Source organism: Clostridium sp. YIM B02551 (assembly GCF_022324735.1).
Lineage (GTDB): Bacteria > Bacillota > Clostridia > Clostridiales > Clostridiaceae > Clostridium_T > Clostridium_T paridis.
This window is the reverse complement of the sequence record NZ_JAKGTF010000009.1, coordinates 172309-219816: the sequence shown is the minus strand read 5'-3', so window position 1 is coordinate 219816 and position 47508 is coordinate 172309. Positions and strand designations below refer to the sequence as shown.

Annotated in this window: 50 protein-coding genes (1 of these 50 only partly in view); 44 read left to right on the top strand and 6 right to left on the bottom strand. The window is 29.9% G+C overall.

Features of this window, described 5'->3' with window-relative positions; all coding sequences use genetic code 11:
* Positions 1-383 precede the first annotated feature (383 nt).
* The 13 genes from L1S47_RS12745 to L1S47_RS12685 all read left to right on the top strand — a co-directional run bounded on the left by L1S47_RS12745 (position 384) and on the right by L1S47_RS12685 (position 10652).
* Positions 384-1241, top strand: coding sequence for an effector binding domain-containing protein (locus L1S47_RS12745; RefSeq protein WP_238883916.1), 858 nt, complete (start codon positions 384-386; stop codon positions 1239-1241).
* 398 nt (positions 1242-1639) lie between these two features.
* Complete coding sequence (locus L1S47_RS12740; RefSeq protein ID WP_373689079.1) at positions 1640-2254, top strand: MBL fold metallo-hydrolase; 615 nt, start codon at positions 1640-1642, stop codon at positions 2252-2254.
* A 120-nt stretch (positions 2255-2374) separates the two neighbouring features.
* On the top strand, positions 2375-2896 hold the full coding sequence (locus L1S47_RS12735) for an NUDIX domain-containing protein (protein WP_238883908.1): 522 nt from the start codon (positions 2375-2377) through the stop codon (positions 2894-2896).
* Between the two features lie 39 nt (positions 2897-2935).
* Positions 2936-3460: a GNAT family N-acetyltransferase gene (locus L1S47_RS12730; protein ID WP_238883907.1), complete on the top strand. Its 525-nt coding sequence runs from the start codon at positions 2936-2938 to the stop codon at positions 3458-3460.
* A 7-nt stretch (positions 3461-3467) separates the two neighbouring features.
* Positions 3468-4130 carry a B3/4 domain-containing protein gene (locus L1S47_RS12725; protein ID WP_238883906.1) on the top strand — a complete coding sequence of 221 codons (663 nt, stop codon included), beginning with the start codon at positions 3468-3470 and terminating at the stop codon, positions 4128-4130.
* Between the two features lie 14 nt (positions 4131-4144).
* Positions 4145-4843, top strand: a complete 699-nt coding sequence (locus L1S47_RS12720) for a carboxylesterase (RefSeq protein WP_238883905.1) — start codon at positions 4145-4147, stop codon at positions 4841-4843.
* A gap of 31 nt (positions 4844-4874) precedes the next feature.
* Positions 4875-5135 (top strand): TfoX/Sxy family protein, encoded by a 261-nt coding sequence (locus L1S47_RS12715; protein ID WP_238883904.1) that lies wholly within the window; start codon positions 4875-4877, stop codon positions 5133-5135.
* A 157-nt stretch (positions 5136-5292) separates the two neighbouring features.
* On the top strand, positions 5293-6495 hold the full coding sequence (locus L1S47_RS12710) for a WYL domain-containing transcriptional regulator (protein WP_238883903.1): 1203 nt from the start codon (positions 5293-5295) through the stop codon (positions 6493-6495).
* A complete protein-coding gene (locus L1S47_RS12705) occupies positions 6488-7429 on the top strand; it encodes a WYL domain-containing protein (RefSeq protein WP_238883902.1) in 942 nt (313 codons plus the stop codon). Before L1S47_RS12710 ends, L1S47_RS12705 begins: the two co-directional genes overlap by 8 nt.
* Entirely contained in the window at positions 7422-9317 is a 1896-nt protein-coding gene (locus tag L1S47_RS12700; protein ID WP_238883901.1) for a serine/threonine-protein kinase, read from the top strand. The genes L1S47_RS12705 and L1S47_RS12700 overlap by 8 nt, the downstream gene beginning before the upstream one ends.
* A 131-nt stretch (positions 9318-9448) precedes the next feature.
* Positions 9449-9718 carry a hypothetical protein gene (locus L1S47_RS12695; RefSeq protein WP_238883900.1) on the top strand — a complete coding sequence of 90 codons (270 nt, stop codon included), beginning with the start codon at positions 9449-9451 and terminating at the stop codon, positions 9716-9718.
* Between the two features lie 30 nt (positions 9719-9748).
* The gene (locus tag L1S47_RS12690; protein WP_238883899.1) at positions 9749-10024 is read left to right on the top strand and encodes a hypothetical protein; all 276 of its coding nucleotides are present in this window, start codon (positions 9749-9751) and stop codon (positions 10022-10024) included.
* A gap of 19 nt (positions 10025-10043) precedes the next feature.
* Entirely contained in the window at positions 10044-10652 is a 609-nt protein-coding gene (locus L1S47_RS12685) for an SLAP domain-containing protein (protein WP_238883898.1), read from the top strand.
* Positions 10653-10709: 57 nt separating this feature from the next.
* On the opposite strand, the gene L1S47_RS12680 is transcribed toward L1S47_RS12685, so the two are convergent.
* Together L1S47_RS12680 and L1S47_RS12675 are read right to left on the bottom strand one after the other, a co-directional pair.
* Complete coding sequence (locus L1S47_RS12680) at positions 10710-11198, bottom strand: zinc ribbon domain-containing protein (protein WP_238883897.1); 489 nt, start codon at positions 11196-11198, stop codon at positions 10710-10712.
* Between the two features lie 192 nt (positions 11199-11390).
* Positions 11391-12887 (bottom strand): sialidase family protein, encoded by a 1497-nt coding sequence (locus L1S47_RS12675; protein ID WP_238883896.1) that lies wholly within the window; start codon positions 12885-12887, stop codon positions 11391-11393.
* Positions 12888-13237: 350 nt separating this feature from the next.
* On the opposite strand from L1S47_RS12675, the gene L1S47_RS12670 reads away from it, so the two are divergent.
* The gene (locus L1S47_RS12670) at positions 13238-13585 is read left to right on the top strand and encodes a DsrE family protein (RefSeq protein WP_238883895.1); all 348 of its coding nucleotides are present in this window, start codon (positions 13238-13240) and stop codon (positions 13583-13585) included.
* A gap of 80 nt (positions 13586-13665) precedes the next feature.
* Here the strand turns inward: L1S47_RS12670 and L1S47_RS12665 are convergent, their stop codons facing one another.
* On the bottom strand, positions 13666-14253 hold the full coding sequence (locus tag L1S47_RS12665) for a TetR/AcrR family transcriptional regulator (RefSeq protein ID WP_238883894.1): 588 nt from the start codon (positions 14251-14253) through the stop codon (positions 13666-13668).
* Between the two features lie 138 nt (positions 14254-14391).
* On the opposite strand from L1S47_RS12665, the gene L1S47_RS12660 reads away from it, so the two are divergent.
* The 9 genes from L1S47_RS12660 (at position 14392) to L1S47_RS12620 (ending at position 23346) form a co-directional block, all read left to right on the top strand.
* On the top strand, positions 14392-15369 hold the full coding sequence (locus tag L1S47_RS12660) for an alpha/beta fold hydrolase (RefSeq protein ID WP_238883893.1): 978 nt from the start codon (positions 14392-14394) through the stop codon (positions 15367-15369).
* Between the two features lie 218 nt (positions 15370-15587).
* On the top strand, positions 15588-15863 hold the full coding sequence (locus L1S47_RS12655) for a CD3324 family protein (RefSeq protein ID WP_238883892.1): 276 nt from the start codon (positions 15588-15590) through the stop codon (positions 15861-15863).
* A 164-nt stretch (positions 15864-16027) separates the two neighbouring features.
* The gene (locus L1S47_RS12650) at positions 16028-17578 is read left to right on the top strand and encodes an ABC-F family ATP-binding cassette domain-containing protein (protein WP_238883891.1); all 1551 of its coding nucleotides are present in this window, start codon (positions 16028-16030) and stop codon (positions 17576-17578) included.
* Between the two features lie 107 nt (positions 17579-17685).
* Positions 17686-18459 carry an MBL fold metallo-hydrolase gene (locus tag L1S47_RS12645; RefSeq protein ID WP_238883890.1) on the top strand — a complete coding sequence of 258 codons (774 nt, stop codon included), beginning with the start codon at positions 17686-17688 and terminating at the stop codon, positions 18457-18459.
* A gap of 78 nt (positions 18460-18537) precedes the next feature.
* Positions 18538-19425: an AraC family transcriptional regulator gene (locus tag L1S47_RS12640; protein ID WP_238883889.1), complete on the top strand. Its 888-nt coding sequence runs from the start codon at positions 18538-18540 to the stop codon at positions 19423-19425.
* A gap of 99 nt (positions 19426-19524) precedes the next feature.
* Entirely contained in the window at positions 19525-20337 is an 813-nt protein-coding gene (locus L1S47_RS12635; RefSeq protein ID WP_238883888.1) for a MerR family transcriptional regulator, read from the top strand.
* A gap of 18 nt (positions 20338-20355) precedes the next feature.
* Positions 20356-21024 (top strand): isoprenylcysteine carboxylmethyltransferase family protein, encoded by a 669-nt coding sequence (locus tag L1S47_RS12630; protein ID WP_306796797.1) that lies wholly within the window; start codon positions 20356-20358, stop codon positions 21022-21024.
* A gap of 68 nt (positions 21025-21092) precedes the next feature.
* The gene (locus L1S47_RS12625; protein ID WP_238883886.1) at positions 21093-22190 is read left to right on the top strand and encodes a major royal jelly family protein; all 1098 of its coding nucleotides are present in this window, start codon (positions 21093-21095) and stop codon (positions 22188-22190) included.
* 271 nt (positions 22191-22461) lie between these two features.
* The gene (locus tag L1S47_RS12620; protein ID WP_238883885.1) at positions 22462-23346 is read left to right on the top strand and encodes a winged helix-turn-helix transcriptional regulator; all 885 of its coding nucleotides are present in this window, start codon (positions 22462-22464) and stop codon (positions 23344-23346) included.
* 87 nt (positions 23347-23433) lie between these two features.
* Here L1S47_RS12620 and L1S47_RS12615 read toward each other — a convergent pair whose 3' ends face one another.
* Positions 23434-24153, bottom strand: coding sequence for a DsbA family oxidoreductase (locus L1S47_RS12615; RefSeq protein WP_238883884.1), 720 nt, complete (start codon positions 24151-24153; stop codon positions 23434-23436).
* A 130-nt stretch (positions 24154-24283) separates the two neighbouring features.
* On the opposite strand from L1S47_RS12615, the gene L1S47_RS12610 reads away from it, so the two are divergent.
* Positions 24284-27436, top strand: a complete 3153-nt coding sequence (locus tag L1S47_RS12610; RefSeq protein WP_238883883.1) for an alpha-mannosidase — start codon at positions 24284-24286, stop codon at positions 27434-27436.
* Between the two features lie 120 nt (positions 27437-27556).
* Here the strand turns inward: L1S47_RS12610 and L1S47_RS12605 are convergent, their stop codons facing one another.
* A complete protein-coding gene (locus L1S47_RS12605) occupies positions 27557-27967 on the bottom strand; it encodes a hypothetical protein (RefSeq protein ID WP_238883882.1) in 411 nt (136 codons plus the stop codon).
* Positions 27968-28227: 260 nt separating this feature from the next.
* Here L1S47_RS12605 and L1S47_RS12600 point away from each other — a divergent pair, with 260 nt between their 5' ends.
* The gene (locus tag L1S47_RS12600) at positions 28228-28542 is read left to right on the top strand and encodes a nucleotide pyrophosphohydrolase (RefSeq protein ID WP_238883881.1); all 315 of its coding nucleotides are present in this window, start codon (positions 28228-28230) and stop codon (positions 28540-28542) included.
* 57 nt (positions 28543-28599) lie between these two features.
* Here the strand turns inward: L1S47_RS12600 and L1S47_RS12595 are convergent, their stop codons facing one another.
* Positions 28600-30639 carry a leucine-rich repeat domain-containing protein gene (locus L1S47_RS12595; protein WP_238883880.1) on the bottom strand — a complete coding sequence of 680 codons (2040 nt, stop codon included), beginning with the start codon at positions 30637-30639 and terminating at the stop codon, positions 28600-28602.
* A 282-nt stretch (positions 30640-30921) separates the two neighbouring features.
* On the opposite strand from L1S47_RS12595, the gene L1S47_RS12590 reads away from it, so the two are divergent.
* The 19 genes from L1S47_RS12590 to L1S47_RS12505 all read left to right on the top strand — a co-directional run.
* Positions 30922-31368 carry a hypothetical protein gene (locus L1S47_RS12590; RefSeq protein WP_238883879.1) on the top strand — a complete coding sequence of 149 codons (447 nt, stop codon included), beginning with the start codon at positions 30922-30924 and terminating at the stop codon, positions 31366-31368.
* 7 nt (positions 31369-31375) lie between these two features.
* On the top strand, positions 31376-31714 hold the full coding sequence (locus L1S47_RS12585) for a hypothetical protein (RefSeq protein WP_238883878.1): 339 nt from the start codon (positions 31376-31378) through the stop codon (positions 31712-31714).
* Between the two features lies 1 nt (position 31715).
* Positions 31716-32111: an HIRAN domain-containing protein gene (locus tag L1S47_RS12580; protein ID WP_238883877.1), complete on the top strand. Its 396-nt coding sequence runs from the start codon at positions 31716-31718 to the stop codon at positions 32109-32111.
* An 86-nt stretch (positions 32112-32197) separates the two neighbouring features.
* The gene (locus L1S47_RS12575) at positions 32198-32497 is read left to right on the top strand and encodes a hypothetical protein (RefSeq protein WP_238883876.1); all 300 of its coding nucleotides are present in this window, start codon (positions 32198-32200) and stop codon (positions 32495-32497) included.
* Between the two features lie 61 nt (positions 32498-32558).
* Positions 32559-32858 carry a hypothetical protein gene (locus L1S47_RS12570; RefSeq protein WP_238883875.1) on the top strand — a complete coding sequence of 100 codons (300 nt, stop codon included), beginning with the start codon at positions 32559-32561 and terminating at the stop codon, positions 32856-32858.
* A gap of 40 nt (positions 32859-32898) precedes the next feature.
* Positions 32899-33639, top strand: a complete 741-nt coding sequence (locus tag L1S47_RS12565) for a DUF3784 domain-containing protein (protein ID WP_238883874.1) — start codon at positions 32899-32901, stop codon at positions 33637-33639.
* A 183-nt stretch (positions 33640-33822) separates the two neighbouring features.
* The gene (locus L1S47_RS20635; RefSeq protein WP_275297837.1) at positions 33823-33951 is read left to right on the top strand and encodes a hypothetical protein; all 129 of its coding nucleotides are present in this window, start codon (positions 33823-33825) and stop codon (positions 33949-33951) included.
* A 66-nt stretch (positions 33952-34017) separates the two neighbouring features.
* A complete protein-coding gene (locus L1S47_RS12560; protein WP_238883873.1) occupies positions 34018-35289 on the top strand; it encodes a hypothetical protein in 1272 nt (423 codons plus the stop codon).
* Between the two features lie 260 nt (positions 35290-35549).
* Positions 35550-36353, top strand: a complete 804-nt coding sequence (locus tag L1S47_RS12555) for a sce7726 family protein (RefSeq protein ID WP_238883872.1) — start codon at positions 35550-35552, stop codon at positions 36351-36353.
* Positions 36354-36364: 11 nt separating this feature from the next.
* Positions 36365-37300: a sce7725 family protein gene (locus L1S47_RS12550; protein WP_238883871.1), complete on the top strand. Its 936-nt coding sequence runs from the start codon at positions 36365-36367 to the stop codon at positions 37298-37300.
* A gap of 12 nt (positions 37301-37312) precedes the next feature.
* Positions 37313-38401 (top strand): RES family NAD+ phosphorylase, encoded by a 1089-nt coding sequence (locus tag L1S47_RS12545; protein ID WP_238883870.1) that lies wholly within the window; start codon positions 37313-37315, stop codon positions 38399-38401.
* A 722-nt stretch (positions 38402-39123) separates the two neighbouring features.
* Complete coding sequence (locus tag L1S47_RS12540) at positions 39124-39669, top strand: GIY-YIG nuclease family protein (RefSeq protein ID WP_238883869.1); 546 nt, start codon at positions 39124-39126, stop codon at positions 39667-39669.
* A gap of 43 nt (positions 39670-39712) precedes the next feature.
* Positions 39713-39991, top strand: coding sequence for a nucleoside triphosphate pyrophosphohydrolase (locus L1S47_RS12535; RefSeq protein ID WP_238883915.1), 279 nt, complete (start codon positions 39713-39715; stop codon positions 39989-39991).
* Positions 39984-40574 (top strand): hypothetical protein, encoded by a 591-nt coding sequence (locus L1S47_RS12530; RefSeq protein WP_238883868.1) that lies wholly within the window; start codon positions 39984-39986, stop codon positions 40572-40574. Before L1S47_RS12535 ends, L1S47_RS12530 begins: the two co-directional genes overlap by 8 nt.
* 901 nt (positions 40575-41475) lie before the next feature.
* The gene (locus L1S47_RS12525) at positions 41476-41709 is read left to right on the top strand and encodes a hypothetical protein (protein WP_238883867.1); all 234 of its coding nucleotides are present in this window, start codon (positions 41476-41478) and stop codon (positions 41707-41709) included.
* A gap of 14 nt (positions 41710-41723) precedes the next feature.
* Entirely contained in the window at positions 41724-43586 is a 1863-nt protein-coding gene (locus L1S47_RS12520; RefSeq protein WP_238883866.1) for a hypothetical protein, read from the top strand.
* Complete coding sequence (locus tag L1S47_RS12515) at positions 43570-44439, top strand: hypothetical protein (RefSeq protein WP_238883865.1); 870 nt, start codon at positions 43570-43572, stop codon at positions 44437-44439. Before L1S47_RS12520 ends, L1S47_RS12515 begins: the two co-directional genes overlap by 17 nt.
* Positions 44440-44543: 104 nt before the next feature.
* The gene (locus L1S47_RS12510) at positions 44544-45152 is read left to right on the top strand and encodes a DUF6339 family protein (RefSeq protein WP_238883864.1); all 609 of its coding nucleotides are present in this window, start codon (positions 44544-44546) and stop codon (positions 45150-45152) included.
* An 18-nt stretch (positions 45153-45170) separates the two neighbouring features.
* On the top strand, positions 45171-47508 hold the 5' portion of the coding sequence (locus L1S47_RS12505) for a hypothetical protein (RefSeq protein ID WP_238883863.1). 752 nt of this gene lie beyond the right edge of the window; only the first 2338 of its 3090 coding nucleotides appear in the window; its start codon is at positions 45171-45173; the stop codon falls past the right edge of the window.

The following is a 47508-nucleotide window of genomic DNA, read 5'->3' as shown; positions in this document are numbered from 1 at the left end:
TATAATTTCTGCTATGGAAATTTCACGCTTTCTCCAGTCTTCAATTGCTTTTATCTTCAATTCAACAGAATATCTACTCATAAAAAATACACCTCCAAATGTTAAATATGATTATATCATATGTCTAACATTTGGGGTGCACTTCACTTTGTAGGATGGGTGCTTTTTTCTTTGTTTTTAACATCGATATCAAAACCATAAATAATACTATGATTACAAAATATGGTACAATGAATTTGGGAACAAACTTGGGTAATAGACAAGTAGTAATATAATGTACATGCTATTTGATAATCTTTGAGACAAGACAAAACATAGCATTAAAAGTCGGGAACAATCTCCTGAAAAGAGATAAGATAAATGTACAGACAGGGGTGATGATTATGGAGTGGATTGAAGGAATTGGCGAAGCTATAAACTATATTGAGGAGAATATTATTGAAGAAATCACAATAAAAGATATTTCAGAAAGAATATTTATGTCTCCTTTCTACTTCCAAAAAGGATTTACAATGCTTTGTGGTTTTACGGTGGGGGAGTACATCAGACAACGCAAGCTTACACTTGCCGGCAGTGAGCTTGTTTCTACTGATAAAAAAATCATTGATATTGCGCTTAAATATGGCTACTCTTCGCCAGATAGTTTTACAAAAGCTTTTACTAGATTTCATGGTGTAACACCTACTGCTGTTCGAAAAGATGGAGCTATGATTAAATCATTTGCTCCGCTGAAAATCAAATTTTTATTGGAAGGCGGTTATATTATGGATTACAAAATTGTTAAGAAAGATTCGTTTACTATCATAGGATTGTCTAAAAAATTTAAATATGATAATGCAATTAAAGAAATACCTCAGTTTTGGGCAGAGAATTTTCAAAAAGGAGAAGGGAATTTTCTATGCGGAATGTATGGAGTAAACATTGATGAAAGTATGGGTTCAGATGAGTTCGAATATTTGATTGCAGACAATTATAATCCGTCTGTAGAAATACCTAAAGGTTTTGTTACAAAGGTTATACCTAAATACACATGGGCTGTTTTTGCATGCAAGGGTCCAATCCAGAAATCTATGCAGGATGTGAACAGGAGAATATTCACAGAATGGTTGCCTAACTGCAAGGATTATGAAATTGCAGCAGGTTATAATATTGAAATGTATACCGATTCGGATGATTATCCACAAGGTATTCGAGACGAAAACTACTATAGTGAAATTTGGATTCCTGTTAAGGAAAAATAGTTATAAAGAATTATATTATTGAGGTTAAAACTTTAAATAGAGATTTAATTAAGAGAGAAGCGCTATTCTTCATCGGATGGGTGCTTTTTTCTTTGCTTTTAAAATCTATATCAAACTATGAAATTAATAGTATATGAAGTTGAAAGTGAACATATTTGAAGATAATATAGGTGCATAATTAATGCAGAAATATATAAGAACTAACTATATTATTTCTAAATATGATACTATTTCTTATAATTGAAACTTTATTAGGAGGATTTAAAATGAGTAAAATAAATGTATTAGATATATCTTTTGATTTTTCAGGACAAAGTAGCACTATATACCCAGTTATATTAGAAGATGAGAATGAAATGATATTAATTGATTGCTGATACCCTAACTTTTTAAGCTTAATAGAAGAAACTGCATTAGCGAAAAATATTAATATAAAAAAATTATCTAAAATAATTATTACACATCACGATTATGACCACATGGGGGCTTTAGCAGAATTCAAAAGAAAATATCCTAAACTAGAAGTATTAGCATCTGAAGAAGATGCTCAATATATTGATGGAAGTAAAAAATCATTAAGATTACAACAAGCGGAAAATATATATGATTTTTTATCAGAACATGAGAAGGTAGAAGCTGATTATTTTCATAAAATGCTTAAATCCATAGAAAGCTGTAATGTGGATATAAAGTTGAAAGATAAAAATTATTTCGATTGGTGTGCAGGAATTGAAATAATAGCTACACCAGGACATATGCCTGGACATATATCTATTTATCATAAAGAAAGTAAATCTTTAATAACCGGAGATGCTTTAGTTATAGAAAATGGAGAGCTTGCTATTGCATTGCCTCAATATACCTTAGATCTAAAAGAAGCTAAAAAATCTGTTGAGAAATTTTTGAACTACGATATTAAACGAATTATATGTTATCATGGTGGAATATATGAAAATGGAACCAATGATGCACTTAGAAAAGTTTTAGAGTTAGAAAATAAAGAAGCATTTTAATTATTATAATAAAAAAGTTAGCATTACACTTTATATTTATACAGTGAACCGAACTATAAGCAATATTGTATTTACAAAATATGTTATAATTAGAAGATATGTATTTAGTGAGGTGTGAATATGGAACTTTGGGATGTATACGATATTAATCGAAATAAAACTGATAAAACTATGGTCCGTGGAGAACCTTTTGAAAAAGATGATTATCATTTAGTAGTGCATATATGTATTTTTAATTCTAAGGGTGAAATGCTAATTCAACAAAGACAACCCTTCAAAGAAGGTTGGTCAAATATGTGGGACATAACAGTAGGCGGAAGTGCTATAAAAGGCGATACAAGTCAATCTGCAGCTGAAAGAGAATTGTTTGAGGAAATTGGACTTAAAGTAGATTTGAAAAATATTAGACCGCATATTACTATCAACTTTGAAGATGGATTTGATGACTTTTATCTAATAGAACAAGAGGTTGATTTAAGTAAACTATCATTGCAGTATGAAGAAGTTCAGAAGGTTAAATGGGCTTCTAAAGAAGAGATATTTTCGATGATAGAAAGTGGTGAATTTATACCATATTATCAAAGTGTAATACAGCTGCTTTTTAATATTAGAAAACAATATGGTAGCCACCAAACAAGGTGACCATTTAAATTAGATTAACTAATAAAGGAGAATATAAAAATGAAAATTGAAACTGTGGATTTGATCATACGCAATTTTGAGCTAAGTGACGAAACTGATTTATGTGAATATATGCTGCAACGGGTTAAGGCTGAATTTGAGGGATATCCAGATTTCACTTCTGAGAAAGCAAGAAAAGAAATTGAATACAGAGCACAAAGTGATGAGTTCTATGCAATTGAGTTAAAAAAAGAGCATAAGGTTATTGGAAATATTTATTTAGGAAAGAGGGATTTTAATACAAGAGAACTTGGATATGTATTAAATGAAAACTATCAACATAAGGGCTATGGAAGTGATGCTAGCAAAGCCGCAATAGAATATATGTTTAAACAAGGAGTTCATCGAATTTATGCAGAATGTGCACCTCAGAATATACCTTCCTGGAAGCTGTTAGAGAAGATTGGAATGAGGCGAGAAGCACATTTTAGAAAAAATGTTTCTTTTCATCAAGATGAGAACAAGAATCCTATATATTGGGACACCTATGTATATGCAATATTAAACCCAGAAGAAGGAGCATGAATATATAATGATAGAGGTTAAAATCAGCGAAGAACTAAAGAAAATTTGTCCTGAAGTGAAGTTAGGCTGCATTGAAGCACAAGTGAATGTACAAAGCAGTGATGATGGGTTATGGAAGGAAATTAATTATTATTGTGAAGTATTGAATAAAGAAATAAAAATTGAGGACTTAGCCTCCTTATCTAGAATTAAAGATGGGAGAGAAACATATAAAAAACTAGGTAAGGTTCCTAGTAAATATAGGCTATCTTCTGAAGCATTGTTAAGAAGGATACTTCAGGGAAAAGGAATGTATAAGGTAAATAATATTGTAGATATAAATAATTTAATATCAATAAAATCAAAATTCCCAGTTGGTTCATACAATATTAAAAATCTTCATTCCCCAATTAACCTAGTGATAGGTAAAGAAGGGGAACAATATAAAGGTATCGGTAAAGAAAACATAAATATTGCAAACCTTCCTGTATTAGCGGACTCTTTAGGTAGTTTTGGAAGCCCTACAAGTGATTCAGAGAGAGCTATGATAACTGATAATGTAAGCGAAATATTAATTTGCATTTTCTGTTTTAGTGGCAAAACTAATATGGAAGAATACTTAGAATATGGCAAAGATCTTCTAGAAAGATATGCTAATGGAAGAGATATTAATACCAAAGTAATTGAATAATAAGAGGGGAACTTATGGTAGAGAGAAAGAGAGAATTGATAGATAAAATACCAGTATTAATATGGGGACCAGCTTCAGATAAAGTATACATTTATGTTCATGGAAAAATGGGACGTAAAGAAAATGCTGAACATTTTGCGGAATTTGCAATACAAAGAGGATATCAAGTAATAAGTTTTGATTTGCCAGAGCATGGGGAAAGAAAAAATGAAGATTATCCTATTATGGCATGGAATGCAGTAAAAGATTTAAAATGCATAAGAGAGTATGTATTAAACAAGTGGAAATATGTTAACTTATATGCGTGTAGTTTAGGGGTATATTTTAGTCTTCTAGCTTATAATGATATGGATATAAAAAAGGCGTTATTTCAATGCCCTGTGTTAAATATGGAGAGATTAATTTTTGATATGATGAAGTGGTTTAATATAACTGAGGAGCAGTTAAAAGCTGAAAAAGAAATTGCTACGCCTATGGGAGAAACTCTATATTGGGATTATTTAATATACGCTAAGGAACATCCAGTAGATAGGTGGAAGTGTCAAACCTATATTTTATATCCATCAGAAGATAAGTTAACTCCGAAGGAAATTGTAGATGAGTTTAAAAATACACATTCAGTTAATCTAACAGTATTGAATGGAGCTGAACACTATTTTACTGAAAAGGAATACTTGGACAAATTAGAGTTTTGGTTACGAAATAATATATAAACAAATTCCAACTTGAGAGGGAGGCCTCAGTATGGGAGAACTATCAAAATTACCTAACATAGGAAAAGAAGTTGAAAGACAGCTAAATGAAATAGGTATATTTACTTATGATGAATTAAAAGATATTGGTGCAAAAAAGGCGTGGCTTAAAATACAAGAGATTGATGAATCAGCATGTATTCACAGATTACTAGCGTTAGAAGGTGCAATACAAGGTGTTAAAAAAGCTGAGTTACTGCTGGAATCAAAAGAAGATCTAAAAGATTTTTATAATAAAAATAAAAAATGCTAATCTTTGAGTAAAATGTCCTTCACATAGGATCCATTTTAGAGAGAGTTGGCATTTTTTTATTTATATTAAGTAAAGAATAAGTTTGAAAGTTATGTACAATCGTTAGGTCAGTAAGTATAATTAAATATGTCAAATATGGTCTAATTAAGTTAATGATATGGAAGAAAGGGAATACTTAACATTGGGGATTAAGGAGAGAAGAATTAATAAACTTATTGCACTTTTTAATGAAAGAGAAGTCCTTACAGTTGAAGAAATTAAAGAAGAGCTTGAAATAAATGATAGAAGTGTAAAAAGCTATATTGGATTTCTTAGAGAATATGGGATTGAAATTATACCTATGAACAAAAGGTATAAGGCTATAAAAGAAGAAAAACTAAAGGGAAATCTTATAAATAAACAAGAACTTAGAATGATGAAAATTATGCTTACTGTTTCAGAAAACAGTGGATGTTTTGATAGAAAAAGTTTAGTTGATAATATAAGTAAAAGTTTATTTGATGAGGAAAGCGTTAGCAGAAAAACTATCGAAAGAGCAATAAAGAGCTGCGAGGAAAAAAGATATATTTACTTAGATGAAAATAATAAATATAGAACTTCTATAGTGACAGATAGTTTTTATTTTACTAATGATGAGGATATATTTAAATTTATAGAACTATGTGAAATATATAAAGTAAGCATGCCTTTTTATAAGGAAGTTAACAATTTAAAAAATAAAATAGTGACTCAGTTAGACTATGAAGATCCAAGCTATAACATATACTGCATTGGTAGAAAGTATAGTGAGGAAGCAATTTCAAAAGATATAATTAGGCAATTTGAAAGCTTGAATTATAGGAAGAAGGCCATAACAATTTCATATAATTCAAAAATAGGCGAGCTTACAGAGAGTATTCAAGTTGTTACCTTTTTATATAATTGGGAAAAAGATAAGAGTTATGTTATAGGCCTGGTAAAAGATAAGTTATATTTTATTGATGTTAAAACAATAATATCAATTGTTCCTTCTGATTTAGAAAATGAATTTTTTAATCATAAGGAAACCTTGGACAAACTCGATTTAATGTTTGGAGCATCCTTAGATGAGTTTTATGAAGTAAAGGTTGAATTTGTGAATACTTTTAACATAAAGGAAAAAGTAACAAGGCTACATAAACATAGAAAAAGCAGCAATCTAATTGAAGATGGAGACAAGCTTATATATAGTGATAAATTATATGGCATATATGACTTCGCTAGATATCTTAGAAGTTTTGGTTCATATTGTAAAGTTCTAGAACCAGTAGAGCTTAAAGAAATTATGAGGAAAACTTATGAGAAAATACTTTTAAATTATGGGGAGATTAAAAATGAATAATGTAATGAATGATATATTAAAGCTTCTAACCATAATTGCTAATAGTGAAGAGGGTGCTAGTATAAGAGAGCTCCATGAAAAGACTAAAATGCCTCTAGAAGTTATAAAAGATAACTTAGAAAATCTTTGGTATAATGCAGAGTTATATTTAATAGATATAGCTCCAGAAAATGAGGAAGAATATGAAACTCACTTAGATAATTATGAGGATTTGAAATGGACAATAGAAAACTTCTCTGAGGATACTAAAGTTCTAAATCTCAATTATTTTGAAAAATATTTATATAAGAGTATTCTAACTAAGAGTGAAAAAAGAGATGGAGATTTTTTAGGCATTATAAACAAATCTACCTATGATATAGAAGATTATAAATACAAGCTATTTCAAATAAGTATTGCAGCTGAAAATAAAAGAGCTTTATGTGCAAAATATAAAACTAGAAATAATAAGGTTGAAGAATTTGTTATAGAGCCATTAGGTATCGTATTTTATGAATTTGAAAATCTGTTTTATGTAGTAGGGCAGTACAATAATACAATTGTAAATTATAGAATAGATAGAATTCTTAGTATTAAAGAAACAAAAAATAATTTTGTGCCTTTAGAAGGTTTTGATATAGAACAATATTTAGCTAATATATGGGGTATGGAGCAAGGGGAATCTATAAAGGTTAAAATAAAATTTATGAAAGAAGCAAATGTAATCTATAGAGTTAAAAGAGACTTAGAATACAGGCTTAATAAGAAGCTTACTGAGTATGATGGTTATTTTATTTATGAAGATATTATAATAGGGGTAAATAGTTTTAAAAGCTGGCTTAGATCTTTTGGTAGTTCAGTCATAGTATTAGAACCAAAAGAACTTAGAGAAGAGATGATAGAGTCAGCTAAACGAAGTTTTGAATATTATGCAGGGGGAATGACAAATGAATAGAAGTAATAAGGGACCAACTACCAAAGAAATTAAAGCACAATCCTTAGAAAGATATAATAATAAGCATGAAGTAACAAGAAAGTGGATATCGCTTAATAAAAAGTTAAATCCAAATAGAGATAATAGGGCTTATAATGGATTAATTATTGAAGCTATAAGCATTATGGAATATGTTATTGAAAATATATTAAAAGATGAATTGGAACAAAATAATTTTCCAGCAAATGTACGAAAGCTTAAAGAAAAAGGTTATAAAATTGAGCAGAATGAAGAGTATAAATTGGGAAGAATAAAGTGGTATAGAAATATGGGAGCTCATAATACTGAAACCTCCCTGCAAGAAGTTATAAATTATGAGGCAGCTAAAGACGTATATTGGGGAATAGGAACATTATTAAGTAAACTTGGAATGCTAGAAAAAGATGATATTGAACCTTCTTCAGAAAAATTACATGCAAATGTAGGGGAAGTGATTGGTGAGACATGCCTTCTTCAAGAATTTGTTGGAGGAGGGGGAAGTTGTAGAGTGTTTAAAGCTCATCATCAACGTCTTGATTTAACAGTTGCAGTTAAAGAAATAAAACATGAAATTATTGATAGGCTAGATGTGGCAAATGAGAAGAACATGCTACTATCCTTAAGACATATAGGTATACCAAGAATATATGACATCATCCAAGATAATCATACATATTACTTAGTTATGGATTATATTGAAGGAAAAACCTTAGAAGAAAATATTAAAGAAATGGGTCCAATGAAGGAATCAGAAGTTATAAAAGTAGGAATAGAACTTTGTGAAATTATTAAATACTTACATAACTTTAAGGGTGGAATAATATATAAAGATTTAAAGCCAAGTAACATAATGATAGATTATGAAAGAAATATTCATTTAATAGATTTTGGTATTTCAGAAAGAGCTGAGAATAATAAAGAAGATAATAAAATATATGCAGCATCTCCTCATTATGCTTCTCCAGAGCAATTAAGAGGCGAAACTTGCGATAGGACAAGTGATATTTACTCATTAGGTGCAACGCTTTATTATATAACTGAAGGTATGAATCCCGATTCAAATGGAGAACTAAGATTTAAAAGAAGTACTAATGAAGTTCTAGTAAATATTATCGAAAAAGCTATGGATTATAAAAAAGAAAATAGATATAGTTCTGTAGATGAATTAATTAGAGTTTTAGAAGAATACAAAAGCAACTTAAATAAGAATCAAGCAAGAAATAATACAGTTAAAGTAGAAACAAATCAGAAGATTAATAAAAAAGCTCCAATATCAAAAAACAAAGTAATAATTCCAGTTGTGGCAGTAGTAGTGGTTATAGCACTAGCTATAGGAGGAACACTAATTTACAATTTAGGTAAGAAAAATGATAACATAAACACTAACAAAAGTACTAAGCAGGATACACCTACAACAAGTACTAATAATAATCAAGCTACTAATACAAATAGTGATACAACTTCAAAGCAAACTCAAGCACCGGCTAATACAAACACAAATGGTGAAGCAACAGTTGGAACGCAAACATCAGCTTTTGATGGTAAAGCTGTGCTAACAGTTAATTCATATAATGTTGATGGTAATAATCTTGTAGTAAAGGGAACAATACAGAATAATTATGGTAAGGATTTTGATATTTCATTATATGACATTTATGTAATGGGAGATGATGGTACAAAGTTTCCATTAGATATGCAGACAATGCTATCAAGTGGTGTTAATGGATATAAGATAGTTTCAGGAGAAAAGGCTGAATTTAAGTGCTATTTTAGTAATTATAAAGCAGCTAACTCATTAACATTCAAAATATCTAAAATCTTTTGCTTTGGAGGACCAAACAATGAGTCCTTCACTCTAAAAATTAAATAGAATTGAAACTAAAACTCTGTCTAGAAAATAGACAGAGTTTTTTTATTTTATCAGAATAGCAGAAGTGCAAATTTTTGTCCAAGAGGGTATTTATAATAAAACCATAGTAAAGATTGAAGGAGAGATGTAATATGTTTAAAAAGTTTTTTGATATGATAGGTTCTTTAATGGATGGTGATTCAAGTGGATATGAAGCGCAAGAACAATTGCTTCAAGATCATATGGATTGGATGCAGCAAGAAGAACAGAGGAGATTTATGGAGCAAATGAATGAAGATATGATAAGGCAGAATGAGCAGATGATGAATGACATGAATGAGCAAATGAATATGCAAGAGCAGTTTAATAATGACATGTTTCAGAATGATTTTGATAACTTTATGAATGACAGCATGTTTTAAGAGGGTCATAACAATTTGAGGTGATGGAATTTGAAATATAAGTATGTAAAAAAAGTATCCAAGCTGCTATATAAGTATGATTTGATGGATTTAGTAGAGCTAACAGGGCTAGAGGATGAATATGACCTGGAGGCAGAACTTATTCTTAAGAAATGCAGAATAGATTCTATTTATAACGCAGAAAGAGATATAGAAAAGATATTTAAAGATTGCTTCTTTAGTAGTACAAAGCTTGATGAAGAAAAGCTTGAAGCATTAAGTATTGAAGTAATTAAAACTATAAAAGAAATAAACAAAAATAAATAAATTTATGGAGGAATGTAAAATGAAAAAAGGAATAATGTTAATTTTAATGATAGGTGCAATAATGATTTCTATGGTGGGATGTAGCTCAGCTAAAACCAATGCTACAAAAACTGATACAAAGGAAGCATCTGCAAATGCAGATAGTACTAAAGAGACAAAAGATGGGGTGATAACAGATGTAGCACCAAAAGAAGGCACTGAACCCAAAACACCAGAAACACCTGCAACAAGCACTGAACAAAAACCAAATACTGATACTCAACCAAAGCCTGAAGCTAGTACACCTAAAGCAGCATCGAAATTTGTGAATGGTGCAATGGTTACTGCTGTGGATAACGTTCAGATAAGTCCTAAGAACGTATATTACAAGGATTCAAAACTATATATGGATGCTTATGTTTATAATGGGTTTAGCCACAATATATTTGACGTTAGAAATATAAATATTAAGCTATCAAACCATAGTGGAGTAATTGCCCAAGCAAAATTTGATGGCATGGGAAATACAAATATAGGTGCTAATAGCCCTGTTATATGGACCTTTGTGTTTGAGAATGATGCTATTAAAATGCAAAATGCAGATTTAGGGACTTTAAATACAGTCTACAGCTGTGATTACTCCTTTTAGTTAATTAATTAAAAAAGTAAAGCCTCTTAAGAGATTAATTAAGAGGCTTTAGAAAAATTATTTTAAAACAGTAAACAAAATATAAAGCTGAGTAGGCACTCCTTTATGAGTTATAACTCTGCTGCTTTTAACCCTTTTATTGGGGTTTAGTTTAATCCAGTCATTAAGGGCTGCATCTGCATTCCAAGCATTTAAAAGTGAGAACAATGCACCAAAAGTTCTAGCGCCAGTAGGACTTATCATTTCCATTTGAAATACATAAGGAACAGGATTCTCGAGTATTTCACAAGTAAAAGTTATACCCCTAACTTGCCCTGGAGCCATATTGAAGTTCCAAAATACCTTTCCAAAGTTATGGGATTTTAAAAATTGATTTGCAGCAAATAAATCTGCCTCATTGAAATTACCAATAAGCTTTCCACCGATAGTTTGAGATAGGGTTTCTTTAATAGAATTTTGAGGCCTAGATGCTCCTAACTTAGCCCCACAGTTGGAACAAAAATTTGAATTACCATCTACCTTGCTTCCACACATTTTACAAAACATTTAATTTTCCCCCTTTTGTAGTCACGAGTTATTTTGAGAATATAATAAACTTATCGTCTGTTTATACAATTTAATGAACATATTTTGCTAATTAATATTGAGAAAGTTAAATGTAATTAATGAGAAACTTCATTAGTTAAACAAAAGAAAGTACTATTCTCAAGTTTGAGAATAGTACTTTCTTATTATATTTTATCTTTCAGTTTGAATAAAGAATACATCTGGGTTGTTGCCATTATAGATATCGTTTCGATTATCTCCCCATCCATGATATAGAGAACATCCTGCCCCTTTAATAATTTGGTTATAGTCTCCCATATAGCAATTAGCAACGCCAGGATCAAAGTTAGGATTAGTGTCTGGAACCAAAGAGAATACAGTGCTAACCATTCCTTCAGCACCTAAGCCTCTCCTAATATTGAAGGTTTTCATAAAGAGTGCAAACCTACCATTTCCAACGCCTGCAGTACCATTAAAACGACTATATTGAATATGAGCACCTCTATCATCAGCTATAACTGAAGGCATAAATGCATAAGCAGTATTACCAGTTATTTGTCTTACAACCCATGTGGCACCTTTATCTCTACTGTATGCAAGATAGATATTAATTGCTGGTTGAGGTAGAGTATTGCCAGTTCCACTATTATAAACAACATACAAAGTTCCATCTGGTCCTATTGCTGCATGAGGGAATTCGTTTGATCTAATTGTTTTAGTAGGAGTTACCTGAATTGCTGGTCTGCCGCAGCCTAAAACATTATTTGCAGCAATTTTAAGATTAGCAACAGTTATAGGAGTACTAAAGGTTGTTCCACCATCAGTTGATTTAACCATACGGATTGCTCTGTTTATTCCACTTGTAATTTGTTCATAGAATACATAGATAGTACCGTCTGGGCCAATTACAGGGAATGAACCAGACACATTATTATCTGGAGATATTGTTTTACTTGATATTAGAACAGTTGGAGTTACTCCAGTAGTCCATTTAGAAAATCTTATAGCTGTTCCATTATTAGAAAAATCTGTCCAAGTAAGGTAGATTGCTTGAGCAAAGTTACCCATTAATGGGTCAGGGCCTACAGCCATCCATTCCTTATCTTCAAAGTTAGTTGGTGAGGTACCTTCTCCAGCTACAAAAGGAGTGTTCATAGTTATTCTTTTAGTTTGGGGATTAACTACTCCAGTTGAAATTAAGATAACCCCAGCAGCAGTAGTTGGTGATCCACCAAGCTCAGCATAGTAGAATATTCCATGAGAATCTACTGCTATTACTGGGTCTCCCCCATTTAGCCAATTAGGATTTTGAGGAAGGTTGCCGCCATCAGTCCAGTTAATACCACAGTCACTAGAGAATGCAAAACCTGAAAAATTATTAGGAATATTAGAATCATTGAAACCAAATAGAATAAAGTTTCTAAACCTTGCTAGGCTTGTCTCGCTTTGGGTTACACGAGGTTTTCTATTTATATCTTCATTTGTGCTATTAACCTGTCTTTCACCTGGAGCACCACAAGGTTCATGTCCACAACCACATTTATGAAAAGGATATGGTGGTTCATGAAAAATGTTTAATTCAGGTGAAGAATCATTAGTAGCTGAAGAATTAAGAAGTTGAATAAACCCGCTTGAAGGGAAAACACTATAAGGATCTTCTGGTAGATTAGTATTATTTAGTTCACTCATCTTAAGACCTCCGTATATTATTTTTTTATCATTAGTAACTCTTATAATTATTTATATGTAAAGAAGCATCAGCTTTCCACGCACATATTGGGAACAATTACATAATTTAGGATAAGTCTTATAATTTTGTTTAATAAAAAAGGATTGCCTCACTGTAGAAATAACTTTACATAGTGAGGCAATCTTTCTTTATATAAGGTTGTGTTTTAAATTAGCGTTGAAATTTTATCAATATTTATATAATAGGCTATAATATAGATATAGAAACTTTAATTTAGTACGCATATGTAAAAAAACGTGTAATTATTATAAGAGAAAAAACAAATTTATCGTAGAGAGAGGGAATTATCATGTCAGAATATAAGGTTATATTTCATATTGATGAGATTAATAAGTGGAAACTCATGTTAAAGAATGTTAGTAATTTATTAAATGTTACAAATGAGAAGTTCTATATTGAGGTTTTGGCAAATTCAGAGGCGGTTAAGTATTATGAAACTAACAAAGAGTTAAACGCTGACGTTAATACTATGGAAAGCTTAAATAAAAAAGGCGTAAAATTTATAGCCTGTAACAATGCATTAATGGCATATGATATAAAAAGTGATAACATTATTGAATTTGTAAATATTGTTCCAGCTGGAGTCGTAGAACTTGTAAAAAAACAAAGCGAAGGATATGCTTATATAAAACCATAGATAAGCTTTAAGTTCACGTCTTTCTTAAAAATCTATATATTTTCAACATTGTTCTTAAACATAGCCTTATTTAAATATAACTAATCAATAGCTGCTTTTAATCCAGAAACCATAAAAGGCAGAATCTCTTTAGCTAGTGTAGAAGCATCTTTCAAATCTCCTTTGCTATGAGAACGCTTGGTTGCACAGTATATTCCACTGCTAATCATAACAGTTATCAATTCTAATTTATCATTGTCATCCTTAGAAAAGGGTTTGATATTAGTAAGCATATTTAATACAATATCTTGTAATTTAAGCTGAACCTTAATGTCAATTAGTACACTTGCAGATTTATATAATCTTGTATAGCTAGTTCCTACAGTCTTGTGATAATCATACATAATGAAGATTAAATCACGTAAGGTTTCTTCGGTTAACTTTGCCTCAGAACTTATTCTACTAGCTACAATTGTCATGAATTTATCAGATATAAAAGAATCTAATAAATCATATTTATCTTCAAAATGAGCATAAAAAGTAGCTCGATTTATTGAAGCTTTTTCTGAAATATCTTTAACTGTAATATCTTCAAAAGCTTTTTTATTGGCGAGTGAAAGAAATGCCTCTTGAATGAGAGTGTGAGTTTTAGTTATTCGTTTATCATTTCTTTGAGATTTTGATATCATACTTTTTTCATCTCCAAATTAAATTAGGCAACACTTCACTATTTTTGTTGGTTGAAGTGCTATTTTTAGTACATTATAATCATAGCATGCAGAAATCTTTAGAACAACAGGTGTTAAGCAAACATTAGGAGGAAGAAAATGAGTGAATTAAAACATAGAATTATAGAAACGAATGTTATTAAAATGCATATAGCAGAGCAAGGAGAAGGACCACTTATAGTATTACTTCATGGTTTTCCTGAAATATGGTACTCTTGGAGAAATCAGATTCCAGTTTTAGCTGAGGCAGGTTATCATGTAGTAGCACCAGATTTAAGAGGTTTTGGAGATACGGATAAACCTGAAGCTATAAGTCAATATACAATACTTCATTTAGTAGGAGATATAGTTGGATTATTAGATGCATTAAATGAAGAGAAGGCAGTAATAGTAGGTAATGATTGGGGAGCAACACTTGCATGGAATGCAGCCTTACTAAGACCGGATAGATTTAGTGGAATTGTTGCATTAACAGTACCTATGATGCCACAGCCTCCTGTTCCTCCAACTTCAGTTTTTCCACAGAACGAGAAGGAACTATTTTACACACTTTACTTCCAAGATCCAGGGGTTGCTGAAAAAGAATTTGAAAAAGATGTACTTTCTACAGTTCATAATCTATTTTATTCAGCATCGGGAGATGCAGGCCCACGTAAAGATAATGATGGAACTCCTAATCCATTTAGCATGGTATCAAGAGAACATGGTTTACTTTCAGCATTGCCAGAACCTAAAATAACTTCTTGGCTAAGTGAAAAAGACTTAGAAGTTTATGAGAAAGCATTTAAGAAAACAGGCTTTAGTGGAGGATTAAATTATTATCGTAATTTAGATAGAAATAGAGAATTGTTAAGCTGCTTTAGTGGAGTAAAAGTAACTATTCCAGCTCTATTTATGGTAGGAAAGCGTGATGTTGGGTTAAGTATTCCAGGAATGGATCAAATAATTTCAGGAATGAAAAGTTTTGTACCAAATCTTCAAAGGACTATTTATATTGAAAATTGTGGGCATTGGGCGCAGCAAGAAAGACCTGAAGAGGTGAGTGCAGCTATAATTTCATTTCTTAAAGATCTATAATGAAATTGACATTTTAAGTTTAATCGGTATATTATAATATTAAAAAAGGAAGTGAATATACCATGTATTTAACAATAGTAGTAAGCTCCATGCAAAGATAACAAAATGTGAAAAACTTTTGCTTGGAGCCAATATAAAGAAAATATTGAGTTTTTCATGTTTTAATGAATCTTTGCATCTTCATTTATTTACTAAATGTTGATAGGGGCGAAGAAATTATGAAATATGAAAAAGCACAAAATATACTGCCGCACGGCATAATTGAATTAATACAAAAGTATATGGATGGCGGATATATCTATATACCTAGAAAAGACGAAAACAAAAGATCCTGGGGAGAAAATACTGAAACTAAGAGCTATCTTAAAGAAAGAGATAGGGAGATTTTTAATAAGTATTCTGCTGGAATATCTGTTAAGAGCTTAGCTGAAGAGTATTTTTTAACAGAAGGAAGTATAAGAAGAATAATAAGGAATCAAAAAATATATGATTAAAATTATTAGGCATATTTTTCACGGTTAATGAAGTGAAGAGTATGCCTTAAATTTTTATATAAGACGTTAAACGATTATAAATAATACAGATTTATTTATGAACTATGCCGTCATGCCTCCTAGGTGTTACATTTATTATAGGAACACAAGGAGGTGAATAACTTATGAGTATTCTAACCATTGAAAACATGAGTCATTCATTTGGAGACAGAATATTATTTAGAAAAGTATCCTTTAGATTATTAAAAGGAGAACACATTGGGCTTATTGGAGCTAACGGCGAGGGTAAATCAACCTTCATGAAAATAATCACTAATCAAATTTTAGCTGATGAAGGAGAAATTAATTGGAATAGTAAATATAGCATTGGATATATGGATCAACAGGTTGACTTAAAAGAAGGGGTTACTGCATTAAATTTTCTTAAAGAGGCATTTAAAGATTTATATGATATAGAAAATAAAATTAATGATTTATATAGTAAGCTTGGGGATCTTAATGAAGAGGAAATGAATAAAGCCTTAAATAGGATTGCAGTAATGCAAGAATCTTTAGATAAGAATGATTTTTATAGCATTAATTCAAGGATTCAAGCTACTTCAGCTGGTCTTGGAATTAAAGAACTTTTAGATAGAGATGTTTCAGCCTTAAGTGGGGGACAGAGGACTAAAGTTTTACTAGCTAAACTACTTTTAGAGAAGCCAGACATTCTACTTTTAGACGAGCCAACAAATCATTTAGATGAAGAGCATATAGAATGGCTTAGAAGTTTTTTAAAGAACTACCAAAATGCATTTATATTAATATCTCATGATAATAGCTTTTTAAATAGTGTAGTAAATGTAGTTTATCACCTTGAGCATAAGGAATTAACAAGATACGAAGGAAACTATGATTATTTTGTTAGGCTTTATGATATAAGAAAAGAGCAAAGGTTAATTGAATATAAAGAGCAGCAAGCAGAAATAGAAAAGCTTGAAGATTATATAAGAAAGAATAAAGTAAGAACTGCAACTGCAAAACAAGCTAAGTCAAGGGAGAAAAAGCTTAATAAGATTGAAAGAATAGAAATAAAAAAGGAAATTATAAAACCAAAGTTTAATTTTAAAAGCACAAATATGCCAGAAAGCACTATTTTTAAAGCAAGAGATTTAATAATTGGGTATAATAAACCACTAAGTAAACCTCTAAATCTAAAGATGAAAAGAGGACAAAAGATTGCAATAATAGGGGCTAATGGTTTAGGAAAGACAACTCTTTTAAAAACCTTACTAGGATTACAAAAGCCTATAAATGGAGAAATAGACTTAAGTTATTATAAAAAGATAGGGTATTTTGAGCAGGAGCTTATAGAAGACAATAACAATTCAGTATTATATGATGTTTGGAATGTTTTCCCTGATTTAACTCAAACAGAAGTAAGAACTAATCTTGCTAGGTGTGGGCTTACAAGGCAGCATATAGATAGCCCTATTAATATATTAAGTGGAGGAGAGCAGGCTAAAGTTAGATTATGTAAGTTAATTAATGAACCTAGTAATATCTTAGTTTTAGATGAACCTACCAATCACTTAGATATTTATGCAAAGGATGAGCTTAAGCGTGCATTAAAAGAATACGATGGCAGCATAATATTAGTATGCCATGAGCCAGAGTTTTATAAGGATATTGCAACGGATATATGGAACTGCGAAGATTGGGTATTTAGTAATTAGTGATAATACGCAGAAAATCCTTGTAAATAAGCTATGTATTAAAAGTCAAACCATTTGTAAAATAAAATCATAAATAAGCAGAAGCTTATACAAATGGAGGGGTTAAAATGAAAAAAGGTATTAAAAGGTGGCGTGTATTCTTCTTAAGCTTAGTTGTATCCATAGGAATGATGGGGGTAGCAGCATTTGCAGCAGACACAAATAAAAATTTAGGGAAAAAGCATGCTTCTATTGAATGGAGTGGACATTCCTGCTTTACAATCACTAATGAGAAAGGAACTAAAGTTGTAACAGATCCATTCCCGGATGGTATTGGATACAAGGTTCCAGAATTATATGCTGACATAGCAACTGTTAGTCATGATCACTTTGATCATAATAATTTAGCTGCAATTAAAAGTAATTTTACAGCCGTAAGAGAACGTGGACAGTTTAATATTGATGGTATAAAAATTAAAGGAACAAAAACTTATCACGATACAGAATTAGGAGCTTTAAGGGGAGAGAATACAGTATATACCTATGATGTTGATGGGGTTAATGTATGTCATTTAGGTGATTTAGGACATGAATTAACAAAAGATCAACTTAAAAGTATAGGAAAAGTAGATATATTAATGATTCCAGTAGGAGGCTTATATACAATTGATCCTGAGGTAGCAGCTAAAGTTGTTAATCAGTTAAATCCTAAGGTTGTTATACCTATGCACTATCAAACAGAAGTACTTTCTCCTGACTTTGGAACATTATCAAAAGTAGATAGCTTTGTAGAGCAAATGAAAGATTGGAAAGTAGTAAAGGAAGATACTTTTAACTTTAATCAATCAGAAATAAAAGCTTCAAAGGATAAACAGTTAGTTATATTAAACTATAATAAATAAAACCATATACAAAAAAAGGAAATTCTCCGATTGTCTAGAATATATTAAGTAAATTTTAGATGATTGGAGATTTTTTCTATGGAGTTATTTACTGTGGATAAGGAAAGGGAAATAAAACTACCAGTTTATGTTGAAACTAAGGAGCCATTTTCTTCAGAGAATCATAGGATGTTTAGATTAATACTTGTTGAAAAAGGTGGAGGTATTTTAAGTGTTAATGATACCAAAACTATATTTACAGCCCCTACAATTTTTTGCTTCAATGTTAATGATAAGATTAAGCTTAATAAAAGCAGTAATTTAAGCGGTAGAGCAATTTATTTTAGTCCTTCCTTGGTAAATAATGTACTAACTTTAGAGAGAATGGAAAACTTTAAAGAAGATATATCTGAATCAGAATATAGGGATTACTATTCACTTAAGCCATTTATTGATAGAAAAGAACTAATATCTGGACAGTTTGAAGTAGGTCCAGCAACTGCTAAGAGAATAGGGAAATTAATAGATTCCTTGCAAGAGGAGTTAAAGCTGTTAAATAATGATTTTTGGAGATGCCGCAGTAGATCTTTCTTTTTAGAGATACTATTTTTATTGCAATATATATATACAGATGCAGAACAAATAACTAAGCCTGAAACCATAAAGCATGCAGATGATATTAATGAAATTATTTTATATTTGCATACTAATTATGAAAGAAAAATTTCTATAGAAGATTTAACGGAAGAATTCCATATTAATAGAACAACCTTGGCAGATAAGTTTACTAAATCTGTTGGAATGTCAGTTATAGAATATTTAATTAGATTAAGAGTTAAAATGGCGTCAACAATGCTTAAAGATACCTTATTACCTATATCAGAAATAGGATATAGAGTAGGTTTTAATGATATAACTCATTTTGGAAGAATGTTTCGAAAGTACACGGGGGAGTCACCATCTATATATAGAAAAAAGAGAATTTAATAATTAAAAAATAAATCATAAAATGATAAGTTTTATGATTTATTTTTCATTTGACTCCTCCCTTAGGGTGGAGTTTATAATAGCCTCAAGGAGGGGAAAATGGATAATAAAATTTTAATAGGTGATTTTGTTAAACTAACTGGAAGTACATTAAAAACAGTTTTATATTATCATAAAATTGGCTTATTAAATGAGCCTAAGCGTTCAATGAGTGGCTATAGATTATATGGAGCAGAGGAACTTGAACGTATGAGAATGATAAAGCATTTGAAAAATTTAGGACTAGATTTAAAACAAATAAAAGAAATATTAGGGCATACAGAAAATAATAGAAATTTAAGAGAAGTGCTTAAATCTCTTCAAAAAGAGCTCCAAAGAGAAAAGCAGAATATAGATGAACAATTATCTAAGATAGAAATATTATTAAGCCAAGAAACTGATGAACTTGAAGAGCCAGCTTTTGCATCTGAATCCTTTAAAAGCATTGTTGAAACCTTAGAACCAGAGCAAGTTGAAGCTTATAAAGAATCTCCAATTTTGTTTAAGCAGCAACGTAATATCTTAGGTGTTATGGACGATTTTAAATGGGGAGAAGATTACAAAGAAAATCTTAGAAAGATAGCAGAATATTTTAAAAAAAATCCAGAAGATCATAAAAAAGCGCTTGAGCTTGGAAAGCGTCTAGCAAAATTAAAAGAAATGTCTGAAGATGATCCTGAGATAGAAAAGCTAGCTAAGGAAGGCGCGGAATTTATAAAGGGCAAACCTTTCTTAAAGGAAATGTTATATGGGAAGGAAGGGTTAGATGATAGAAATGAGAATTTATTAAATGAGATGACTAATAAATATCTATCCCCAGCCCAAATAAAACATAAGAAACTTATACAAAAGTATCTTAATTACAAACAATAGATGAGGGAGGTAAGATTATTGGATAAAAACGCATCAAAATCAAAATTATTTATAGTTCCAATTGTACTAACTATTATTATGTGGGTTATTTTATTTCTTCCAGCAGGCACACTAAAATTCTTACCAGGATGGATCTTTTGGTCAGGGTTTACCTTGATAACATTCTTTATTACCTTTTACTTTATATCAAGGAATTCTGAATTTTTATCAAGAAGAACTAAGGTTAAGCAAGAGAAACAAAGTAAGAAAACTCCAGCAATTTTTAAAGTATATTATTTAGGATTTATTTTACCAGGTATTGATTTTAGGTTTCATTGGTCAAATGAGCCATTGTGGCTAGTGATTTTATCAAATATTATTGCTTTATCAGCCTATATCTTTATATTTTACGTATTTAAAGAAAATGCCTACGCATCAACAGTTATACAAGTAGAGGAAGAGCAACAGGTTATTTCCTCAGGTCCATATAAAATAGTTCGTCACCCTATGTATTTAGGAATGATAGGAATGGCACTATTTATGCCACTAGCACTTGGGTCATATTTTTCTCTAATACCTATGCTATTTATAATACCTATAACCATAATAAGAATAAAAAATGAAGAAGAAAAACTTTTAAATGAACTTAAAGGGTATAAGGAATACTGCTTAAAAACACCTTATCGCTTAATTCCTTTTGTTTGGTAATAAATTATAATATACGTTACAAAAAGAGACTCTAGAGGCATATTATAAAAATAAAAAAGGAGAAATGAATGAAACATAATGAATTACCTAGTGAAAGGTATTTTGGTGATTTAGAACAGGTCTTTACTTTTTATGGAGCTATGCCTACTGGAGTTACAATTTCAGAAAATGGACGTATATTTGTAAACTTCCCTAAATGGGGAGATGATGTTAAGTTTACTGTAGGGGAGATAGTTAAAAATAAGTTAGTTCCTTATCCAGATTTAAATACAAATAAGGTAGACTACAATAATCTAGATAAATGCTTTATAAGTGTACAAAGTGTTGTAGCTGATGGCACGGGAACTCTTTGGGTATTAGATACAGCATCGCCTAATTTTAAGGAGCCCATAAAAGGTGGGGCGAAGCTCGTTAGTGTAGATTTAGCTACCAATAAGATTAAGAGAAGCTATGTTTTTTCAGAGGACGTAGTTTTACCTACAACTTATTTAAATGATGTTCGAATAGATTATCGTGTTGGAGATGCAGGATATGCATATATTACGGATTCTTCAGATAAGGGACCGGGGGCAATTATTGTACTAGACTTAAGCAGTGGGAAAGCATTTAGAAGATTAAATGGTGATGAATCTACTTCAAGTGATCCAAACTTTCTTCTTAAGGTTGAAGGGAAAATACTACTTAATAGAAATAAGGATGGTTCAACATCTAGAATAACAACAGCATCAGATGGGATTGCCATATCACCTGATGGAGAAGTTTTATATTTCTGCCCAATGGCAAGCAGAAACTTATATTCTATAGATACAAAACTTTTAAGAGATGCAAGCATAACAGAGTCAGAACTATCTTCTAAAGTTAAATATTTAGGGGAGAAGGGTGCATCCGATGGAATGATTACTGGCTCAAAAGGAACAGTATATGCTGGAGATTATGAAAATAACAGTATTAGAACAATTTCTCCAGATGGAACCATGAAAACTATTGTTCATGATCCAAGGATATTATGGCCAGATACGCTTACAATAGGAACAGATAAATATTTGTATTTTACAGCTAATCAGCTTCATAGACAAGCAAGATATAACTATGGAAAAGATCAAAGACAAAAGCCCTACGTATTATTTAGAATTAAGATTAATGAATTGCCAGCTCCTACAAAGTAGTACTTATATTAAAGAAATAAAGCTACTGCATTTTTGCAGTAGCTTTGTTTTATTATACTTAAATATTACATTTACCATCAGAATTAAATACACCAAGGAAAAATGTGAAAAAGCAAATAAAAAAATTAATAGATTTAAATATTTAGACAACTTTTTATGTCGAATTTTTTGGGAAAAGTATAGTCAATTATTTAGTGGGAAGTAAATATAATATAGTAAGGTAGTAAACCTATCTTTATTAATTACTATTACTTCTTAAGGAGGAGTTTGCTTGAAAGCTGAAAGAATAAAACAAATTATACAACAAGAACTGCGAATAGCTGAAGGAAGAATAATTGAGAGAATAGAAGAAATATTCGATGATGAAAATGTGATAGTGGAAAATGAAGAAATTGACTATAGTGAAGGAGAAACCCCTTTACCCCAAAATAAAAATTACAGAAAAACTCTAGAGTTATTAAATGAGGGGAAAAGTCAATCTGAAATAGCTAAAATATTAGGAGTTTCAATTCAAACCACAAGAAGATATATTAATTGGTTAATAAGAAATGGACATTATGAGGATAATGTAACAACTGAATTTACTGATAGGGAAGAACAATTGGCAGAACTAGTTTATAGAGATAATAACTCATTAAGTGGTGCAGCAACTTTAATGGGGTGTACAGTAGAAAACGCAAAAGCGGTGCATGATAACTTAATTGCAAAAGGTTATTTAACAGATCCTTTTATAAAGACATTATATCCAGATTTCTTTAAGTATTTATCTAATCCTAGGATAGGCTTTCCAAGTAACAGATATAAATTAGCTTCCCAAGTTAGAAAAGGACAACTTTGTTATATATATTTGACCACACCATGTAAAAAAGTTGTCGCAATGGTAAAAGTAATTTCAGATTTAATTATAACTTCTGGTAGATGGCCATATGTATTTGATGTTGAAGTTATAATTCCACCTAAGAAAGGAGTCACCCTATCACAGGTTGGCATAAATAAAAGATTAACACAAGGGACCACTCATATATGCATTTCAGAGCAAATTAATACAGAATTGATGAATAAGCTTAAAGCACAGCCAAGTTTGACAGATAAGGAAATACAAGACTTTATTGATGAAGTAGATAAATATTTTACAAGATATATGCATCAAAACTAATATAGATTGAGTATATTTAGAAGTAAGATAAAACCTCTGTTTTTAGTTAAAGCTAACTAAAACAGAGGTTTCTTTTATAATTTTTCATTAAATATTACATTTACCATCAGAACAGTTATCAGAATCAGTTGTTTCATCTTCTTTAGATAAAAACTCTATAGTAGGGGATTTAAGTTCTTCATTACGTACTTTCTTAAGTACATCTAAGAATGTTTCAGTAGGCTGTGCACCAGATACTGCATACTTGCTGTTAAATACAAAGAATGGTACACCATTTACTCTTAGCCTTGCAGCTTTTTCTTCATCTTTTCGTACTTCTATATCATACTCATTTGATTCAAGAACACTTAAGGCTTTATCATGATCTAAACCTACTTCACTAGCAAGTGATGCTAACACTTTGTGATCAGATATATTTAAAGAATCTACAAAGTATGCTTTAAGTAATCTTTCTGATAACTCTTTCATCTTGCCTTCAGTTTTTGCATAATGAGATAATCTGTGAGCATCAAAGGTATTTGTAGGTATTAAATCATCAAAATTAAAGTTAAGTCCAATAGCTTTAGCTTGAGCTACTAGATTATCATTTGATGCTTTAGCTTGATCAACTGGTATTCCATATTTACTTGCTATAAGCTCATGAATATTTTCATCATAATGCTTTTTAGCTGATGGATCAAGCTCGAAGCTTCTAAAAATTAATTCAACCTCATCCTTGTGTTCAAAGCTTTCTAAGGCATTTTCAAGCCTTCTCTTTCCTATATAACAAAATGGACATACAAAATCAGACCATATTTCTATTTGCATTAATTATTCCTCCTTATATACCCATGAGGGGTATGCTATTATTTAATATATAGTATATTCCACTAATCTTAAATGTTCAATGGTATAATTAAACTTATTGGATAATTTTATGAGGAAAGTGGTGGGGTTTTTGTATTTTGATATTGAGAGAATTGAGAAGATCCTTAAAGAGCTTCAGGCACGTATTTATAATAAAAGAACAAGAATAGAAGAAGTCTATATTAAAGAGGGCGACTTCAAGAGTTATGAAGAAGCAGAGGCATCGAATGAACCTTGGGTTAAATTTGGAGAATACGATGTTTGGGGAGATAAATATAAAAGATTTTGGTTTAAAGCAGAATTTAATATTCCAAAGGAACTAGAAAATGAATATGTAGTTTTAGAATTAACTACCGGAAAAGAAGGCCAATGGGATGCAATAAATCCTCAGTTTTTAAGCTATCTAAATGGAAATATAGTTCAAGGTCTTGATACCAATCATAGAGAAATCATAGTTAGCAAAAATGCTAAAGAGAGAGAAAGCTTTAGAGCTGACTTTCATGGCTATGGAGGCATGAATGATGGCAAGGCTAATTTTAATGTATATATAAAATCCTTTAATGAAGTTATTGAAAAACTATTTTATGATATAAAAGTTTCTTTAGAAGTAGCAAAGCTATTAAAGGAAGAAGATAAAAAGAGAGTAGATATTTTAAATCATTTAATAAAAGCATTAGAGATATTAGACTTAAGAAAACCTTATTCAGAAAACTATTATAAATCAATTAATGAAGCAATTGAGTACTTAAAAGTCAATTTTTATGAAGGTGAATGTGGAAAAATAAATGAAGGTACTGTTGTTTGTTTAGGTCACACACATTTAGATGTGGCTTGGCTTTGGGATTTAAAACAAACTAGAGAAAAAGCAGTTAGAAGTTTCTCAACTGCACTTAGTATAATGAAAGAATATCCTGATTATACCTTCATGGCATCTCAGCCTATTTTATATAAATTTGTAAAAGAAGAAGCTCCAGAAATTTACGCAGAAATAAAAGAAAGAATTAAAGAAGGAAGATGGGAAGCAGAAGGAGCTATGTATCTTGAAGCAGACTGTAACCTAACTTCGGGAGAATCTTTAGTTAGACAACTTCTACATGGAAAGAAGTTTTTTAGAGAAGAATTTGGTGTAGATAATAAGATTCTTTGGCTTCCTGATGTATTTGGATATTCAGCAGCTCTTCCACAAATTCTTAAAGGATTTGGAATAGATTATTTTGTAACTTCAAAGATAAGCTGGAATGAATATAATAGACTTCCTTATGATACCTTTATGTGGGAAGGACTAGATGGAACAGAGATTTTATCTTATTTTATAACTGCAAATGATTATGAAAAAGTAATAAGTGGAGTTCATAGAACCATATATGAGGCAACTATAAATCCATCTCAAATTAAAGGATCATATGAAAGATATAAACCAAAGCAAATGAATGACGAAGTTATTATATCCTATGGATATGGTGATGGAGGTGGTGGTCCAACTAAGGATATGCTTGAAAATTATTCTAGACTTAATAAGGGGATACCTGGTTCACCTAAAACTACAACTAAGTTTGCTTTAGATTATTTTAAAGACTTAGAAAAGAGAGTAGAAGATTATAAGAGACTTCCAAAGTGGAAAGGCGAATTATATCTTGAATTCCATAGAGGAACTTATACCACTATAGCTAAGAATAAAAAATATAACAGAATGAGTGAATATTTATATCAAGATTTAGAGTTATTTAGTTCTATCGCTAAAACTGTAGATGATAACTTTAAATATGATAAGAAGAGAATAAATGATAATTGGGAGCTAATTTTATTAAATCAATTCCATGACATTATTCCAGGTACATCAATTAAAGAAGTTTATGATGAGTCTTGGAGACAATATGAAAGTGTTTTAGAAAATGGTAAGGATTTATTAAATAATGCTTTAAAAGCTATAAGTAGTAAAATAAATCTTAAAGAAAAAGCTTTAGTAGTATTTAACCAATTATCCTTTGAAAGAAATGAGTATATTGAATTACCAAAGGAGTTAAAAGGTAAAACTTTAGTATATGGGGACGGGGCAGAAGTTTTAGTTCAGAATATTAGTGATAGTAAGGATATTGCCTACGTAACTAATATACCAGCTAAAGGCTATAAGGTTCTTTATATTAATGATGTAGCAGAAAAAGCTCAGATAGAAAACGTGGTTAAGGTCGAGAAGATTAATGGTGGATTTATAATTGAAAATAAGTTTTTAAAAGTAAGTATAGATTTAAGAGGAGAATTAACATCTGTATATGATAAAAGAGCTGATAGAGAAGTTATTAAAGAAGGAGCTAAAGGCAACTCCTTAGTAATTTACGAAGATAAACCACATAATCCTTGGGAAGCCTGGGATACAGATATTTATTATAGGGAAAAGTCCTGGGAAATAACAGAGATTATAGCTATTGAAGTTATAAGTAAAGGACCACTAAAGGCAACCCTAAGAATAGAAAAGAAATATGAAGATTCAACAATTGAGCAATTTATTAGCTTATATCATGATAGCCCAAGAATTGATTTTGAAACTAAGGTTAATTGGAGGGAAGAGCATGTTCTTTTAAGAGCAAATTTCCCAGTAAATATTAAGGGAAATAGAGCAAGCTTTGATATACAATACGGAAATATCGAAAGAGATACTCATTTTAATACTAGCTGGGATATAGCTAAATTTGAAGTGTGCGCACATAAATGGGGAGATATAAGTGAATATGGTTATGGAGTAGCCTTATTAAATGATTGTAAATATGGATATAGCGTAAAAGATGGAGTCTTGAGCTTAACCTTATTAAAGTCACCTAAATGGCCAAATCCAGAAGCAGATATGGGATATCATGAATTTACTTATTCATTATATCCACATGAAGGAAGATGGCAAGAAGGTAAGGTTCAAGAAGAGGCTTATAAGCTAAACTTAAAACCATATGTAATAGTAGAAGAATCTCATACAGGAGTACTTGAAGATAAAATATCTTTTATAAAAGTTGATGCTGAAAATGTAATAGTTGAGGTTATAAAAGAAAAAGAAGTAGGAAATGAAACTATAGTAAGGGTTTTTGAAAGCTTTAATAAGAGAACAAATGTAAAATTATCTAGTTTTATTAAACCTAAAAGAGTATGGGAAGTAAACCTTGAAGAAAAAGAAATAAGGGAACTAGAGATTAATGAAAATGAAGTGGAGTTTATAATAAATCCGTATGAAATAAAAACCTTTAAAGTTGAATATTAATAAATAAAGGATTATTCTTGCTTAAATCAAATTGGAATAATCCTTTATTTTATTTAAATTTAATGAATTTAAAGATGATATATTTGAGTAAAGCTTTATTTTAGTAACTTCCTTTTCACATTAAAATAGAATTCTAACTTTAAAATCATTATGACACACAGGACAGTTTACTGTATGATTTCCAGTTTTTCTTGGTAATCTAAGTACCTTTTTACAATGAGGACATTTGCGATAACGATGCGTTTTAAAATCTTTCAGTCTACGAAATGTTAAAGAACTTTTTGCTTTTATAGGGTTCCATAGCTTTAAAAACATTTGGTTTTCTCTACGTCTTTTATAAATATTTTTAGAAAAGCTCCTATAAAAGGTGAAAATCAGAACAACCCATATAAAAATACTAAGTATATTTGAATGAATAAATGAATTAATAAGCATCAGAACAAAAGATGCAATAACTAAAGCAATATAAAGCTGGTCTGTACCATATCTACCATACATAAAACGTATTAGTTTATTTTTAAAATCGCCCATATTTAATCCTCCTAATTAATATGATCTGAAACAGAAGTAACACATAAAAGGATGAGTACTACATCTTTCATCTTTGTGACATAAATTTTAATAAAAATATAAGCTTAATTTTACCACAATGGCGCAAAAAAAGGAATGTGATAGGTTTGTATTTACATAGCGCAAAAATATATGAGAAGTTTCTTGATCTTGTTACTTATATGAGTAAAAATTGGTAAAATAAATATAGATTAAAAAAATTGCTTTTAGGAGAATTTGATATGAAAGATACAATTGAAAGAGTAAGAAAATTCAGAAACGATAGAGATTGGTCACAATTCCACACTCCAGAGAATTTGGCTAAAGCTATAAATATAGAAGCTGGTGAACTTTTAGAGCACTTTCTTTGGGATAATAATTTTGATAAAGAGGATGTTTGTGATGAATTAGCGGATGTATTGGTTTATTGCATGCATATGGCAGATGCACTAGATGTAAATATTGAAGAAATAATAAATAGAAAAATGGATAAGAATGAAAAGAAATATCCAGTAGAAAAAGCAAAGGGAAATAGCAAAAAATATACTGAGCTTTAATTATAGGGACGTTTCGTGCAGCATATTTGCTACTCGAAACGTCCCTATTTATTTTATTTAATAGAAGGTTATACCGCGGAAAGCTGGTTTAATTTTTTGAGGATCTTGGTACCACTTAGCATATAGTAGTAAGTGTTCTGTTCCCATTGAAAAAGTTGTTCCAATTGCAATGTCATTTCCTCGTCCGTCTGGTGATGTATTCCAACCCATAAAGGAATAACCTGGTTTTATAAGGTCACCAGTATTATAAAGTACCTGTACAGTTTCTCCCTGTAAGTAGGTGTTCCCATCTTCAGGTACAGCACCACCATTGTTTCCATTTCCATTATAAGCTACCGTATAAAAAGGTACTGATGGGTATCCTAAAAAGTTGGGGGTATATCCCGATTTTCCAGCATAATAATAGACCTTGAAATTAGGTGCAACTCCTCCAAATATCCCCACGGGAGCCATAGGTGCATCTCCAAAGAACTTGGCAGTCGCAAGGTTACTACAGGCCAAAAATGCATTATCACCAATACTAGTAATGCTGCTTGGTATAGTAATGGTGGTTAAGCCAGTGCAATAATAGAACCCAAAACTACTAATACCTTCTACACTGCTTGGAAAAGTTACTGGCTCAGATTTTGCAGATGGATAAGTCAATAAATTTTTTTGTGATTTATCATATAAGGCCCCATCAAAGCTAGAATAAACTGTATTTTCACTAACAACAAGGATTGAAGCAAGGTTTGCACATCCGAAAAATGACTTTTTGTTAATACTAGTGACACTACTTGGAATAGTAATGGTGGTTAAGCCAGCGCAATTAGCAAACCCAAAATCTACAATGCTTTCTAAAGTGTCTGGCAAAATAACTGAACCAGTTTTTCCTTCAGGATAGAATAGTAAAGTTGTTACTGGTTTATTATAAAGGGCACCGTCAAAACTAGAATAAACTGTATTTTGACTATCAACATCTATGGAAGTGAGAGCTGTGCAACCATAAAATTCATAGATACCAATGGCTGTTACAGTACTTGGGATAGTAATGCTGGTGAGGTTAGCGCACATAGTAAATGCAAAATCTCCAATGCTTTCTACACCCTCAGGGATAGTAATACTAGTAATATTTAAGCAACTATAGAACGCTGAACTAGCAATACTTTTTAGGGTACCCGGAAAATTAACTGGAGTAACTTTTCCAAGAGGGTAAAGAATCAAAGTATTTTGCGATTTGTCATATAGAACATCATCAAAACTAGAATAAACTAAATTTGCTGCAGCAACATTTATTTGAGCAAGACTTGTACATCCGTCTAACGCTTGTTCACTAATGGATGTGACACTTGCAGGGATAGTAATACTGGTTAAGCTCTCACAGGAATTTAACATACCATCACTAATGCTTGTAATATTATTTGGAAGGGTAATATTTGTGAGGCTAGTGCAGTTCTCAAAGGCATAGCTACCAATGTTCGTTACAGTATTAGGAATAAAAATATCTTTTAGTTTTGAACATTCATAAAACGTATAAGCATTAATGCTAGTTATATTATTTGATAGGGTTACACTCTCAAGATCATGACAGTAACTAAAGGCAGAACTACCGATACTAGTTACACTATCTGGGATAATAACACTATTTAGACCAATGCTGGATTCAAATACATTTTCACCAATAGTAACAACACCAGTTGGAATAGTAACACTCTCTAGTTTCTGACAAAAAGTAAAGGCATCATCACCAATGCTAGTCACATTATTTGAAAAAGCAACTGGACCAGCTTTTGAAGCTGGATAGCATATTAAAGTTGATTCTGTTTTGTCATATAGAGAATCATTATAACTAGAAAAAAATAAATTTTGACCAGAAACAACTATTGAAGTCAAGCTAGGACAATTATAGAATACCTTATAACCAATGGAGGTGACACTACTAGGAATACTAACACTAGTTATAGCATTGTTATAAGCAAAGGTATAGTTACCAATTTCTGCTACAGAGAGTCCAGCTAATGTGCTTGGAACTGTAACACTACCTCCTGTCCCTAGATACCCAGTAATAGTGGCCACATTATTGTATATTTCATACTCAAAATCACCTGAAGTAGGCATATTAAAAAACCTCCTCTTTTAGAAGATAAAAGTTGCTAAATGAAATGAGTTTTAACTTATATAAGAGATACAATCAAAAAGTTAAAATGCTATAACCTTTAAATTTTAAAATGTTTTATATAGTTAGTTTATGGAAAAATTAGGTGTTCTGTGTTACTGGGGACATTTTCATTACTCAAAGGGCATATTATGATGCAAGAATTTTTGTTCTAAAGGCAAATGACAAAATTCACCTTATTGTTACAAATGTAGAGTGGTAAACTTAAAGAAGAGGTGGGGACATTGGGAAATAGATTAGTTCAATTAAAAGAATATATAGAGTTAAAAGATAAATATGATTCGATGACAAAGTATTACTTAAGTCTTATTGAAGAAAAAGAAGACCTTCTTTTTAAAGAAAAAGTTTTTTTAGAAGCAAAATACTTATCTATTTTTGGATATTTAATAAGACAGAAATTACAGCGTGAGATTGATCTTAGAAGGATAAAGAAAAAAATATCCCTTATACAGTTTTATTTAAATAAAGGAGAAAAGGTTGACAAAGAACGCGTAGAAGAAAAGTTAGAAGAAGAGATGAAGCTATTCAAATTTCAGATGGAGGATTTCAAGGAAAGGCTATCTCAAAGTAAAAAACTTATTGAGAGCCCTACCTTAACTGATGAAGAGTATAATGAAGTAAAAAGTATATTTAGAAAACTAGCTAAAAAATTACATCAAAACATTAACTGAAAGAGAAATGAATCTTTGGAATAGGACTCTTGAAGCCTATAATCGTAATGATTTAGAAACTTTAAGATTATTAGCTAATATCTTAATAGAAGATATTGAAGTAGAAAAGATTTCATCATTAGAAATATTAAAAAATAGAATACAGGATTTATGTAGAAAAATAGATTGCATACTTGAGGAGATAGCTAATAACAAAGAACAATTTCCGATAAATATTAAAGATAAAATATTAGATAATGAGTGGGTATCAGAAGAAATTGATAGTTATAAAAAAGTTATTACTCAACTTGAAGAGGCAATAAAGTCTTACTCAGCTTTTTTAAAGGGGATAGAGGAGGAGAGTTAGTGTGAAGGATTCTGAAATAATTATTGGTAATGTAGATGGAAGTTTATTGGTAGGAATAAATAATGGAAGTCTAGAGCTGCCTTTCAATAATAATATATACCTACTAACTGTTCCGATTGCTGGAATTAATTATTATATTAGATATAAAGACTTAATTATATCTAATGGAGATAAGCTAATACTAAAAAGGGAACCTAACAATAATTTTGATACATATGCAATAGAAGTTTTCACCCAAAATGAAATTAAACTAGGGTATATTCCTCATAGAAATAATAAAGTTTTTGCTAGGCTTATGGATGGTGGAAAAAGGCTGTATGCTGAAGTCAGGGAAGTTCAGTACTACTTTGATGAGATAAACGAAATTGTAATTAAAATTTTTATGAATGACATTTAAAAGGACAAGCGTAAGTTTTGATGGCATTTCAACATTTTCATAATAACAAATTAATAAAATAATTAATTTAAAGAAGGCGAAAGCAAGTGAATAATGATGAAACGGAAAGAATAAATAAGTATATAGTTTCAGTAAGATGGCAAAATGCAAAAAGCTATGAAAAGACAGCTCCTCATGAGTATACAATCAGACAATGGAAGCCAGATCTTGAAGAAGAATTCATATGGTTTGTAAATTATATAAGAGCTAATGGAGTTAAGGAATGGTTTTATAAAAAGGAAAATATATATTTCTATTATAAGGGACTTAAATACTGGACTATGGGTGATACAATGGAGAATACATGTGTTATTAATAGAACGGATGATATGAAATCATATAGATAATGCTAATAGTATAAAATGGAGTTGGTTATATTTAAACTGTTTTAAAGGGGGTAGATAAATTATGATAAGAATATCAAGACAATCAAGATATTTTGACTCTTTAAGGAATTATAAAATTTATATTGATGATATATATTGTGGTGATATAAAAGATAATGAAGTCAAAGAATTAAAGATTGAAAATGGAGAACATTCAATTTTTTTGAAAATAGATTGGTGTACAAGTAATAAAGTAACCTTCATTGCAAAAAATAATGAATTAAAAGAATTTAATTGTGGTAACTCAATGAAAGGATTAAAATGTCTGTTAGTCTTTGTTTATATTACATTTTTGAAAAATAATTATTTATTTATAAATTGAAGGAACTACAATCTTCATATTTTTAGGGGGGATATATAAAATGTGGTTTATAGTAGCTTTATTTTTAGTACTAACCATTACTTTTCTTTCAGAAAAAGGTGGATTTTTAATAGCCGGTTATAATACTGCAAGCAAAGAAGAAAAAGCAAAATATGATGAGAAAAAACTATGCCGAGTAATGGGAATAGGCATGGGAATAATCACTATCGTTTTAGCAATACCAGCAATCTTAAAGGACAATACTCCTAATTTTTATATTGGACTAATGATAGCAATAATTATGATAACAATTATTGGAATATTAGTATTAACTAATACCATATGCAAATCTAATAATCCAGAAGTGATTCACGAAAGTAAAGAAGATACTGCAAGGTCACGAAAGATTACAAGATTTTCTTTGATATTTACTCTTGTGGTATTTTGTATTGTTGGAGTAATTCTTGTAACCGGGGACGTAAAGGTTAATTTAAATGATAATGAGATTAAGATTGCAGCATCTTATTGGAAAGATCAAACCATAGCCTATAAAGATATTGAATCGGTAACTTATTCAGAAGATCTAAGCATTGGAAGAAGAACAAATGGAGTTGGAAGCTTAAGACTTAATGAAGGACATTTTAATAATAACTTATTTGGAGATTATACTTTATACTCTTATACTAAATGCAAGAGTTATATAGTAATTAAGACTAATTCAGATATCTTTGTGGTTAATGGAAAAAGCAGTGAGGATACTAAGAAGCTTTATGAGGAGATTTCTAAGAGGGTAAAGAGCTAATTTCATTAAAAGTGAATATTGATGATAGTGAAATAACCCTAGACTGTATGTAAGTTTAGGGTTTGTTTTTATATGGAGAAAATTAGTGTCGAATATTATTGAACAAACTTCCTTTAATATGTAAAAGTGGTAAAATAATAATAGATGATAAGTTGCGGTTTATACAATTTAATTTGGCCCAAGATGAAGTTTGGAAAGAAATATTTAATACGAGATGCAGATCAAGAAAATTTGGACCTATTTACACCAGTGGATAAATCAAATGATTTGCTTGATCATGTTAAGATAAAAGATTTTTATAGAAGATTATAATAGGATAAATAAACAAATAGAAGAGATATTAATTATTTAATAAAAATTTAAAATTATGGAGGGAAAATGAGTACTTTTAATAGTTTAATAGAGTTGATTAAGGAAATACCTGCAAATTTTCAGCCAGCGACTATAACTGCATGTGCAACATTGCTTGGGGCATTAATTGGAGCAACAATTGCTCAGTACATATCCCATAGGTTTACAAATAAGAGAGAAAAAGATAAATATTTTAAAGAAGTCTATCAAAAGCTATTTGCATCAGTATTTCTGGATATATATGCTTATCTAGATATTTCCACTCATTTTAGACGGAGGAATGATATAAAATATAATGTTAATGAAAATGATCTATTAATTAAGGTTTTAAAAAGTATTGAAAATAATTTAATGTATGCTAGCCCAAAGTTAATTACTTATTTTAATAATGTAAAGAAAAATCAATATCAGAATGATTTTAGTGATTTTAGATATAGAATAGATGAACTTAATTTATTTACAGTTTTTTTGGAGGAATTATATACTAAGTCAAGAAAAATGAAATTACTAGACTCTAGATCTAAGAAAGAGCTTGTAAAATATATGGTTTTGTATAAAGTATGGATTATTTATTCAGAGTATTACCAAAATTTTGAGGAAGCTTCACTTTTGTTAAGATATAAGTTTTACTTTGAAAATAAAAATATCAACTATAGAAGGTATAAGTTATTAAAGAAATACTATGATAGAAGTATATTTAGAAACAGACTTGACTTTTTTATTAAAAACATAAAAGAATTATTTGAAAAAAGTGAATATTTAGTCTCAAAACAAATAACAAAAATACTTAATCAAGTGTTAGAAAATATAAATCCATATGCTAGGTATCAGAATTTAAATAAAGCATTTGATATAATTAAAGTAAACAAAGTAGAAAGAAAAGATATATTAACACAAAGAGATAGTATTTATAAGTGCACAAATAATTACTATAGAAGAGATGATTCTCCATTTACGAAAAGACTTTTTTTCTTTGAAATTAATCTTACGTTTGAAAAAGGTAAACTTATACTAAATTTAGAGGTTAGAAATATTTCTGAAGACATTGAGGATATAAATATTGATAATTTTATACTGCTGAAGTTTGGGGAAATGAGAGTAAATATAGATGAAAAAAACTCTGGAATATATAATAAAGTCCAGTATAGTATTAAGACTTATAAATTGTTGCCAACTGAAGTTATAAAATTAAGAATTATATTTTATATTGAACATATAAATTGTGATGGATATAAATTGATATATATAAGCGAAGGGAGAACATATAAACTACATGAGATTGGGAAAAGAAGGAATTAGTTATAGAATGTTATTGAAATTAAATAATAATAGATAAGGTTTATAGAGAAAAAGGTTCGCGTGAAGTGTTACAGTGAAATGTACCATAAACTATAGTAATCTTTTAGCAGAATCCATAGAAATAAAAACAGTGAAAAGATAAGTAGTAATTGTTTAGAGGAAAGTCGACAAATTTGTAGAATAATAACATATAAGGTATAGACTGAGAGTAGAGTTCTTTGATGTTAATCGTTTATATCATATGGGAAAGAGTGATTGGTATGAATTATATGTATCTTAACAAATATTTTAGTAAAAAAAAGTTAGTGGATTCGATATTTGATGATAGTTTAGACGTGAATATATTTGTAGATGAATTACATCGCAATTATAAAGTTTTAGATAAAGAATATAGGAATGAGTATTTTTTCAAAAATACGTTGTTTAACAAATATGTATTAGGTAAATATAGTTTAAATACTACAACAGCATTAAGTGAAGTTGTAATTGGAAAATCAAAGGCGGATTTTATATTACTAAACCGTGAAAAAGGGATGGTTTACGAAATTAAAACTGACCTAGATAATCTTGAAAGACTTAGTTATCAGTTAGATGATTACTATAGAGTTTTTAGTGAAGTATATGTAGTTACGTCAGAAAAAAATTATTATCCTGTTTATAAGTTTATAAAAGATTATAAACCTAATGTTGGTATTATTGTTCTATCAGATAAAGTTACATTAAGTATTAGAAAGCAAGCAGAGATAGACAATAATAATTTAAATTATGATAATTTATTTAAGCTACTAAGAAAAAAAGAATATGAGGAAATACTACAGTTTAAGTTTAAAAGCTTACCAGACGTTAAACCAGTACAGTATTTTAAAGTATGTTTGAGTTGGTTCAAGCAATTGGATATTAAAGAATGCCAGACATTGGTTTTTAACCAATTAAGGAAAAGGATAGAATCACAGAATATAGGTGGGATTTTAGATATACCGATGCAAATAAGATGGTTAGTATATTCAAGTAATCTTACATATAAAGAATTTGATAAAATACATAAAAAATTTAATGAAAGATAGGGGGGAAGAAGATGTATTTTCCAATTATTAGAGGTAGGCAATACGATTTGTTAGCGCTAAGAGAATTAAAAAGAGAAGATAGATTAAACAAAAAAATAATTCCAATTATTGAGCCAGTAAAATTGAATTCTACTTTATCATCAACAATAAGAGAATTTGAAGAAAATCAAAGTAAACTTATAGTAATATCTAATCCTAAAGTAGGGTCATTACTAGGAGAACTATCTTTACCAAGTAGTTATCAGCAATATAAGGAAATCATGTTAAATGACTATGTTATTATTGGTCACTATTTTAATAAAAATTCTCAAAACCAAGTTGACAAGATAAATAAAGAATTTAATGTCAGCTTGGGAGATATTGCAATTATACATTTTGAAAGAAGTCTTATATCTCTTTATAAAGAAATATATGGAGAGAGGCAACCTTGGATAAATGTTATTCCTTTGGACAATTCATTTAGAAGGCAACTTAGTGGGCAAAGTTTAGTAGGATTGGGTGACAAATTTAATAAGTTATCTAGAAATGCAGATTATTTAGAGCAAGATACAGAATTCTTTTCAGAGGATCATCTATTCTATAGAGAAGAAGGCTATATTGGATTTTCAGATTATTCAGTTATTGGACAGGAGTATAGTGAAAGCGGGTTTGCACCTTATGCTGTTGCAATTCATATAGTTTATCCCAATTCTGAAAATGCTTTAGAAATAGTGCATTTTGTTTCAGATTCTAACAGTGATACTAGCGACCCTGCAGGGAAGTTTTTTGAGGCCTTAGAGAAATTTGTTTTATGGTACAAAAAATACTCAGATGATGAGAGAATGAATACTTTAGCGATACAGATTCTCATAAAGCATTATGAAGATGGAACTTATCCAGGATTGCCAACTTTAAAAAAATTATCAATTATGCATCATCTAGAGTTAATAGGTAGCTTGATAGACTAGGGGGACTGGTGAATGAATTGCTGTGAGAAATGCTTTAAGTCTAAGGAAATAAAAAGCATTATAAAAAGTTATAATACTAAAGGCAATTGTAATTTTTGTGGGAGTAGGAATATTTATGTATATAATATCTATAAAGATAAAGATTTAGATGAATTATTTAATGATATTTTAAGTATTTTTAAATTAGGTACTGAGCTAATCGCTGATGGATATCCTCCCAATAAATTAATAAACATAAATGAAGAGTTTGAGGGTAAGTGGAATATTTTCGGAAATATTGAGAGAAATAAAATATATGAATTCTTGCATACACTTTTAAGCTCTAAACATCCAGATAAAATACCTTGCTTAACCAATCAAGTGGGAATTATAGAATGGATGAATAATAGTTATCTTAATGAAAATTCGGTTCTAAAAGGCTATGCATGGAGTGATTTTGTTAATTATATTAAACATGAAAATAGATTTCATTCAAACCATGTAAATTATAAGGTCCTTAAAGAATATTTAGAGAAAATCACAACAACTCTAGAAGAAGATGTATTTTATAGAGGTAGAATTTCAAATGAAATAGAATTAGAGAAAAATAACATGGGTGCTCCTGAGTCAAAGTACGCTACTGCTGGGAGGGCAAATTCTGAAGGAATAAGTCATTTATATTTAGCAAGTGATATTCAAACAGTTGTTAGTGAAATTAGGCCAAGCTTAAGTGATACAATCTATATTGGCAAATTCTTAATAAGGGAAGGATTAAAGGTTGTTGATTTTAGATTATTAAAAAAGTTAGATGTTTTTGAATTTAATGATCCAACTAGATTTGCGATTAACTTAGAGATTTTTACAGAAATGAGTAAAGCCATATCTAAGCCAGTTAGAAGTGGAGATAGCAAGTTAGATTATTTACCGACTCAGTTTATTGTAGATTTTATTAAGAGTTTAAATGAAACTGAATCAGCTGGTTATAATGGTATAGTTTTCGAAAGTACATTAAGTGCAAGTGGATATAATTTAATGATTTTTGATCCCGATTCATTTGAATGTATTAGAGTAGAAAAGCGTACAATACAGTCATTAAACTATAATCATGTACTATGTATATAGTTTTATAGGTAGAATATAATAAAACGTACGTATTAATCATTTAAATAAGTAAATGTAAGTTTTATATTTTTTTTATTTTACTATATTAGAAAAGTCCAAGGTTGATGCATTAAACTAATTATTGGAAAGTAGATTGGTATTGGTATTGGTGTTGCTGGATTAGTTTAATTTATAATTAATTTGAAGAAAGTATGCTAATCTTGTTCTAGTGGAGCATTTTTTTCTTCGCTTTTATCTCATAACGTATATGTCTAAACAAAGTAATTAAATATAAACTGCTAAACAAGGTATATCCATTTTATAAAAGTATCAAACATGATTCTATAATACGGTAAAGTAAGCTATTAATAGATTAATAGGAAATGTAAAATTCTAAATCGTTTATGAAATAAGTAGTTAGTTCTTGTATATTGTTGCCATATAGGACAAATATTAAATGAAAAATTATATTGAGTATGAAGATCATTATAAAGAATTAGAGAATGATATTGATTACTTCTATGAAATTTTTACTGCTGTAGATAAATGGAAGTAAAAATAAATATTTATGTGATAGATATTTAAGATTAAAGATTGTGAGGGAACCCTAGACTTGGTACAAGTTTAGGGTTTGTTTTCATATGGAGAAATTTAGTGTCGAATATTACTGAATTGCCTTTCATTTAAATGGAAAGGTTGGTAAAATTATAATAGATGATGTATTTCAGAACATGGAGGTACATATGGAAGATATATTAAATGAATTATTAAAGAATATTTTTATACCTAAAATAGATTCTCCAACTAAGTTGCCTAATGCTCAGGGAGCTTATTTATTATGTGCAAAAAGTGTAGATGTTTTACTAAGTAGAATGAAATCGTTAGAGTATGAGTATATAAATGGATTACCAGTTATTTATGTTGGTATCGCTGGGAGACCGACTTCAAAAATAAAAAGCTTAAGAAAAAGAGACTATAAGAATCATTTTACAGGCAAAGCTAGGTCATCTACATTAAGAAGGAGCTTAGGAGTATTATTTGATTTTAAAAAGTATTTTGGAAATGAAAATAATAACTTAAAATATAAATTTATTAACGAACATGAAGAAAAGTTATCTAAATGGATGAAAGAGAATTTGATAATGCATTTTGTTACAATAGATAATCCAATGGAGTTCGAACTTTACTTAATTGATACTTATGCACCACCACTTAATCTTAAAGATAATCATAGTGAAAAGAATAAAGATTTTAGGAGAGAATTATCTAAATTAAGGACAAGCAGATAGTTATAGAAAGTAACTGTGGAATATAAATTGATTTAGTAATAAGATACCAGAAATAATAAAAGAATCAGACAGAAGATGTGATTACAAAATAGCTGATAAAAAAGAACAATTAGAATTATTAATAAATAAGCTTAATGAAGAAGTCTTAGAGTTTAAAGAAGATAGAAATCTGGAAGAACTTGCAGATATTATGGAAGTTTTATTTGCACTTGCAAATAATCTAGGATTTAAAGAAGAGGAACTTATAAAGAAAAGGGAAGAGAAGAAGGGGGAAAGAGGAGGATATGAAGAAGGGATAGTTCTCCAGAAGGTGTATGAGTAATATAACAGATTTATCTATAGGAGCTATAGAGATTAAAAACATAGTTCCACCAAGTAGTAAGGTTGATTATAGAATTTTTTCAAGACTCTTGGATGATGCCAGGGTTGTTGCTAGTTATAAAATGTATTGGCTACTTGGAATTTTAGATGAGGTCAGTATTGGGAATAGAGAAATTGAGTTTAATAAAATAATAACTAGAATGATTGTATATGCATGGTACCCAACTATGCAATATAGATTAAGTTTTGGAAGTTTTGATAATTTAAAGAAGCCTATTAATTACATAGCATTTAAATATGTATATGCAGCAAATTGTGATGAAAGAAAGTTATTAGATTTTATATATAGTAGTGATGATAGTGAACTAAATAAAATGATTAAAGAATTAGCGTATAAAGTTCCTTATAGATTATTGTCATCATTCTTCACAGAAGAGCTTAAAGGGAAAAAAGATAACTTGAAAAATAATATAATTACTAAGTTATCAGTGGAAGAAAATAATTGTCTTTATAAGATTATTAAAGGAGATAAGGACAAGATTATAGTCAATGAAGGTTGGGTAGATTACTTGAATGAAAACTAAGGAGTAATAAAATATTGGATATATTATAAGTTAATTAGTTTTCTTCAAAAAAGAAATCCAAATGTACCAGCAATAGCATTTAAATTGGAAGCTCCAAAGAAAAGAAATTAAGCTAAGGCTATAAAGATTTGGAATAAGATAATTTGTTGATAAGAAAATAAAAGACATTTATACAGGAAAGGATTTTGTGGTTGAAAACTATAATTCTTATGGGGTATTAAGTATAGATAATTTTATTCCATAGAGTTTTGTATTACACGATAAGATGTGGAATTTAATACCTACATTGATTTAGAAGGTTATGTGGAGGGGTTAAGGGTAGGGAAAACTTATAATTGAATATTTATATAGGAAAAGAAGAATTTAATAATAGACTTAGAGAATATATTAGCTCACTGTATTAAATTGCGCGGAATAAGGGATTTGAAGTGGTGGAAAAGACTTTTTATACGTACAACATTGAGTTTTCTATTAGTAGTTATTTTGATACAGTTCAATTTTTTTCTTTGAAAAATAATTCTTCAATAGGTTAGCAATCATAATATTAATCCAAGATTTTAATTTTAACAATACAATACTCATTAAAAAGTTCTTCTAGAAATAAACGAACATTTATTCAATTGTTTACTATATGGCAAGAACTCTTATGCAAAGTATTCCTTGCTTCTTGAATAGCATTCCTAAATCCATACGAGCTTCAAGTAACTTATTATATCCTCTATTTTTATATTAAAACAATAGGGAGAACCAAGGTTATATTTAAGATTAGATAAATATTAAATAAATATATGAAAAATAATATTAAAATAATATTAAAATAATACTAATATGAATTGACTAAATTTATTATAATATGTAAAATATGTATAAGGTAACAAAAAATAATTATTGAAGGTGTTATATGAAGGATATGAATGAAACAAAACAAGACAAATTTGTAAGAATAGCAGAAGCAAGAACTAATAAGATTATTGATATGGTAAAATTGCTTGGAAATTGCTCTAATAGAAATATATATGAATATGAAAAAGATGAAGTGAAAAAAATATTTAGCGCTATTGAAGAGGAATTGAGAATTGCTAAAGCAAAGTTTGAAATGGCAGATAGCAGTGAAAAAAAATTTAAATTACGTTAAGGGAGAGTGGCTATATGAGTTTTTGGTATTTTCCATCAAATGATCATGGAGAAAATAAAGGGATTAATGATTCAGGTGTATCAATGTTTAGAGGAACACCATTAAAATCTTTGGCAAGAGAAATATGTCAAAATTCATTAGATGCAGCAACACAAGATACTGTTAAAATTGAATTTAGTGTTTTTAAAATCGCACCTTCAGCTTTGCCAGGATGCGACAACTTGAAAAATACTTTTGAAAAATGTATTGATTTTTGGGGAAACTTAAAAGCAAAAACAACGAAAGATTTTTTTGAAAATGCAATTGATAAGATTAGCGCTGGTAAAATTGAAATGTTAAGAATCAGTGATTTTAATACTACTGGGTTAAAAGGGTCAAAGGAAGTAATAAATACAGATTGGACAAACTTGACAAAGTCTTCGGGAACTTCAGATAAAAAAGGAACGGCAGGGGGATCTTATGGTATTGGAAAATTTGCTCCTTTTGCATGTTCGGAATTCTCAACAGTATTTTATAGTACGTATGATATTGAAGGTATTAAGGCGAACCAGGGGGTTTCTAGATTAGTTACGTTTAGAAGAGATGATGATGAAACAACACAAGGAATTGGGTATTATGGTGATGTTAAGAATACTCCGGTATTTGAAACCTTGGATCTTGATCCCAAATTTACAAGAAATGATGGGGAATATGGTACAGATGTATTTATAGCAGGTTATAAGTATGCTGGTGATGATTGGCAAGATAAAATTATTATTTCAATTATTGACGGATTTTTAGGAGCAATATGGAAAGAAAAATTAATAGTTAATGTTGGCGGTATAGTAATTTGCAAAGATACCTTGGATGAACTAATGGAAACATATAGAGATGATATTACTGGATATGCAGATAAATACTATAAAGTTTTAACTTCAAATAAAACCAATTGGCATGAAGAAGATTTCATGGGACTTGGAACTATTAAATTTGGAGTTTTGCTTGGTGGTCAAGAAATGCATAGAAAAGTAGCAATGATAAGACAAACTGGAATGAAAATTATGGATAGGGATAGACTTTCTGGATATATTCCTTTTGCAGCAGTAATGTTTATTGAAGGCGATAAGATTAATGAAGAGCTTAGATTGATAGAGAATCCTGAACATACTGAGTGGCAACCGGAAAGATCACAAAACCCAATTAGAGCACAGCAATTAGTGAAAGCACTTAATGATTATATGAAAAATTGTATTGAAAAATTAGTATCTCAAGGACAACACGGAGAAATGGATGCAGTCGGTGTTGGAAGCTTACTACCGGATGAGGTGGATATTACCGAAGAAGCTTCAAAGGAAGAGGTGATTTCTGACAAGGTAGCAGAAATCGAAAAGACCATTATTAAAAAGCAACATAAAGAAGGAAATATCCCAGACACTCCTTTAAGTGAAGACTTAGAAGCAGGAAGTTTTAAGAAAGATGGAGAGGATGTAAATTGGTTCCATCAAGGAGGAAAACATGATAATTCTGCACCAAGACCAGGAGTACCAGCACATGGTACAAAAGGTGAGACAGATAAAGTACCTGTACAGAAAGAAATACTACCTGAAAAGTTTATTTCTATCTGTTTGGATAAATCTAAAGGTAAATATATTATTTTGTTTGTTCCAAGTTCCAATGGGAAAGATGGAGAAATTTTAATTAACTTATCTGGTGAAACACAAAGCTATGAAGCACCTATTAAGGATGCTACTCTAATTGGGGGGGATAAATTAATAATTGAGAGAAATAAGATTAAGAATCTTGATTTTATTAAGGGAAAACCACTTAGAATAAATGTTGAACTAGATTATTCAGATTATTGTTCAATGGAGGTAAGTGCATATGCAAATAAGAAGTAAGTTTTATCCATATCCTGTTATTGCAGATGATAGCGATTCTTATATAAAAAGTTCTTTTAAAACTGATGCTTTATTAGTAACAGAAGGTTATAATATGAAGTTTATTCTAAAGGCAAAAGTGGAGAATCAATCGGTTCAAAAGATGATTGACAATGAAGTTATTGGGTATGCACATCACATTGAATGCCCACAGACATGTTTTAGAACAGTTGTTGCTACAAGTGAGGAACAATTTGAATATACTGTTCATGATAGTAAAATAAATGGCCTTGTTCAAGTATGTTCCTTTTTAGTCGCATTAAATGATATTCCTAATTACACAAATGAGTTATTTGCAAATGATTATAAAGGGTTTAAGTTTAATATTGATAAAGGTTGTATTATGGGGGTTGGAAACCAAATAAATTTAAGAGTGAATAAGGTTAGAGATGATTTAGTAAATACATCATCAATTTTCTCAATTGTACCTAATATAGATCCAAATGAAGTTAGTGTTAAAGTTGATTTAAGTAAGAAATCTAAAATTGCTATTATTATTCCGGAAAAATCCTGCAATCTTTATAAAAATATGAGTGGCATGTTAGATTTACAACCTATAATGCATTCTATGATTATTATTCCAGCCCTTATGTATGTGTTTGAGGAACTAAAGATTGCTAAGAATGAATTGTACAACTTTGAAGACTGTCGGTGGTTTAGATCGCTAAGAAAAACGTGTAAGACATTTGGTCTGATTTTAGATTCAGATGGTTTGGCTACAATCGATATTTATCAAATAGCTCAACAATTAATGAATACTCCATTAGCAGGGGCTTTAGAATTTTTATCTGGCGGAGACGGGAGGGATATTTAATGAAAATCAAATATATTAGTGAAGAAGGTCTGATTGCTATCAAAAGCAATACATCTAGTGTCTTTAAAAATGTTGTTGACAGAAATAAAATGAAATTGCAGGACATGTTTCATGATGATAAAATTATTAAAGAAACTCCGTTTGAAATTGAGGAATTTAAGTTAGATATGTCGCAAGAAAAAGCATCACTAACAGACTTGGAAAATATTAGACGTGTATATAATAATATGAGGCATTTATCAGAATCTCAAGCATCTGATGAGAGAATATGGACGGCTTATACACTGGATGAATTTGCTGAATATATGAAATACAGATGGACAACAAAAAATGAGAGAGATATGGAAAATAGATATTTTTTTAACTATTCAATTCAGCGTTCGCTATTTAGAAATGGAATCGCAAGATTGTGGTGGATTGGAAAATCAACATATGATTCAAAGCGTACTGATCCATACGAACTTACTGCTTTTGTCTGCAAAGATCAAGATTTTATTGAAAATATTTTTGGAAGAAATTTTTCGAATAACCCAGTTATAGTTAAAGCATTGATTTCTGCGCTCATTGATGCAGAATCAGAAGGATTGATAGTAGATCGTACGAAGGTTAGAAATATTACTAAGTATGTGAATTTGTTGGGAGGAACGTATGTGTTGGATTGCTTATCTTATGATGATGTTTATTCAAAGATAAAAACAAAATTAAATTTTTAAAGAAAGGGCATAACGATTATGACGTGTTTTAGTTGCGAAAAGGAATTTGATAATATGGAAGCATCGGTATGTCCTTTTTGTGGAAGTTTAATAAATGAAAATAAAAATAACTTTTATAAATATCTGGGTCCTCAAGATAGTCTTTTAGGATATCAAAGATCCTATAAATTAGTGTTGCTAAAATATGTTATTGAAAAGATGGACTCAAATGGTCAAGCATCTGTAAATTTAGTGATTTCTGATATTAGAGAATTTTATACGATAAGGAAACAAAAAGGATTGATTGCGGACAAGGATGTGGATGAACGAATTGCAAATATTGAAAACTCATCAGATTATGATATTTTTACAGTAATTAAAAATCAACCCTATGAAGTATTAAATGCAAAAGGATTTTTGTTTTTAAATAAAAATATGCAAGGGGACTTGGTTTTTGTACTCAATGAAGATATTGGTTTAAATATGAGCGAGATTGAAAAGAAGAATATAGGGAAATTCATAGATGAAAAACTAAAATTATATTACTCAAAGATTGATTGTAATGTGATGGCGACTCCAGAAAATCTCAATGATTGTACAACACAGTATATTTCAACAAACAAGGAAAATGGATGGTATAAATCATTGGATGAAAGCAATCAAGAAGAAGAAATTCTAATTTCAAAATTGTATTCAGAAAATGTTTTTATGTTGTTTGTAGAATTCTGTGAAAGAAATAATTTGTTGAAAATATCAGAACTGCATAATTTTGATTTTGAAAGTCTCAATTCTGTGAAAGGGCTTGGAACTGGAAAGATACAGAAAATTAAAGAACGATATATGAGTTTTTTGTCAGGAACATATTCTACTAAAGATTCACACGAGAAAGTAGAGATTTATCCATTTGCATCAATTGACAAGTCTAATTATGAATTGCCAATTGGTACATTACAAATATTAGGTGTGAATAGAAGGATTGTTTCCCAACTTGCAAAAAGAGGGTATATAAATATTGAGGATTTAGCTAATAAAACACAAACAGAAGTACTTACTGACGTGAGGCAGAGAAGCTTTGACTGTTTTGTTAAGGTTGTGGAAAAGTTAGAATTCAATTTGGAAGAGGTATTTGAATTAGTTTTATATGAATGTATGGAAGAAAATTCGTATAGTATATTTTTAAAGAGAGCAAGTGGGTATACACTACAAGAAATAGCTGATGTACAGGGGGTAACAAGAGAATGGGTAAGGCAGATTGCAGCCAAGTTTTTAAACTTAATTAAACCTTTAATAGTGCCAATAGTTCATAATGTCATGAAACGTTCGGAGAAAAGATATATTACTGTACAAGAGGTACTAGATATCTATGATAATGATGATTTTGATAAAATAATGGTTTATTCCATAAAAAATTGTAGTGAGTTCGAATATTTAGATTTTGCAGATGTGTTTATTAAAAAAAATTCTGATACTCAGGACACTGAAATGGAACTGTGTAAACTTGTGGATGAATTTGTAGGAGTTGGTATTGATCTTTATGAAAAACTTGAAGATTTAGATGAATTGTTACAAGTTCATGGTTTTGAATATGTAGGGATAAATGAATTTATAAATCTATTACAAAAAAATGGATACAGAATTTACGGAGATTATGCATCAAAAGGTAGACAATCATATGGATATTTGTGCTCTAAATTAGTAGGTAAATATTTTAAGAATGGAATTAAGTTATATGATGGAAGGGATTTAGATGGATTACGTCAACTTGCATTTGAAAACTTCGGGGATTTGGGACTTCCGGCTGGAAATCGAGCTTTGAGTGCTAGGTTATCAGAGTTTCTTGTCTTAAGTGATAGAGGAATGGTAACAGCTGAAGAAAATATCCATATTGATATTAGTACAGTTGAGGCGATAAAAGAATTTATAGATAATTCACCAAATTCACAACTATTTTATATTGAAATATTTACAGAATTTGAAGGATTGCTCACTATGACTAGTAATGTGATAAATTACAACTTTTTGCATGGAGTTTTGATGTTGTATTATCCTAAAGACTATTCGTATTCAAGAGACTATCTTATGAAAAATGACTGCATTAGTGGGATTAGTATTTCTGATAGAATTGAAAATATTATTAATGGATCAGACAAACCGGTACATAAAAATGATATAAAGGAAAAACTTAATGGCTTTTCCGATTCAATGATATTTAATGCAATTCAAACAAAGCCAGAATTGATACAATGGGAATATAATTACTACAACAGTATTTATAACATTCATATTGATGCAGAAAAAAAACTGCAACTAAAAGGAATTTTGGATGCGATTTTGAATACACATGATGGCTATTGTAGTGATAATATGTTGTATGAAG

What these genes read in the sequence shown, in the direction of transcription:
- L1S47_RS12745 (WP_238883916.1), top strand. Translation starts at nt 384, where the DNA reads ATGGAGTGGATTGAAGGAATTGGCGAAGCTATAAACTATATTGAGGAG.
- L1S47_RS12735 (WP_238883908.1), top strand. Translation starts at nt 2,375, where the DNA reads ATGGAACTTTGGGATGTATACGATATTAATCGAAATAAAACTGATAAA.
- L1S47_RS12730 (WP_238883907.1), top strand. Translation starts at nt 2,936, where the DNA reads ATGAAAATTGAAACTGTGGATTTGATCATACGCAATTTTGAGCTAAGT.
- L1S47_RS12725 (WP_238883906.1), top strand. Translation starts at nt 3,468, where the DNA reads ATGATAGAGGTTAAAATCAGCGAAGAACTAAAGAAAATTTGTCCTGAA.
- L1S47_RS12720 (WP_238883905.1), top strand. Translation starts at nt 4,145, where the DNA reads ATGGTAGAGAGAAAGAGAGAATTGATAGATAAAATACCAGTATTAATA.
- L1S47_RS12715 (WP_238883904.1), top strand. Translation starts at nt 4,875, where the DNA reads ATGGGAGAACTATCAAAATTACCTAACATAGGAAAAGAAGTTGAAAGA.
- L1S47_RS12710 (WP_238883903.1), top strand. Translation starts at nt 5,293, where the DNA reads ATGGAAGAAAGGGAATACTTAACATTGGGGATTAAGGAGAGAAGAATT.
- L1S47_RS12705 (WP_238883902.1), top strand. Translation starts at nt 6,488, where the DNA reads ATGAATAATGTAATGAATGATATATTAAAGCTTCTAACCATAATTGCT.
- L1S47_RS12700 (WP_238883901.1), top strand. Translation starts at nt 7,422, where the DNA reads ATGAATAGAAGTAATAAGGGACCAACTACCAAAGAAATTAAAGCACAA.
- L1S47_RS12695 (WP_238883900.1), top strand. Translation starts at nt 9,449, where the DNA reads ATGTTTAAAAAGTTTTTTGATATGATAGGTTCTTTAATGGATGGTGAT.
- L1S47_RS12685 (WP_238883898.1), top strand. Translation starts at nt 10,044, where the DNA reads ATGAAAAAAGGAATAATGTTAATTTTAATGATAGGTGCAATAATGATT.
- L1S47_RS12680 (WP_238883897.1), bottom strand. Translation starts at nt 11,198, where the DNA reads ATGTTTTGTAAAATGTGTGGAAGCAAGGTAGATGGTAATTCAAATTTT.
- L1S47_RS12675 (WP_238883896.1), bottom strand. Translation starts at nt 12,887, where the DNA reads ATGAGTGAACTAAATAATACTAATCTACCAGAAGATCCTTATAGTGTT.
- L1S47_RS12670 (WP_238883895.1), top strand. Translation starts at nt 13,238, where the DNA reads ATGTCAGAATATAAGGTTATATTTCATATTGATGAGATTAATAAGTGG.
- L1S47_RS12665 (WP_238883894.1), bottom strand. Translation starts at nt 14,253, where the DNA reads ATGATATCAAAATCTCAAAGAAATGATAAACGAATAACTAAAACTCAC.
- L1S47_RS12660 (WP_238883893.1), top strand. Translation starts at nt 14,392, where the DNA reads ATGAGTGAATTAAAACATAGAATTATAGAAACGAATGTTATTAAAATG.
- L1S47_RS12655 (WP_238883892.1), top strand. Translation starts at nt 15,588, where the DNA reads ATGAAATATGAAAAAGCACAAAATATACTGCCGCACGGCATAATTGAA.
- L1S47_RS12650 (WP_238883891.1), top strand. Translation starts at nt 16,028, where the DNA reads ATGAGTATTCTAACCATTGAAAACATGAGTCATTCATTTGGAGACAGA.
- L1S47_RS12645 (WP_238883890.1), top strand. Translation starts at nt 17,686, where the DNA reads ATGAAAAAAGGTATTAAAAGGTGGCGTGTATTCTTCTTAAGCTTAGTT.
- L1S47_RS12640 (WP_238883889.1), top strand. Translation starts at nt 18,538, where the DNA reads ATGGAGTTATTTACTGTGGATAAGGAAAGGGAAATAAAACTACCAGTT.
- L1S47_RS12635 (WP_238883888.1), top strand. Translation starts at nt 19,525, where the DNA reads ATGGATAATAAAATTTTAATAGGTGATTTTGTTAAACTAACTGGAAGT.
- L1S47_RS12625 (WP_238883886.1), top strand. Translation starts at nt 21,093, where the DNA reads ATGAAACATAATGAATTACCTAGTGAAAGGTATTTTGGTGATTTAGAA.
- L1S47_RS12615 (WP_238883884.1), bottom strand. Translation starts at nt 24,153, where the DNA reads ATGCAAATAGAAATATGGTCTGATTTTGTATGTCCATTTTGTTATATA.
- L1S47_RS12605 (WP_238883882.1), bottom strand. Translation starts at nt 27,967, where the DNA reads ATGGGCGATTTTAAAAATAAACTAATACGTTTTATGTATGGTAGATAT.
- L1S47_RS12600 (WP_238883881.1), top strand. Translation starts at nt 28,228, where the DNA reads ATGAAAGATACAATTGAAAGAGTAAGAAAATTCAGAAACGATAGAGAT.
- L1S47_RS12595 (WP_238883880.1), bottom strand. Translation starts at nt 30,639, where the DNA reads ATGCCTACTTCAGGTGATTTTGAGTATGAAATATACAATAATGTGGCC.
- L1S47_RS12585 (WP_238883878.1), top strand. Translation starts at nt 31,376, where the DNA reads ATGAATCTTTGGAATAGGACTCTTGAAGCCTATAATCGTAATGATTTA.
- L1S47_RS12570 (WP_238883875.1), top strand. Translation starts at nt 32,559, where the DNA reads ATGATAAGAATATCAAGACAATCAAGATATTTTGACTCTTTAAGGAAT.
- L1S47_RS12565 (WP_238883874.1), top strand. Translation starts at nt 32,899, where the DNA reads ATGTGGTTTATAGTAGCTTTATTTTTAGTACTAACCATTACTTTTCTT.
- L1S47_RS20635 (WP_275297837.1), top strand. Translation starts at nt 33,823, where the DNA reads ATGAAGTTTGGAAAGAAATATTTAATACGAGATGCAGATCAAGAAAAT.
- L1S47_RS12560 (WP_238883873.1), top strand. Translation starts at nt 34,018, where the DNA reads ATGAGTACTTTTAATAGTTTAATAGAGTTGATTAAGGAAATACCTGCA.
- L1S47_RS12555 (WP_238883872.1), top strand. Translation starts at nt 35,550, where the DNA reads ATGAATTATATGTATCTTAACAAATATTTTAGTAAAAAAAAGTTAGTG.
- L1S47_RS12550 (WP_238883871.1), top strand. Translation starts at nt 36,365, where the DNA reads ATGTATTTTCCAATTATTAGAGGTAGGCAATACGATTTGTTAGCGCTA.
- L1S47_RS12545 (WP_238883870.1), top strand. Translation starts at nt 37,313, where the DNA reads ATGAATTGCTGTGAGAAATGCTTTAAGTCTAAGGAAATAAAAAGCATT.
- L1S47_RS12540 (WP_238883869.1), top strand. Translation starts at nt 39,124, where the DNA reads ATGGAAGATATATTAAATGAATTATTAAAGAATATTTTTATACCTAAA.
- L1S47_RS12530 (WP_238883868.1), top strand. Translation starts at nt 39,984, where the DNA reads ATGAGTAATATAACAGATTTATCTATAGGAGCTATAGAGATTAAAAAC.
- L1S47_RS12525 (WP_238883867.1), top strand. Translation starts at nt 41,476, where the DNA reads ATGAAGGATATGAATGAAACAAAACAAGACAAATTTGTAAGAATAGCA.
- L1S47_RS12520 (WP_238883866.1), top strand. Translation starts at nt 41,724, where the DNA reads ATGAGTTTTTGGTATTTTCCATCAAATGATCATGGAGAAAATAAAGGG.
- L1S47_RS12515 (WP_238883865.1), top strand. Translation starts at nt 43,570, where the DNA reads ATGCAAATAAGAAGTAAGTTTTATCCATATCCTGTTATTGCAGATGAT.
- L1S47_RS12510 (WP_238883864.1), top strand. Translation starts at nt 44,544, where the DNA reads ATGTTTCATGATGATAAAATTATTAAAGAAACTCCGTTTGAAATTGAG.